Source organism: Pseudomonas sp. GL-B-12 (genome assembly GCF_019955895.1).
Classification (GTDB): domain Bacteria; phylum Pseudomonadota; class Gammaproteobacteria; order Pseudomonadales; family Pseudomonadaceae; genus Aquipseudomonas.
The window spans coordinates 1-57,671 of record NZ_JAHBCX010000003.1; the positions used below are offsets into that span (position 1 = coordinate 1).

51 protein-coding genes, 1 tRNA gene and 2 rRNA genes (1 of these 54 running past the window's edge) are annotated in these 57,671 nt (G+C 59.7%); 40 read left to right on the top strand and 14 right to left on the bottom strand.

Features of this window, described 5'->3' with window-relative positions; translation table 11 throughout:
- Positions 1-107: ribosomal RNA gene (locus KGA85_RS01380) — 23S ribosomal RNA — on the top strand; the annotation flags it as partial.
- A 158-nt stretch (positions 108-265) separates the two neighbouring features.
- Positions 266-381 (top strand): 5S ribosomal RNA (gene rrf, locus KGA85_RS01385).
- Positions 382-480: 99 nt separating this feature from the next.
- Here rrf and KGA85_RS01390 read toward each other — a convergent pair.
- The 5 genes from KGA85_RS01390 to KGA85_RS01410 all read right to left on the bottom strand — a co-directional run bounded on the left by KGA85_RS01390 (position 481) and on the right by KGA85_RS01410 (position 6,777).
- Complete coding sequence (locus KGA85_RS01390) at positions 481-2,853, bottom strand: TOTE conflict system archaeo-eukaryotic primase domain-containing protein (RefSeq protein ID WP_223533065.1); 2,373 nt, start codon at positions 2,851-2,853, stop codon at positions 481-483.
- A 196-nt stretch (positions 2,854-3,049) separates the two neighbouring features.
- Positions 3,050-3,325, bottom strand: coding sequence for a hypothetical protein (locus KGA85_RS01395; protein WP_169909505.1), 276 nt, complete (start codon positions 3,323-3,325; stop codon positions 3,050-3,052).
- Entirely contained in the window at positions 3,322-4,302 is a 981-nt protein-coding gene (locus KGA85_RS01400; RefSeq protein ID WP_223536115.1) for an integrase domain-containing protein, read from the bottom strand. Before KGA85_RS01400 ends, KGA85_RS01395 begins: the two co-directional genes overlap by 4 nt.
- 907 nt (positions 4,303-5,209) lie before the next feature.
- A complete protein-coding gene (locus KGA85_RS01405; protein WP_057398557.1) occupies positions 5,210-6,529 on the bottom strand; it encodes a tyrosine-type recombinase/integrase in 1,320 nt (439 codons plus the stop codon).
- A 163-nt stretch (positions 6,530-6,692) separates the two neighbouring features.
- Positions 6,693-6,777, bottom strand: a tRNA-Leu gene (locus KGA85_RS01410).
- Positions 6,778-6,884: 107 nt separating this feature from the next.
- On the opposite strand from KGA85_RS01410, the gene queA reads away from it, so the two are divergent.
- The 6 genes from queA to KGA85_RS01440 all read left to right on the top strand — a co-directional run bounded on the left by queA (position 6,885) and on the right by KGA85_RS01440 (position 12,985).
- Positions 6,885-7,949, top strand: a complete 1,065-nt coding sequence (gene queA / locus KGA85_RS01415) for a tRNA preQ1(34) S-adenosylmethionine ribosyltransferase-isomerase QueA (protein WP_223516000.1) — start codon at positions 6,885-6,887, stop codon at positions 7,947-7,949.
- 14 nt (positions 7,950-7,963) lie between these two features.
- Positions 7,964-9,079, top strand: coding sequence for a tRNA guanosine(34) transglycosylase Tgt (gene tgt, locus KGA85_RS01420; RefSeq protein WP_191624894.1), 1,116 nt, complete (start codon positions 7,964-7,966; stop codon positions 9,077-9,079).
- A gap of 43 nt (positions 9,080-9,122) precedes the next feature.
- Entirely contained in the window at positions 9,123-9,458 is a 336-nt protein-coding gene (gene yajC, locus KGA85_RS01425; protein ID WP_007982729.1) for a preprotein translocase subunit YajC, read from the top strand.
- 64 nt (positions 9,459-9,522) lie between these two features.
- Positions 9,523-11,391, top strand: a complete 1,869-nt coding sequence (gene secD / locus KGA85_RS01430; RefSeq protein WP_223458587.1) for a protein translocase subunit SecD — start codon at positions 9,523-9,525, stop codon at positions 11,389-11,391.
- Positions 11,392-11,400: 9 nt separating this feature from the next.
- Positions 11,401-12,315, top strand: coding sequence for a protein translocase subunit SecF (secF, locus tag KGA85_RS01435; protein WP_223458589.1), 915 nt, complete (start codon positions 11,401-11,403; stop codon positions 12,313-12,315).
- 121 nt (positions 12,316-12,436) lie between these two features.
- Positions 12,437-12,985 carry a glycine zipper 2TM domain-containing protein gene (locus KGA85_RS01440; RefSeq protein ID WP_150728289.1) on the top strand — a complete coding sequence of 183 codons (549 nt, stop codon included), beginning with the start codon at positions 12,437-12,439 and terminating at the stop codon, positions 12,983-12,985.
- A 260-nt stretch (positions 12,986-13,245) separates the two neighbouring features.
- Here the strand turns inward: KGA85_RS01440 and suhB are convergent, their stop codons facing one another.
- Positions 13,246-14,064 carry an inositol-phosphate phosphatase gene (gene suhB, locus KGA85_RS01445; RefSeq protein WP_007982736.1) on the bottom strand — a complete coding sequence of 273 codons (819 nt, stop codon included), beginning with the start codon at positions 14,062-14,064 and terminating at the stop codon, positions 13,246-13,248.
- A gap of 146 nt (positions 14,065-14,210) precedes the next feature.
- Here suhB and trmJ point away from each other — a divergent pair, with 146 nt between their 5' ends.
- The 21 genes from trmJ (at position 14,211) to KGA85_RS01550 (ending at position 32,975) form a co-directional block, all read left to right on the top strand.
- The gene (trmJ, locus tag KGA85_RS01450) at positions 14,211-14,981 is read left to right on the top strand and encodes a tRNA (cytosine(32)/uridine(32)-2'-O)-methyltransferase TrmJ (RefSeq protein WP_223536112.1); all 771 of its coding nucleotides are present in this window, start codon (positions 14,211-14,213) and stop codon (positions 14,979-14,981) included.
- A 2-nt stretch (positions 14,982-14,983) separates the two neighbouring features.
- Entirely contained in the window at positions 14,984-15,760 is a 777-nt protein-coding gene (gene cysE, locus KGA85_RS01455; RefSeq protein WP_223458953.1) for a serine O-acetyltransferase, read from the top strand.
- 215 nt (positions 15,761-15,975) lie between these two features.
- Entirely contained in the window at positions 15,976-16,467 is a 492-nt protein-coding gene (gene iscR, locus KGA85_RS01460; RefSeq protein WP_223458591.1) for a Fe-S cluster assembly transcriptional regulator IscR, read from the top strand.
- Positions 16,468-16,517: 50 nt separating this feature from the next.
- Positions 16,518-17,732, top strand: coding sequence for an IscS subfamily cysteine desulfurase (locus tag KGA85_RS01465; RefSeq protein ID WP_223458592.1), 1,215 nt, complete (start codon positions 16,518-16,520; stop codon positions 17,730-17,732).
- Positions 17,733-17,833: 101 nt separating this feature from the next.
- A complete protein-coding gene (iscU, locus tag KGA85_RS01470; RefSeq protein ID WP_007982746.1) occupies positions 17,834-18,220 on the top strand; it encodes a Fe-S cluster assembly scaffold IscU in 387 nt (128 codons plus the stop codon).
- Between the two features lie 34 nt (positions 18,221-18,254).
- Entirely contained in the window at positions 18,255-18,578 is a 324-nt protein-coding gene (iscA, locus tag KGA85_RS01475; RefSeq protein ID WP_003227904.1) for an iron-sulfur cluster assembly protein IscA, read from the top strand.
- An 8-nt stretch (positions 18,579-18,586) separates the two neighbouring features.
- A complete protein-coding gene (gene hscB / locus KGA85_RS01480) occupies positions 18,587-19,108 on the top strand; it encodes a co-chaperone HscB (protein WP_007982749.1) in 522 nt (173 codons plus the stop codon).
- A gap of 51 nt (positions 19,109-19,159) precedes the next feature.
- Positions 19,160-21,022: a Fe-S protein assembly chaperone HscA gene (gene hscA / locus KGA85_RS01485; RefSeq protein WP_223458594.1), complete on the top strand. Its 1,863-nt coding sequence runs from the start codon at positions 19,160-19,162 to the stop codon at positions 21,020-21,022.
- Positions 21,023-21,024: 2 nt separating this feature from the next.
- Positions 21,025-21,366 carry an ISC system 2Fe-2S type ferredoxin gene (fdx, locus tag KGA85_RS01490; RefSeq protein ID WP_007982752.1) on the top strand — a complete coding sequence of 114 codons (342 nt, stop codon included), beginning with the start codon at positions 21,025-21,027 and terminating at the stop codon, positions 21,364-21,366.
- A 14-nt stretch (positions 21,367-21,380) separates the two neighbouring features.
- Entirely contained in the window at positions 21,381-21,581 is a 201-nt protein-coding gene (gene iscX, locus KGA85_RS01495) for a Fe-S cluster assembly protein IscX (protein WP_223458596.1), read from the top strand.
- An 88-nt stretch (positions 21,582-21,669) separates the two neighbouring features.
- Complete coding sequence (ndk, locus tag KGA85_RS01500; protein WP_007903599.1) at positions 21,670-22,095, top strand: nucleoside-diphosphate kinase; 426 nt, start codon at positions 21,670-21,672, stop codon at positions 22,093-22,095.
- A gap of 28 nt (positions 22,096-22,123) precedes the next feature.
- Positions 22,124-23,266, top strand: a complete 1,143-nt coding sequence (rlmN, locus tag KGA85_RS01505) for a 23S rRNA (adenine(2503)-C(2))-methyltransferase RlmN (protein ID WP_057716300.1) — start codon at positions 22,124-22,126, stop codon at positions 23,264-23,266.
- Between the two features lie 16 nt (positions 23,267-23,282).
- Positions 23,283-24,041: a type IV pilus biogenesis/stability protein PilW gene (pilW, locus tag KGA85_RS01510; RefSeq protein WP_223458597.1), complete on the top strand. Its 759-nt coding sequence runs from the start codon at positions 23,283-23,285 to the stop codon at positions 24,039-24,041.
- Positions 24,041-25,051, top strand: coding sequence for a helix-turn-helix domain-containing protein (locus KGA85_RS01515; protein ID WP_223458599.1), 1,011 nt, complete (start codon positions 24,041-24,043; stop codon positions 25,049-25,051). The genes pilW and KGA85_RS01515 overlap by 1 nt, the downstream gene beginning before the upstream one ends.
- 3 nt (positions 25,052-25,054) lie before the next feature.
- Positions 25,055-26,164 (top strand): flavodoxin-dependent (E)-4-hydroxy-3-methylbut-2-enyl-diphosphate synthase, encoded by a 1,110-nt coding sequence (gene ispG / locus KGA85_RS01520; protein ID WP_003185136.1) that lies wholly within the window; start codon positions 25,055-25,057, stop codon positions 26,162-26,164.
- Between the two features lie 38 nt (positions 26,165-26,202).
- Positions 26,203-27,492 (top strand): histidine--tRNA ligase, encoded by a 1,290-nt coding sequence (gene hisS, locus KGA85_RS01525; RefSeq protein WP_223458601.1) that lies wholly within the window; start codon positions 26,203-26,205, stop codon positions 27,490-27,492.
- Positions 27,493-27,533: 41 nt separating this feature from the next.
- On the top strand, positions 27,534-28,175 hold the full coding sequence (locus tag KGA85_RS01530; RefSeq protein ID WP_223458603.1) for a YfgM family protein: 642 nt from the start codon (positions 27,534-27,536) through the stop codon (positions 28,173-28,175).
- A complete protein-coding gene (bamB, locus tag KGA85_RS01535; RefSeq protein ID WP_223458604.1) occupies positions 28,168-29,319 on the top strand; it encodes an outer membrane protein assembly factor BamB in 1,152 nt (383 codons plus the stop codon). The genes KGA85_RS01530 and bamB overlap by 8 nt, the downstream gene beginning before the upstream one ends.
- A gap of 136 nt (positions 29,320-29,455) precedes the next feature.
- Complete coding sequence (gene der, locus KGA85_RS01540) at positions 29,456-30,925, top strand: ribosome biogenesis GTPase Der (protein ID WP_046040936.1); 1,470 nt, start codon at positions 29,456-29,458, stop codon at positions 30,923-30,925.
- A 122-nt stretch (positions 30,926-31,047) separates the two neighbouring features.
- Complete coding sequence (locus KGA85_RS01545) at positions 31,048-32,196, top strand: pyridoxal phosphate-dependent aminotransferase (RefSeq protein ID WP_223458606.1); 1,149 nt, start codon at positions 31,048-31,050, stop codon at positions 32,194-32,196.
- Positions 32,184-32,975: an amidohydrolase gene (locus KGA85_RS01550; RefSeq protein ID WP_223458608.1), complete on the top strand. Its 792-nt coding sequence runs from the start codon at positions 32,184-32,186 to the stop codon at positions 32,973-32,975. The genes KGA85_RS01545 and KGA85_RS01550 overlap by 13 nt, the downstream gene beginning before the upstream one ends.
- Before the next feature lie 133 nt (positions 32,976-33,108).
- On the opposite strand, the gene leuA is transcribed toward KGA85_RS01550, so the two are convergent.
- From leuA to xseA, 3 genes are all read right to left on the bottom strand, one after another.
- Complete coding sequence (leuA, locus tag KGA85_RS01555) at positions 33,109-34,788, bottom strand: 2-isopropylmalate synthase (RefSeq protein WP_223458610.1); 1,680 nt, start codon at positions 34,786-34,788, stop codon at positions 33,109-33,111.
- A gap of 397 nt (positions 34,789-35,185) precedes the next feature.
- Positions 35,186-36,007, bottom strand: coding sequence for a peptidoglycan DD-metalloendopeptidase family protein (locus KGA85_RS01560; RefSeq protein ID WP_223458612.1), 822 nt, complete (start codon positions 36,005-36,007; stop codon positions 35,186-35,188).
- 3 nt (positions 36,008-36,010) lie between these two features.
- Positions 36,011-37,390 carry an exodeoxyribonuclease VII large subunit gene (gene xseA / locus KGA85_RS01565; RefSeq protein ID WP_008053235.1) on the bottom strand — a complete coding sequence of 460 codons (1,380 nt, stop codon included), beginning with the start codon at positions 37,388-37,390 and terminating at the stop codon, positions 36,011-36,013.
- Between the two features lie 200 nt (positions 37,391-37,590).
- Here xseA and KGA85_RS01570 point away from each other — a divergent pair, with 200 nt between their 5' ends.
- Positions 37,591-38,358 (top strand): sulfite exporter TauE/SafE family protein, encoded by a 768-nt coding sequence (locus KGA85_RS01570; protein WP_223458614.1) that lies wholly within the window; start codon positions 37,591-37,593, stop codon positions 38,356-38,358.
- Positions 38,359-38,545: 187 nt separating this feature from the next.
- On the opposite strand, the gene KGA85_RS01575 is transcribed toward KGA85_RS01570, so the two are convergent.
- The 3 genes from KGA85_RS01575 to KGA85_RS01585 are packed head-to-tail and all read right to left on the bottom strand — an operon-like array spanning position 38,546 to position 40,941.
- Positions 38,546-38,953: a DNA polymerase III subunit chi gene (locus tag KGA85_RS01575; protein WP_223458616.1), complete on the bottom strand. Its 408-nt coding sequence runs from the start codon at positions 38,951-38,953 to the stop codon at positions 38,546-38,548.
- 8 nt (positions 38,954-38,961) lie between these two features.
- Positions 38,962-39,390, bottom strand: a complete 429-nt coding sequence (locus KGA85_RS01580) for a DNA polymerase III subunit chi (RefSeq protein WP_223458618.1) — start codon at positions 39,388-39,390, stop codon at positions 38,962-38,964.
- Positions 39,391-39,450: 60 nt separating this feature from the next.
- Positions 39,451-40,941, bottom strand: a complete 1,491-nt coding sequence (locus tag KGA85_RS01585; RefSeq protein ID WP_223458955.1) for a leucyl aminopeptidase — start codon at positions 40,939-40,941, stop codon at positions 39,451-39,453.
- A gap of 405 nt (positions 40,942-41,346) precedes the next feature.
- On the opposite strand from KGA85_RS01585, the gene lptF reads away from it, so the two are divergent.
- The 8 genes from lptF (at position 41,347) to pdxJ (ending at position 49,734) form a co-directional block, all read left to right on the top strand.
- On the top strand, positions 41,347-42,465 hold the full coding sequence (gene lptF / locus KGA85_RS01590; protein ID WP_223458620.1) for an LPS export ABC transporter permease LptF: 1,119 nt from the start codon (positions 41,347-41,349) through the stop codon (positions 42,463-42,465).
- On the top strand, positions 42,458-43,519 hold the full coding sequence (gene lptG, locus KGA85_RS01595; protein WP_223458622.1) for an LPS export ABC transporter permease LptG: 1,062 nt from the start codon (positions 42,458-42,460) through the stop codon (positions 43,517-43,519). Before lptF ends, lptG begins: the two co-directional genes overlap by 8 nt.
- A gap of 171 nt (positions 43,520-43,690) precedes the next feature.
- Positions 43,691-45,490: a translation elongation factor 4 gene (gene lepA, locus KGA85_RS01600; protein ID WP_223458623.1), complete on the top strand. Its 1,800-nt coding sequence runs from the start codon at positions 43,691-43,693 to the stop codon at positions 45,488-45,490.
- A 5-nt stretch (positions 45,491-45,495) separates the two neighbouring features.
- On the top strand, positions 45,496-46,350 hold the full coding sequence (gene lepB, locus KGA85_RS01605) for a signal peptidase I (protein ID WP_223458625.1): 855 nt from the start codon (positions 45,496-45,498) through the stop codon (positions 46,348-46,350).
- A 185-nt stretch (positions 46,351-46,535) separates the two neighbouring features.
- The gene (rnc, locus tag KGA85_RS01610; protein WP_008053221.1) at positions 46,536-47,225 is read left to right on the top strand and encodes a ribonuclease III; all 690 of its coding nucleotides are present in this window, start codon (positions 46,536-46,538) and stop codon (positions 47,223-47,225) included.
- The gene (gene era / locus KGA85_RS01615) at positions 47,218-48,120 is read left to right on the top strand and encodes a GTPase Era (protein WP_007973959.1); all 903 of its coding nucleotides are present in this window, start codon (positions 47,218-47,220) and stop codon (positions 48,118-48,120) included. Before rnc ends, era begins: the two co-directional genes overlap by 8 nt.
- Before the next feature lie 133 nt (positions 48,121-48,253).
- Positions 48,254-48,937, top strand: coding sequence for a DNA repair protein RecO (gene recO, locus KGA85_RS01620; RefSeq protein ID WP_223458627.1), 684 nt, complete (start codon positions 48,254-48,256; stop codon positions 48,935-48,937).
- Positions 48,938-48,987: 50 nt separating this feature from the next.
- Positions 48,988-49,734 (top strand): pyridoxine 5'-phosphate synthase, encoded by a 747-nt coding sequence (gene pdxJ, locus KGA85_RS01625; protein ID WP_223458629.1) that lies wholly within the window; start codon positions 48,988-48,990, stop codon positions 49,732-49,734.
- Positions 49,735-49,860: 126 nt separating this feature from the next.
- On the opposite strand, the gene mltF is transcribed toward pdxJ, so the two are convergent.
- Complete coding sequence (gene mltF, locus KGA85_RS01635) at positions 49,861-51,321, bottom strand: membrane-bound lytic murein transglycosylase MltF (protein ID WP_223458631.1); 1,461 nt, start codon at positions 51,319-51,321, stop codon at positions 49,861-49,863.
- A 285-nt stretch (positions 51,322-51,606) separates the two neighbouring features.
- Here mltF and purL point away from each other — a divergent pair, with 285 nt between their 5' ends.
- Positions 51,607-55,503, top strand: a complete 3,897-nt coding sequence (gene purL / locus KGA85_RS01640) for a phosphoribosylformylglycinamidine synthase (RefSeq protein WP_223458633.1) — start codon at positions 51,607-51,609, stop codon at positions 55,501-55,503.
- 5 nt (positions 55,504-55,508) lie between these two features.
- Positions 55,509-55,820: a YqfO family protein gene (locus tag KGA85_RS01645; RefSeq protein ID WP_008053216.1), complete on the top strand. Its 312-nt coding sequence runs from the start codon at positions 55,509-55,511 to the stop codon at positions 55,818-55,820.
- 226 nt (positions 55,821-56,046) lie between these two features.
- Here KGA85_RS01645 and nagE read toward each other — a convergent pair whose 3' ends face one another.
- Positions 56,047-57,671, bottom strand: partial view of an N-acetylglucosamine-specific PTS transporter subunit IIBC gene (gene nagE / locus KGA85_RS01650; RefSeq protein WP_223458636.1) — the 3' portion only. Its footprint extends 91 nt past the window's final position; the window shows 1,625 of its 1,716 coding nt (coding positions 92-1,716); its start codon lies beyond the right edge, outside the window; its stop codon occupies positions 56,047-56,049.

Genomic DNA, 57,671 nt, shown 5'->3' on the forward strand with positions numbered 1-57,671 from the left:
TGAGTCCCCTGAAGGGCCGTCGAAGACTACGACGTTGATAGGTTGGGTGTGTAAGCGCTGTGAGGCGTTGAGCTAACCAATACTAATTGCCCGTGAGGCTTGACCATATAACACCCAAGCAATTTGACTACTCGAAAGAGCATCAGATTGCGGTGTGTGAAGACGAAACGAACCGAAAGTTCGAGATACTCACAAAACACCGAAGCTATCACATACCCAATTTGCTGAAGCGAGGCCAACCGGTCACGACTCAGTACCCGAATTTCTTGACGACCATAGAGCGTTGGAACCACCTGATCCCATCCCGAACTCAGCAGTGAAACGATGCATCGCCGATGGTAGTGTGGGGTTTCCCCATGTGAGAGTAGGTCATCGTCAAGATTAAATTCCGAAACCCCTATCTGCGCATACAGATAGGGGTTTTGTTTGTCCTCGAAAAAAGCATCCTGAGACTGGTACGGAGGTTGACCGTCAACCACGTTAGAGTAGGTCCATGGTGACCATGGAATCAGCCATACGGTAGCCCATCGCTTTGTAACCCGCCTGGCGCTTATCCCACATCCTCAGCAGTGCGACATTACCCCCGTCAACGAAGTCGATCACTCGCACGTCGACCTTATCGGCATGCGATCGATGCAACCGTCCCGCATATTGCTGAAGGATTCCCTTCCATGAGATGGGCATTGCCAGCACCAGCGTGTCCAACGGCGGATGATCGAAGCCTTCACCTACTAGTTTTCCTGTTGCCAACAGCACTCGTGGAGCATCAGGGGGAAGGGACTCAAGCTCATGCATACGGGAAATGCGCTGTTTCTTAGGCACTCGCCCATGAAGCGTGAACAGGTTATGCACGCGCTGCTTCAATTCTAATTCAAGGGCATCCACATGTTCCGTCCGCTCCGTTAGCACTAGAATTTTTCTACCCTCGTTGTACGCCAGCTCAATCTCCGAGACGATTTTGGCTGTCCGCTCAGAGTCGTCGGCTAGACGCCGAAAAATGTCCTGAATCCCAAAGCCGTCGGGGACCACTATTGGTTTGGGCAGCAATCGAGGCACGACAGATAGGTCATGGGGCGCACTCGCTGGTCGAGGCGCAGAATGTCGGATCGGTCCGCACTGCATGAAAATAATGGGCTGCTGCCCATCTCGGCGCACTGGGGTTGCTGTGAGTCCCAGTACGTACCGCGCGGTCGCGCTCCTCAGTAGTGCCTCGAATGACACTGCTGATAGGTGATGACACTCATCAACGATGATCTGGCCGTAGTTTTTTACCTGATCGCTGATCTCGCCTTTTCGCGATAACGACTGCATTACGGCAATGTCGATGATGCCTGTAAGCTTCGCTTTTCCGCCCCCAAGAGTACCAACGACACCATTCCCGACTCCCAAGAACGCCTGCAAGCGCTCTTGCCACTGCCTTAACAGCTCCGTCCGATGCACAAGCACCAACGTGTTAATGCCACGTGCGGCAATCAACGCAGCAGCACTCACCGTTTTACCGAAAGCTGTCGGTGCGCAGAGGATACCGGTGTCATGACTTAGCATTGCGCTGACAGCAGCCTCTTGGTCAGAACGCAGGGTCCCGAGAAAGCTCACGTCGATGGGGTCGCCCGCGAAGCGTTCGTCTTTAAGAATAGGGGTAACCCCGTTTTCCTCTAAAAGCTCCAGCGCAGCATCCAAACAGCCACGTGGTAACGCAATATGTTTGGGGAAGTTCTGGGCACAGCCGATAATCCTTGGCTTGTTCCATACTGACATGCGCATGGCCTGAGCTTTGTAGAACTCGGGATTTTGAAAGGCAGCGAGCCGGACAAGCTGGTTTGCCAATGGCTGTGGCAATTCCGACTTTTCAAAGTAAATTAAGTTAGCCAGCGTGATGTTGACAGCAGCAGGCAACGGGCATGTCAATTTACGTGATCTCGATTCACGATCTTTCCAGGGTTCTGCATCACCTTCGTCATCGACATAGGCGACCCCTAGAGGGTCCCGATTACCCATCGCCTGGATAATAACGGGCTGGATATCTTCTGGACTCATGCGCTGAATCGATGCCAGGAAGGCCCATTGATCAGGATGAGGCTCAAGCGAGTCGTCTACAAAAACGCTATTGTTTTGGGCCCTGGCGCGCTTTTGTAAAGGGAGCGCGATGAGATTTCCAAAGCCGCCTTTGGGCATATAGTCCTGGTTTGGAAACAGTCGATCATAGGAGCTGAGCGCCAACTGCCGGGTGCGCTCACAGGCATGACTGATGATTGCGGCACCGAGGCGGCGCGCATCGCAGGCAGGAACATTACGCTCAAAGAAAATCCAGCCATGAGCCCCTTGGCCTGAGCGCGATATTTCCAGCGCCACCGGGACGTTCAGCTCATGGCATGACTGCACAAAAGCTTTGGAATCATCACGCCATTCGGCCTCATCGAAGTCGACCGCCAAAAAATAACAAGTGTCATCAGAGAGTAGGGGGTAGATACCAGCGACCACTTCGCCCGCCAGATGGCGATAGACCACCTCATCGGTCAGCGGAAGCAGCTGGCGGTTACCGCAGTCGCCACATTTAATTCGGGGCTTCTCACAAACGCCAGGCCTCCATTCGTTTGCGCAAGCGGGTGCGTATCCTGATTTGCCTGCCTTGCTTTCCCAGCGGATGGGATAAACGTCCGTCCTGCCACGAAACAAGCTTCGGAATAGGGCAAGCTTTCCTTCAGTATCGAGTTGCTGTGATTGCTCTGCTTGGACAATCGCTATTTTGACTGGCTCAGCAGGCGGGCGCCATTCGATGCCATGAGCATCCAGCAAGGCAACCAATCTTGCATTCTCAGCCCTTAGCTTCGCCACCAGACTAGTGTCTATCACCGCCTTCAGCCTCTACGTCTCAGGTGAAGCCTGTAGCCTCGAGCTACAACCCTCAGTCCATCAGTAAAACATAGAGGTTATCAAACAACAGAGGTTCGGTTCAGGAGCTCAAGGGGTCCGCCCTAGTCCCAATCAAATCGTTGGCTGGCTCAATCTGCCGGTGAGGGATACAGAGCGCGCAGTTGCTGGCATTCGGCTAGCGTGGAAAGTTCCAGGATTTTCCTAGGCGCAGAGTGATCAGGTTTGTAGTCAGCAGGTAGTAGTAGCGCGTCGATTTCGAGTTTGAGTTCATGTGGTCGTTCAAAAACCAAACGAGATGTTTTCTTTGCCATGTCCATGGATTATCTCGGTTCCAGCGTTCAGAAATGGCTGCTTGAATAGTCTTGGCCTGGCGGATGTGACGTTCGCGTGTGGCATGTGCTCCAGTCAGCACCCCAGCCAAGAAGATCTCCATATCGAATGGTTTATTCATACCCGACCACCGATATACGCCGATACTACGTCGATTCGACCATGTCCCAGCTCATAGCTGATTTGTAAGCGTGCCTCTCGATCAAGGCGTGGATCGAGGCGCCTGCACCTGCCCCCGTTAATGGGTGCCAGGTGATGGGTGATCTGCTCATAGCGTTCGCACGCATAAGCCGCACGCAGTTCGTGGAAGCCTTTGAGGTCGTGCGTATGGAGGATATCTCGGGCGGGGCGGACGATTTCCCGTTGGAAATCGAGGTAGCTCTCGTTCGGTGCCAGCAGGTTGCGGCTACCGTCGGGTGAGACCTGTTCGGCGTACCTGAGCGCTTCGCGAATATGGTCATCCACCGTGATCCAACGAGGCGCGGTTGCGCCGCCGCGGCCACCTTTGTTGCCGTCCTGGATGTTGATTTTGTCGTAGTGTTCGGCTTCACGTTTTAGGCGGGGAAGGTCGGCCAAAATGGCCTCGCGCAAGCGCATGCCAGTGGCTCGCGCCAACTGCACGATGGCCGCGGCGCGCGGCTGCTGGTGTTCGCAAAGCACGTCGACGATCCGTTTCACGTGTTCGCGATCTTGGCCTTGCGGCACTGAGCAACGAACGCTGGTGCGCTGCATTCCTAGTGCCTTGCTCGGGCTCGGTACTTTCACATTCAGATCACCGCGAAGCGCGGCCATGGTTCGGTTCACGCTGGACAATCGGTTTTGCGCGGTGGCGATGGCGAGCTCACCTTGTTCAACTTGCTGCCGCAGATATCTGGCGTAATCGAGCAAAGTCCGCCGAGCAATCTGCCGAGCATCGTTAAACCCTGGCCCATCCTCCGACCGACACCAGCGCGCAAACGCCTGCCAGCGATCACTGTACGCTTTGACCGTCCCGTAATGCCCGCCGCCAAACAGATCACGTAGCGCCTGTGGCCCGGCATAACTCAGTTGCCGTCCATAGCCAAAGTTCCGCCCGTCCCGTCTACCGACCAATGCCATGATCAAACTCCTCTCGAAGCCAAACCTTTAAAACCTTCCCCACGTCATCCCGCCATGAATGCTGAGTGTTATCAGGGATCAAGGCCCCTGCGACCTGTGAGGGTTGTCCACTAACGCGGGACTGGCGACTCCTTACGACCGGGAGCTTGGGCATCTCATGATCTGGCCTCCTGAACACTTCCGAGGAAGTGGGCGGGTGGAGGCTGCGCTGGCTGACGAGACCGGCGCCGCGAGATCCTGAGTCGGGTGAAGGCAGTGATTCGATGACCGGGGCATGCCTGACTGTCAGTCAGGTGCAGTCCATTCCCTGGGCTGCGGCACCTTCATCTGCATCGCTATTGCTGGTGACTTCGGTGTTTGTCACGCCAATTGTCACGAAGGGGAATGCCGCAAAGCCCTGTACGAGTTGGGCTGCAGCAGCGGTTGGAGCGCCCGTCTCTTTCTGGGGGAAAGAGACGGGCGCAGGTTGGCGCACGGGAGTGGCCAAGCGGATTGGTTGCTGCAGGGCAGCTATGAAGGGGGATGAGTTGCCGCAGTGGGCACACTGGTAAAAGTAGGCATCCATCACATCGCTGTGACCGTGCGAGCCGCCGGACGCTAATCACACTTTGGGAGAACCACCACGGTGTGGCGTAGCCTTAAAGGTTCTGGCTACCTGGGTTGCTGTCAACGACAGCACTTGCACGATCTTTTCTACGCTCGCCGATAGACAGGGTCAAGGCTCGACTTTTCGAGAATTCTGCGGCTGCGAATGGCATAAGCCGTCTATGGAAATCCGTGGTTTCTAGAAGACGGTTACACTGATTTTTAGGTTTTTCAAGTGAGGCCCTTCCAAGCAGGGCGGCTTTGCCGCCCTGCTTGGAAGGGCCCGCGTGGAAGGCAACGCTGTGGAGATTTCACTGGCGTGTTAGCGCTGGAATGCGCCACGCTCATCTTCCAAGGCGCTGATGCCGCCATCGACCGCGTTGACCCCGAGAAGCTCCGAAGACTTGCGCGACAGAAACTGATTAACCCGCGTATCAAACTGATCCCGCAGGCTCGCCGTAATCCCAACCCTGAGCGCATCGAGATAATCGGCATACCACTGCATCATGATCCGCCGTTGTGTCAGGTACAGCGCTTGGTTGTACTCCCCAGCAATGCCACCCTCGACATGCGCCAGTTGGCTTTCAACATGATCCTTCAGCCACCCATGTTCGCGCAGCAGCGTGCTCGCGGTGTGGCGAACGCCATGGCTCACCATCCGCCCTTTGTAGCCAATCTTGGCAAACACCAGATTGATCGTGTTCTCGCTGATGACGGGCCGTTTCTCACCACTACCCGGAAACAGGTAGCGGCTGCGCCCAGTGCATTGGTGCAGCTTGATCAGCATCGCTATCAGTTGATGGGGCAGGGGGCTGACATAGTCCCGGCGCATCTTCATGCGTTCAGCTGGTATGGTCCACGTCCCTTCTTCAAAATCGATTTCATCCCACGTCGCATACCGAACCATGCCGGGTCGGCTCGCCGTCAGTATTGCCATCCACGAAGCAATCCTCGACGGCAACCGGCTGGTGGTCTTACTCAGCGCCTGAAGAAATTCCGGCAGCTCGCTTTCACGCAAATGCGGATAGTGCTCAGGGGGCGGCGGCACCAACGCGATGGCATGAAGTTCTGAAGCCGGATTGTGTTCGCACAACCCCCGCGCAATCGCCTGACTGAAAATCTGCTTGAGCCAGGTCCGAGCCTTGTCTGCCACATTGAACGCCCCACGCTTTTCGATGCTGGCCTGCAACTTCGCGCAGTCGGCGCGAGTGATGTGCTCCAACTGCATCTCGCCGAGTGCCGGTAGCAGATCCTTGTCGAGGTAGTCGCGAATCTTCTTTAGCGTCGCATGGCTGCGGCCGGAGTCGGCCTTGAACTGATACCAGTACTCCGTAGCTCGCCTGAAGGTGTTGAGCCCAGCCTCCCGTTGCTGCTGCTTGTCATCCCGCCGCTTGGCGCCAGGGTTGATGTCGTCCTTGAGCAGCTTCCGGCATTCAGCAGCCCGTTCACGAGCCTCCTGCAAGGAGATGCTCGGATAGACACCAAGCGACACCCGCGCCGGCCGACCAAGGTACGTATAGCGGAAATGCCAGTACTTGCGCCCGTTCGGCTGAACCAAAAGGGCAAGACCCGAACTATCACCCAATGTGTATTGCTTGTCGGTAGGCTTGGACGCTTTGACTTGCAAGGCGGTGAGGGGCATGGCTGTACACCTCCGGTTCTCGAACTGGAATCTGTACAGAAAATGTACCAAAAAGAGGCTGGCTTGCAAGAGATGGGGGTGGAACCCCAGAGACCAAAAAGCCCGCAGTTAGCGGGCTCTAGGGGTGTTGCGTAGACGCTGGTAGTCGTCTATGTACTGCAAATGGTGCCCCGAGGGAGACTCGAACTCCCACTCCTTTCGAAAACGGATTTTGAATCCGCCGCGTCTACCAATTCCGCCATCAGGGCTCAATGGCGGCGAAGTATAGAGATGAGATAACCGCTGGTCAATCAGGTACATGGAGAATTTTTGATATTTCCGCTAGACTTCCCGGCCCTGCTAGACGAACCCCATCATGCGCGTTGCTGACTTTACCTTCGAGCTCCCTGATTCGCTGATCGCCCGCCATCCGCTGGCCGAGCGGCGCAATAGTCGCCTGTTGACCCTTGATGGGGTCAGCGGCGCCCTGGCACACCGTCAATTCACTGATTTGCTGGAGCATTTGCGCCCCGGCGACTTGATGGTGTTCAACAATACCCGGGTGATTCCGGCGCGGCTGTTTGGCCAGAAGGCTTCCGGCGGCAAGCTGGAAATCCTGGTGGAGCGGGTGCTCGACAGTCATCGTGTGCTGGCCCATGTGCGTTCCAGCAAGTCGCCGAAGCCTGGGTCGAAGATCTTGATCGACGGCGGTGGCGAGGCCGAGATGCTGGCGCGGCACGATGCGTTGTTCGAGCTGGGGTTCACTGAGGAAGTGTTGCCGCTGCTCGACCGCGTCGGGCACATGCCGCTGCCTCCTTATATAGACCGCCCGGATGAAGGTGCCGACCGCGAGCGTTACCAGACCGTCTACGCCGAGCGTTTGGGCGCGGTGGCGGCGCCGACGGCGGGGCTGCATTTCGATCAGGTGCTGATGGAGGCGATTGCCGCCAAGGGCGTCGAGACCGCGTTCGTGACCCTGCACGTTGGTGCCGGCACGTTCCAGCCGGTGCGCGTGGAGAAGCTCGAAGACCACCACATGCACAGCGAATGGCTGGAAGTCGGCCAGGACGTGGTCGATGCCGTTGCCGCCTGCCGCGCTCGCGGTGGTCGCGTGGTGGCGGTGGGGACTACTAGTGTGCGTTCCCTGGAAAGCGCCGCCCGCGATGGCGTGCTCAAGCCGTTCAGTGGCGACACCGACATTTTCATCTTCCCGGGCCGGCCGTTTCATGTGGTCGATGCCCTGGTCACCAACTTCCATTTGCCCGAATCCACGCTGTTGATGCTGGTTTCGGCGTTCGCCGGTTATCCCGAAACCATGGCTGCCTACAAGGCCGCCGTGGACAACGGTTACCGCTTTTTCAGCTACGGTGATGCGATGTTCATCACGCGTAATCCTGCGCCGACTGCCCCTAAAGAATCGGGCCCAGAGGAAACAGTATGAGTCGCACCTGTCGTATGTCTTTCGAGCTGCTGGCCACTGATGGCAAGGCTCGTCGCGGTCGTTTGACCTTCCCGCGCGGTACCGTCGAGACCCCGGCCTTCATGCCGGTGGGCACCTACGGCACGGTCAAGGGCATGCTGCCACGGGATATCGAGGCGACTGGCGCTGAAATCATTCTGGGCAACACCTTCCACTTGTGGCTGCGCCCGGGCACGGAAGTGATCAAGAAGCACGGCGACCTGCACGATTTCATGCAGTGGAAAGGCCCGATCCTGACCGACTCCGGCGGTTTCCAGGTGTTCAGCCTGGGCGCCATGCGCAAGATCAAGGAGGAGGGCGTGACTTTCGCTTCCCCGGTCGACGGCGCCAAGGTGTTCATGGGCCCGGAAGAGTCGATGCAGGTCCAGCGTGACCTGGGCTCCGACATCGTGATGATTTTCGACGAATGCACGCCGTACCCGGCGGATGAAGACGTCGCCCGTATTTCCATGGAGTTGTCCCTGCGTTGGGCCAAGCGTTCGAAAGAAGCCCATGGCGACAACACGGCGGCGCTGTTCGGCATCGTTCAGGGCGGCATGCACCAGGACCTGCGCATGCGCTCCCTGGAAGGCCTCGACCAGATCGGCTTCGACGGCCTGGCCATCGGCGGCCTGTCGGTGGGCGAGCCCAAACATGAAATGATCAAGGTGCTGGATTATCTGCCGGGCATGATGCCGGCTGACAAACCTCGTTACCTTATGGGCGTTGGCAAACCGGAAGACTTGGTTGAGGGTGTGCGCCGCGGTGTGGACATGTTCGATTGCGTGATGCCAACCCGTAATGCCCGCAACGGGCATCTGTTCATCGATACCGGCGTGCTGAAGATCCGGAACGCGTTCCATCGCCATGATGATTCGCCGCTCGATCCGACCTGCGATTGCTATACCTGCCAGAACTTCTCCCGCGCTTATCTGCATCACCTGGACAAGTGCGGCGAAATGCTGGGGAGCATGCTCAATACCATCCATAACTTGCGTCATTATCAAGTGCTTATGGCTGGTTTGCGCGAGGCTATTCAACAGGGTACATTGGCCGCCTTTGTCGATGCCTTCTACGCCAAACGCGGGTTACCTGTTCCGCCTTTGGACTGAGTTTTCTGACCCCAAGATTCAACATTTGCAACTGGAGTGCTAAATGAGCTTTTTTATCTCTAATGCCATGGCTGACGCCGCTGCACCTGCTGCCGGCCCAATGGGTGGCGGTTTCGAGTGGATTTTCCTGGTCGGTTTCCTGGTCATCTTCTACCTGATGATCTGGCGTCCACAGGCCAAGCGCGCCAAAGAGCAGAAAAACCTGCTGAGCAGCCTGCAGAAAGGCGACGAAGTTGTGACCACCGGCGGCATCGCCGGCAAGATCACTAAAGTGGCCGACGATTTCGTCGTTCTGGAAGTTTCCGACACCGTCGAAATGAAGTTCCAGAAAGGCGCCATCGCCGCCACGCTGCCAAAAGGCACGCTCAAAGCGATCTGAGTTTCAACTTCATATTCAATCGACGGGGCGCGCAAGGCGCCCCGCGTCATAAACGGGCGGCGTGATGCTGAACAAATATCCTCTGTGGAAATACATTCTGATCCTGGCGGTGCTGGCGGTCGGTCTGATTTATTCCGCTCCCAATCTTTATCCTGATGACCCGGCCATTCAGGTCAGCGGTGCAAGCACTGCGCTGCTGGTCAATCAGGCTGATCTGGACCGTGTAAGCACGGCGCTCAGAGAGTCCGGGATCAACGTCAAGGCTGCCACCCTGGCCGCCAACGGCAAGGGCGGCCTGATTCGCCTGACCAAGGCTGAAGACCAGCTGCCGGCCAAGGACGTTGTACGCAAGGCGCTGGGTGATGACTACGTTGTTGCATTGAACTTGGCACAAACCACCCCGCAATGGCTGCGCAACCTCGCTGCGCACCCGATGAAGCTGGGCCTGGACTTGTCCGGTGGTGTGCACTTCCTGCTGGAAGTGGACATGGACAAAGCCCTCGACGCGCGCCTGAAAGTCTACGAAGGCGACGTCAAGAGCCTGCTGCGTAAAGAGAAACTGCGTTATCGCAGCCTGCCGCAACTGGGCGGTGCCATTCAGCTGGGCTTCGCTGATGAAGACAGCCGCGAACAGGCCCGTACGATCATCCGCAAGAACTTCAACGATTTCGACATTGTTCCGGCCGACCTTAATGGTCAACCGGTGCTGCGTCTGGCGATGACCCCGGCCAAGCTGGCGGAAATCCGTGAATACTCCATCAAGCAGAACTTGACCACGGTGCGTAACCGCGTCAACGAGCTGGGTGTTGCCGAACCGATCGTTCAGCGCCAGGGCGCCAACCGCATCGTGGTTGAGCTGCCGGGCGTGCAGGACACCGCTGAAGCCAAGCGTATCCTCGGCAAGACGGCCAACCTGGAGTTCCGTCTGGCTGCTGAGCCGGGTGCTTCGAAAGCCACTTCCGAGGAATTCGAGTTCCGTGAGGGCAAGCGTCCTCCTGCGCTGATCGAGCGTGGCCTGATCATCACCGGTGACCAAGTGACCGACGCCAAGGCTGGCTTCGGCGAGCACGGCACGCCGGAAGTGAACATCCGTCTGGACGGTCACGGCGGCGAGCTGATGAACCGTGCGACCCGTTCGAACGTCGGTCGCAGCATGGCGGTGATCTTCATCGAGCAGCGTCCGATCACCACTTACACCAAGCAGATGGTCAACGGCGTCGAAAAAGACGTGGCGGTCCAGACCTTCAAGGAAGAGAAGAAGATCATCAGCCTGGCGACCATTCAGTCGCCGTTGGGTGCGCAGTTCCGCATTACCGGCCTGAACGGCCAGGGCGAATCGTCCGAACTGGCGCTGCTGCTGCGTGCCGGTGGTCTGGCTGCACCGATGTACTTCGCTGAAGAACGCACCATCGGCCCAAGCCTGGGTGCCGACAACATCACCAAGGGTATCGATGCATCGCTGTGGGGCATGCTGTTTGTCTCGCTGTTCATCATGGCCATCTACCGCTTCTTCGGCCTGATCGCCACCGTCGCGCTGGCGGTGAACATGGTGATGCTGCTGGCCCTGATGTCGCTGCTGGGTGCAACGCTGACCCTGCCGGGTATCGCCGGTATCGTATTGACCATGGGCATGGCGGTCGACGCCAACGTGCTGATCTTCTCGCGGATTCGTGAAGAGATCGCCGCCGGCATGACCGTGCAGCGCGCAATCAACGAAGGCTTCGGCCGGGCATTCACCGCGATTCTCGACGCCAACCTGACCACCTTGCTGGTCGGCGGCATCCTCTTTGCCATGGGCACCGGCCCGGTCAAGGGCTTCGCAGTGACCATGTCCCTCGGGATCTTTACCTCGATGTTCACGGCCATCATGGTGACCCGCGCGATGGTCAACCTGATCTTCGGCGGTCGTGACTTCAAGAAGTTGTGGATTTAAGGGGCTGCCATGTTACGTACAATCAACTTCATGGGCGTTCGCAACTTTGCGTTCGGCGTCACATTGTTCCTTACCGCACTGGCAATATTCAGTGTCTTCCATAAGGGCATGAACTGGGGCCTGGACTTCACCGGCGGTACGCTCATCGAGCTGACCTATGAGCGTCCGGCCGACGTTACCAAGGTGCGTGAGCAGCTGGTGACCGCGGGTTATCACGAAGCCATCGTGCAGAACTTCGGTGCGACTACCGACCTGCTGGTGCGCATGCCTGGCGAAGACCCGCAGCTGGGTCACCAGGTCGCCGAAGCCTTGCAGAAGGTCGGCGGCGAGAACCCGGCGACGGTCAAGCGTGTCGAGTTCGTCGGCCCGCAGGTGGGTGAAGAGCTGCGCGACCAGGGCGGCCTCGGCATGCTGATGGCGCTGGGCGGCATCCTGATCTACCTGGCTTTCCGCTTTCAGTGGAAGTTTGCGGTCGGTGCGATCGTATCCTTGATCCACGACGTGATCGTGACTGTCGGTATCCTGTCGTTCTTCCAGATCACCTTCGACCTGACGGTGCTGGCGGCGGTACTGGCGATCATCGGTTACTCGCTCAACGACACCATCGTGGTATTCGACCGGGTTCGTGAAAACTTCCGTGTACTGCGCAAGGCCAGCCTGATCGAGAACATCAACATCTCGACCACGCAAACCCTGCTGCGGACCATGGCGACTTCGATCTCCACCTTGCTGGCGATCGCGGCCCTGCTGTTCTTCGGTGGCGACAACCTGTTCGGCTTCTCCATCGCCCTGTTCATCGGTGTTCTGGCGGGTACTTACTCGTCGATCTACATCGCGAACGTGGTGCTGATCTGGCTGAACCTGAGCACGGAAGACCTGATTCCTCCTGTCAATACCGAGAAGGAAGTCGACGACCGTCCTTGAAGGCAAAGTCTTTAAGCGATGTAGTCCAAAAAAGGCGCGAGTTGAACTCGCGCCTTTTTTTGTGCTCCAAGGCAGGGAGAAGCGCGGACAAGTTCCGCATGTGATGGTCCAGGAGGTTCATGTGAACAAGTCGATGCTGGTTGGTGCTGTACTGGGTGCTGTCGGTGTAACTGCCGGGGGTGCTGTGGCCACCTACAGCCTGGTTAAAAGCGGCCCAGAGTACGCACAAGTACTCGCCGTTGAGCCGGTCAAGACACAAATCAAGACTCCACGTGAAGTATGCAAGGATGTAGCGGTCACCCGGCAGGCGCCGGTGAAAGATCAACATCAGATCGCCGGTACGGTGGTTGGTGCATTGGCAGGTGGTTTGCTGGGTAACCAGATCGGTGGCGGCACCGGTAAGAAGATCGCCACGGTCGCGGGTGCTGTCGGTGGCGGTTACGCCGGCAACAAGGTGCAGGAAGGCATGCAAGAGCGTGACACTTACACCACGACCCAGACCCGCTGTAACACGGTTAACGACATCAGTGACAAGGTTGTAGGTTACGACGTGCGGTATTCGCTGGACGGCAAGGAAGGCAAGGTGCGCATGGATCGTGATCCAGGCAACCAGATTCCGGTGGATAAGGAAGGCAAGTTGATCTTGTCGGAGAATCAGGCGGCTCAGTAATTTGCTGACGCTGGATATAAAAGAAGCACCCTGCGGGGTGCTTTTTTTGTGCCCGCGATTTATGCGCCGCAGCGAGTCCCTTGTGGGAGCGAGCTTGCTCGCGAAGAACCCAAAGGCACCGAGTTAATCCTGAAAGCGCGCGTAATCGTTGGCGACCATCGCGAGCAAGCTCGCTCCTACAGTGGGTATGTGGTGTGTTTCAGATCGATTTCCAGGCATAAAAAAAGCACCCCGAAGGGTGCTTTTCTGTCGCCGGAAGCTTAGCGCTTCAGCGAGGCCGGCAGGTGCGGCTGGATCGCCGTCAGCACTGCCTTGAAGCACTTGGTGTTGCCGGCAACGACGTGGCCTTTTTCAAGGAAGTCGTGACCGCCGGTGAAGTCGCTTACCAAACCGCCGGCTTCCTGGATCAGCAGGGCGCCTGCAGCCATGTCCCACTCGGACAGGCCCGACTCCCAGAAGGCGTCGAAACGGCCGGCGGCCACGTAGGCCAGGTCCAGGCTCGCGGAACCTGCGCGGCGGATGCCGGCAGTCTGGCCAACCAGGGCGCGGAACATGCCCAGGTAGTTGTCGAGGTTGTCCATCTGGTCATCACGGAACGGGAAGCCGGTACCCAGCAGGGCGCCGTCCAGGCTGGTGCGACCGCTGACGCGCAGGCGACGACCGTTCAGTTGAGCGCCGCGACCACGGCTGGCGGTGAATTCTTCCTGGCGAACCGGGTCCAGAACAACGGCGTGCTCAAGACGACCGCGGTATTTGCAGGCGATGCTGACAGCGAAATGAGGAATGCCGCGCAGGAAGTTGGTGGTGCCGTCCAGTGGGTCGATGATCCACAGGTACTCTTCGCCTTCGATGCCGGTGCCGGCGTGCATGCCGGTCTCTTCACCCATGATCGAGTGATTCGGGTAGGCCTTGCGCAGGGCGTCGATGATTTTCTGTTCGGCGGCGCGATCCACCTCGGATACGTAATCCTTGGCGTCTTTTTCGTCGACCTTGATGGTATCCAGGCGCTCGATGGAGCGGAAGATCAATTCACTGGCGCTGCGGGCGGCGCGCAGCGCGATATTCAGCATGGGCTGCATGGATGTGTCACCTAAGGTTGTTAAAGAAAGCCGAGCATTCTATCAGAAAGTTTCTACAGGAGAAGGACGGCGTTCGCTTTCATGGCTTAACGGTAGGATGAGCTGTAAGATTCCGCTCCCGATTATTGTGTTCGAGAGCGCCTCCCTTGCTGCAAAACATTCGTGTCGTCCTGGTCAATACCAGCCATCCGGGCAATATCGGCGGGGCTGCGCGTGCCATGAAGAACATGGGGCTGTCGCGGCTGGTGCTGGTCGAGCCTCGTCTGTTCCCGCATCACGAGGCCGATGCCCGTGCCTCCGGTGCCGGTGACATCCTTGAAAACGCGCAAGTCGTCGCCACCTTGGAAGAAGCCTTGGTCGGTTGCAATCTGGTGCTCGGCACCAGCGCCCGCGACCGGCGCATTCCCTGGCCGCTGCTCGATCCCCGCGAATGCGGAACGAAAGTGGTCGAGGAAGCCGGGCAAGGCGCGGAAATCGCCCTGGTGTTCGGTCGTGAAGACTCCGGCCTGACCAACGAAGAACTGCAGCGATGTCATTATCACGTGCACATCCCATCAGACCCTGAGTTCAGCTCGCTGAACCTTGGGGCGGCGGTGCAGGTGTTGGGTTATGAAGTGCGCATGTCCTGGCTGGCGGCCCAAGGTCAGCCGAGCAAGGTCGAGAAGGAAGAAGTGGCTTCGGTCAAAAGCGCTGAGCTTGCGACCATGGACGAGCTGGAACGATTCTATGAACACCTGGAGCAGACCCTGGTGGCCATCGAATTTCTCGATCCGGAAAAGCCACGGCACTTGATGGCGCGCCTGCGCCGGTTGTACGGACGTAGCTCGGTCAGCCGGGCGGAAATGAATATTTTGCGTGGCATCCTCACGGAAACCCAAAAAGCGGCCCGTGGTGAGCTCCTTAAACGGAAGGATTAATGATGTTCGAGCGTTTGCGTGAAGATATCCAGAGCGTATTCCACCGAGACCCGGCGGCGCGTAACGCTTTTGAAGTCCTGACTTGCTACCCGGGCATGCACGCCATCTGGATTCACCGTTTGTCGGCGATGCTGTGGCGTGCTGATCTGAAATGGCTGGCGCGGCTGGTGTCGAACTTCGGTCGCTGGTTGACCGGGATCGAGATCCATCCGGGTGCCAAGGTCGGTCGTCGCTTCTTCATTGACCATGGCATGGGCATCGTCATCGGTGAAACCGCCGAGATTGGCGATGACGTCACGATTTACCAGGGCGTGACCCTGGGCGGTACCAGCTGGAACAAGGGCAAGCGTCACCCGACCCTGGGTGATGGCGTCGTGGTCGGGGCGGGCGCGAAGGTGCTTGGCCCGTTCACGGTTGGTGCCGGGGCCAAAGTGGGTTCCAATGCGGTCGTGACCAAGGAAGTGCCGCCGGGTGCCACTGTGGTGGGGATTCCGGGGCGGATTATCGTCAAGCCCGACGAAGAGCAGGACGCCAAGCGCAAGGCCATGGCCGAGAAGATTGGTTTTGATGCTTACGGTCTGACTGAAGACATGCCCGACCCGGTGGCGCGTGCCATTGGTCAGTTGCTCGATCACCTGCAGGCGGTCGATGGGCGTCTGGAGGGGATGTGCGGGGCGTTGAAGGACCTGGGCAGCAATTATTGTGCAAAAGATCTGCCTGAACTGCGTGAAGAAGATTTCGCCTGCGTAAAAGACAAAGATCAGAGTCAGGCCGGTTGATACCTTTGTAGGAGCTGCCGCAGCCTGCGGCAGCTCCTACGGGTCGCAATCAGGTAATGGCAGAGCGCTGACCGGTGTGCCATTAGGCCGCAGACCCTGCTATGATGCGCCCGCTCTTTTGCGGGTAAACCTGACTAAAGTACTAGGTCTTATAGTTGACTTAAATACTCGGGAATTGCATACTCGCCTCATTCCGAACTCCGTGGTAATTGTCCATGCGACTGACTACAAAAGGCCGATACGCCGTGACCGCCATGCTCGATCTGGCGTTGCACGCGCAGCACGGGCCCGTGTCCCTGGCCGATATCTCCGAGCGCCAAGGCATCTCCCTGTCCTACCTCGAACAGCTTTTCGCCAAGCTGCGCCGCAGCAACTTGGTGTCCAGCGTGCGTGGTCCGGGCGGTGGCTACCAATTGTCCCGCGACATGCAGGGCATCCAGGTCGCCCAGGTGATCGATGCGGTGAACGAATCGGTCGATGCAACCAAATGCCAAGGGCAGGGTGATTGCCATTCCGGTGACACTTGCCTGACTCACCACTTGTGGTGCGATCTGAGCCTGCAGATTCACGAATTTCTGAGCGGTATCAGCTTGGCTGATCTTGTGACTCGCCGTGAGGTGCAAGAAGTAGCCCAGCGTCAGGACCAGCGCCGTTGCAACAGCAAGGCGCTGCGCCTGGACAAGATTGAAGCGTCCGCCGTCGAATGACAGCCGAAGAGCTAGCGGCACGCCAGCCAGCCTGATTTAGGAGATAGTCCATGAAATTGCCGATTTACCTTGATTACTCTGCGACCACCCCGGTTGATCCGCGTGTTGCGCAAAAAATGAGTGAATGCCTGCTGGTCGACGGAAACTTCGGTAACCCGGCGTCCCGTTCCCACGTGTTCGGCTGGAAAGCCGAAGAGTCCGTCGAAAACGCCCGTCGTCAGGTCGCTGACCTGGTCAACGCCGACCCGCGTGAAATCGTCTGGACCTCCGGTGCCACCGAATCCGACAACCTGGCAATCAAGGGTGCGGCGCATTTCTATGCCACCAAGGGCAAGCACCTGATCACCACCAAGATCGAGCACAAGGCAGTCCTCGACACCATGCGCCAACTGGAGCGTGAAGGTTTCGAAGTGACCTACATCGAGCCTCGCACCGATGGCCTGGTGACCCCAGAGATGATCGAAGCCGAACTGCGCGACGACACCATCCTGGTTTCGGTCATGCACGTGAACAACGAAATCGGCACCATCAACGACATCGCGGCGATCGGCGAACTGCTCCGTTCCAAGGGCATCCTGTTCCACGTCGACGCCGCTCAGTCCACTGGCAAGGTCGAGATTGACCTTTCGAAGCTGAAAGTCGACATGATGTCGTTCTCCGCCCACAAGACCTACGGTCCTAAAGGCATCGGCGCCCTGTACGTAAGCCGCAAACCGCGCGTACGTATCGAGGCGACCATGCACGGTGGCGGCCACGAGCGCGGCATGCGTTCCGGCACCCTGGCGACCCACCAGATCGTCGGCATGGGTGAAGCCTTCCGCGTGGCCAAGGAAGATATGGCTGCCGAGAACGCGCGCATCAAGGCCCTGAGCGACCGTTTCTTCAAGCAGGTCGAGCACCTGGAAGAGCTGTACGTCAACGGCAGCCTGACCGCCCGCGTTCCGCACAACCTGAACCTGAGCTTCAACTACGTTGAAGGCGAGTCGCTGATCATGGCGCTCAAGGATCTGGCAGTTTCGTCCGGTTCGGCCTGCACCTCGGCGTCACTTGAGCCTTCGTACGTGCTGCGCGCCCTGGGCCGCAACGACGAACTGGCCCACAGTTCGATCCGTTTCACCTTCGGCCGCTTCACCACCGAAGAAGAAATCGACTACGCCGCGCAGAAAGTCTGTGAGGCCGTTATCAAGCTGCGTGCTCTGTCGCCGCTGTGGGACATGTACAAAGACGGTGTCGATATCTCGAAGATCGAGTGGGCGGCACACTAACTATAGAAGCCGCCGGATACAGGTCCTGTAGCAACGCGGCAATAGACGCAGCGTAACTGCAGGGCCTCAAGAGCGGCCCTGATGAGTGAGGATTGAGAATCATGTCTTACAGCGAAAAGGTCATCGACCACTACGAAAACCCGCGCAACGTCGGCAAGATGGACGCGGAAGATCCTGATGTCGGCACCGGCATGGTCGGCGCTCCGGCGTGCGGCGACGTGATGCGCCTGCAGATCAAGGTCAACGACGCCGGCATCATCGAAGATGCCAAGTTCAAAACCTACGGCTGCGGTTCGGCTATCGCTTCCAGCTCCCTCGCCACCGAGTGGATGAAGGGCAAGACCCTGGACGAAGCAGAAACCATCAAGAACACTCAGCTGGCTGAAGAACTGGCCCTGCCGCCAGTGAAAATCCACTGCTCGGTACTTGCTGAAGACGCCATCAAGGCGGCTGTTCGCGATTACAAGCAGAAGAAAGGCTTGATCTGATTTTCGAGTTTTGGCGACGAGTAAGGAGTCACCGATGGCTATCAGCATGACAGAAGCGGCTGCTCGACACGTGCGGCGCTCCCTCGACGGGCGCGGCAAAGGTGAAGGGATTCGTCTGGGTGTTCGCACCACGGGCTGTTCCGGCCTTGCCTACGTGCTGGAGTTTGTCGACGAGGTGGTTGCAGAGGATCAGGTGTTCGAAAGTCACGGCGAAAAAGTGATCATCGACCCGAAGAGCCTGGCCTACCTGGACGGCACCGAGCTCGATTTCGTCAAGGAAGGGTTGAACGAAGGCTTCAAGTTCAACAACCCCAACGTACGCGGTGAATGTGGCTGCGGCGAAAGCTTCAACATCTGAGGCTTGTCGTGGGTACTCCTTGTCATTTCGCTTTATTCGAGCTGCAACCGAGTTTTAACCTGGACCTCGATCAGCTGGCTACGCGCTATCGCGAGCTGGCGCGCGGCGTTCATCCGGACCGCTTTGCCGACGCTTCCGAACGCGAACAACGGTTGGCCCTGGAGCAATCGGCGAGCCTCAACGAGGCCTACCAGACGCTCAAGAGTCCGCCCAAGCGCGCGCGCTACCTGCTCGCCTTGAATGGTGGCGAGCTGCCGCTGGAAGTCACGGTGCATGATCCGGAGTTCCTGCTGCAACAGATGGAGTTGCGCGAAGAGCTCGAAGACCTGCAGGACAGCGCCGACCTCAACGGCGTTGCCGTCTTCAAGCGTCGCCTGAAGGCAGCCCAGGATGAACTGAACCAAAGCTTCGCAGCTTGCTGGAATGATGCCGCGCAACGTGAACGGGCCGAACGCCTGATGCGGCGCATGCAGTTCCTCGACAAGCTCACTTACGAAGTGCGCCAGTTAGAAGAGCGCCTCGACGATTAACCCAGTGCCGCTCCGGTCGCACGCCTGATATACAGATAAGTCCTGATAACGATGGCCCTACTGCAGATCGCCGAACCCGGCCAAAGTCCTCAACCGCACCAGCGTCGTCTGGCTGTGGGGATCGACTTGGGCACTACCAATTCGCTGGTCGCTGCATTGCGCAGTGGTCTTTCCGAGCCACTTGCCGACGCAGAAGGGCGGGTCATCCTGCCGTCTGCCGTGCGCTACCACGCCGATCGCGTCGAGGTGGGCGAATCCGCCAAACTGGCCGCCGCTACCGATCCGTTGAACACCGTGCTGTCGGTCAAGCGCTTGATGGGTCGTGGTCTGTCCGACGTCAAGCAATTAGGCGAGCAACTGCCGTACCGCTTTGTCGATGGCGAGTCGCACATGCCGTTCATCGAGACGATCCAGGGCCCGAAAAGCCCGGTCGAAGTCTCTGCTGATATCCTCAAGGTCCTGCGTCAACGCGCTGAAGCGACCTTGGGCGGTGAGCTGGTGGGCGCGGTGATCACCGTTCCGGCCTATTTCGACGACGCTCAGCGTCAAGCCACCAAGGATGCGGCCAAGCTGGCCGGCCTCAACGTGCTGCGTTTGCTCAATGAGCCGACCGCGGCGGCGGTGGCTTACGGTCTGGACCAGCACGCCGAAGGCCTGGTCGCCATTTATGACCTGGGCGGCGGCACCTTCGATATTTCGATTCTGCGCCTGACTGGCGGTGTTTTCGAAGTCCTAGCTACCGGCGGCGACAGCGCCCTGGGTGGCGATGACTTCGACCATGCGATCGCTGGCTGGATCATCGAGAGCGCTGGCCTGTCCGCCGATCTCGATCCGGGTGCGCAACGCAACTTGCTGCAAACCGCCTGTGTGGCCAAGGAAGCCCTGACCAATGCTGCGGCCGTTGAAGTGGCCCATGGCAACTGGAAAGCCGAGCTGACCCGCGAAGCCTTCAATGCGCTGATCGAGCCGATGGTCGCTCGCAGCCTGAAAGCCTGCCGCCGTGCGGTGCGTGATTCCGGTATCGAGCTGGAAGACGTGCATGCCGTGGTCATGGTTGGTGGTTCGACTCGCGTTCCTCGCGTTCGTGACGCCGTCGCCGAAGCCTTCGGTCGCCAGCCGCTGACTGAAATCGACCCGGATCAAGTGGTAGCCATCGGTGCCGCGATCCAGGCCGATACCTTGGCCGGTAACAAGCGTGATGGCGGCGAACTGTTGCTGCTGGACGTGATCCCGCTGTCCCTGGGGCTGGAAACCATGGGCGGCCTGATGGAGAAGGTGATTCCGCGTAACACCACCATCCCCGTCGCCCGCGCCCAGGACTTCACCACTTACAAAGACGGCCAGTCGGCCATGGCCATCCACGTATTGCAGGGCGAGCGCGAGCTGATCAGCGACTGCCGCTCCCTGGCGCGCTTCGAGCTGCGCGGCATTCCGGCGATGGTGGCTGGCGCGGCGAAGATTCGCGTGACCTTCCAGGTCGATGCCGACGGTCTGCTCAGCGTTTCCGCCCGGGAACTGGGTTCGGGCGTTGAGGCGAGCATTCAGGTCAAGCCGTCCTACGGCCTGACCGACGGCGAAATCGCCAGGATGCTCAAGGACTCGTTCCAGCACGCCAATGACGACAAGGTTGCTCGCGTACTGCGTGAGCAGCAGGTCGACGCTCAGCGCCTGATCGAAGCGGTGCAGGCTGCTCTGGAGGCTGATGGCGAGCGTTTGCTCGACGCCGAAGAGCGCCTGGTCATCGACATGCAGGTGCAGGAACTGACCGAACTGATGAAAGGTACCGATGGTTACGCCATCGAGCAGCAGACCAAGCGTCTGTCGCAAGTGACCGACGCCTTTGCTGCCCGCCGCCTGGACTCGACGGTGAAAGCCGCGCTGGCGGGGCGCAACCTGAATGAGATTGAGGAATAACGATGCCGCAGGTCATTTTTCTGCCACACGAGAAGTTTTGCCCCGAAGGCATGGTTGTGGAGGCTGAGACCGGTACGTCCATCCTCGAGCTGGCCCATGAGCACCATATCGAGATGGAAAGTGCCTGTGGCGGCGTCTGCGCCTGCACCACCTGCCACTGCATCATTCGCGAGGGTTTCGACTCGCTGGAAGAGGCTGACGAGCTGGAAGAGGACTATCTTGACAAGGCTTGGGGGCTGGAAGCTCAATCGCGCCTGGGTTGTCAGGCCAAGGTCGGTACCGAAGACCTGACCGTCGAAATTCCGAAGTACTCGCTCAACCACGCAGCCGAAGCAGCGCACTGATTCAAGGAATTGTCATGAAACTCAAGTGGACTGATGTGCTGGAGATCGCGATCCAGCTGGCTGAAAGCAAGCCCGAAGTGGACCCTATGTCGGTCAATTTCGTCGATCTGCGTAAATGGGTGATGGAACTGCCCGATTTCGACGATATGCCTGAGCATTGTGGCGAAAAGATCCTGGAGGCCATTCAGGCCCACTGGATCGAAGAACGCCACTGAGCCACGCCGCAGGTTAGGCAATACCCGAGAACCCGCGTATAATTCGCGGGTTTAATTTTTCGTAAATTACCGTTTCTGGAGTTACACCATGGCTGTTCAACGTACTTTCTCCATCATCAAGCCTGACGCCGTTGCAAAAAACGTTATCGGCGAGATCACCACTCGTTTCGAAAAAGCTGGCCTGCGCGTTGTAGCTTCGAAACTGAAGCAACTGTCCAAAGCCGAAGCTGAAGGCTTCTACGCTGAGCACAGCGCTCGTGGTTTCTTCAACGACCTGGTTGCTTTCATGATCTCCGGTCCGGTTGTCGTTCAGGTTCTGGAAGGCGAAAACGCTATCGCTTTGAACCGTGAGCTGATGGGTGCTACCAACCCTAAAGAAGCTGCTGCCGGCACCATCCGTGCTGACTTCGCTGACTCCATCGACGCCAACGCCGTACACGGTTCGGACTCCGAAGCCGCTGCCGCTCGCGAAATCTCGTACTTCTTCGCAGCTACTGAAGTAACCACTCGCTAAGCATTGGCTTAAGAGTGAAGGTGAATCCATGACTACATCGACTGTAAAAACTAACCTGCTGGGTCTGACTCAGCTGGAAATGGAAAAATTCTTCGACTCAATCGGGGAGAAGCGTTTCCGTGCCGGTCAGGTAATGAAATGGATTCACCACTTTGGTGTCGATGATTTCGATGCCATGACGAACGTCAGCAAGGCCTTGCGCGAAAAGCTCAAGGCTGTTGCTGAGGTCCGTGGTCCGGAAGTGGTCAGCGAGGACATCTCCAGCGACGGCACCCGCAAGTGGGTGGTGCGCGTGGCGTCCGGCAGCTGCGTCGAGACCGTGTACATTCCCCAGGGCAAGCGCGGCACCTTGTGCGTTTCGTCCCAGGCAGGCTGTGCCCTGGATTGCAGTTTCTGCTCCACCGGCAAGCAAGGCTTCAATAGCAACCTCACCGCCGCCGAAGTCATCGGCCAGGTGTGGATTGCCAACAAATCCTTTGGCAGCGTCCCGGCAACCGTCGACCGTGCCATCACCAACGTGGTGATGATGGGCATGGGTGAGCCGCTGCTGAACTTCGACAACGTCGTCGCGGCCATGCATTTGATGATGGACGACCTGGGCTACGGCATTTCCAAGCGCCGTGTGACCCTGTCGACCTCCGGTGTGGTGCCGATGATCGATGAGCTCTCCAAGCACATCGACGTCTCCCTGGCGTTGTCCCTGCACGCACCGAATGACGCATTGCGTAACCAATTGGTGCCGATCAACAAGAAGTATCCGCTTAAGATGCTGCTCGAGTCGTGCCAGCGCTATATGTCGAATCTCGGCGAAAAGCGCGTGCTGACCATCGAGTACACCTTGCTCAAAGACATCAATGACAAGGTCGAGCACGCGGTGGAAATGATCGAGCTGCTCAAGAACATCCCGTGCAAGATCAACCTGATCCCGTTCAACCCGTTCCCGCATTCCGGTTACGAGCGTCCGAGCAATAATGCGATTCGTCGTTTTCAGGATCAGCTTCACCATGCAGGTTTCAATGTCACCGTCCGCACCACCCGTGGTGAAGACATCGACGCCGCATGTGGTCAATTGGTAGGGCAGGTGCTGGATCGCACCCGTCGCAGCGAACGTTATATCGCCGTGCGTGAACTGAACGCCGACAACGATGTAGCGCAAGACGCCGCGAAATAACCAAGAGAGGAACTCTATGTCCCTGCGCTTTGCGCTGCTTTTGCTGTTGGCCAGCCTGTGTGCTGGCTGCGTGCTTTCGGGCGATTACAACCCGATGAAGACCAGCAAGGGCCGTGATGAAGCGCGTGAGGCCTATGTGCAACTCGGTATCGGGTATTTGCAACAAGGCATGACCGAGCGCGCCAAGGTTCCGTTGAAGAAAGCGTTGGATCTGGATGGCTCCGACCCTGATGCCAACGCGGCGCTGGGGCTGGTGTTCCAGGCCGAGATGGAACCTACACTTGCCGACGAGCATTTTCTCAAGGCGCTGGCTTCGCGTCCCGCCGATGCACGAATCCTCAATAACTACGGCAGTTTTCTGTTCGAGCAGAAACGTTACAAGGAAGCCTACGAGCGCTTTGAACAAGCCGCTGCCGATACCCTGTATCCTGAGCGTTCGCGGGTGTTCGAGAACCTGGGCATGACCGCTGCAATGCTCGGCCAACGCGATCTGGCCCTGCAGCAACTGGAAAAAGCCCTGCGCCTGAACCGCCAACAACCTCGTGCATTGCTGGAAATGGCTGAGTTGTCTTACGAAGACAGGCATTATGTGCCCGCGCGTGACTATTACGACCGTTTTAGCCAGCTCTCCGAACAAAATGCACGTAGTCTGTTGCTCGGCGTTCGGTTGGCAAAAGTGTTTGACGACCGCGACAAGGCCGCAAGTGCCGGCCTGCAACTAAAAAGACTCTATCCCGGTACGCCGGAATATCAGCAATACCTGTCGGAGCAATGATGAAAGCGGCGCATCCCGAAGTTGTAGCAGCGAATCGCGTAAACCCCGGTGAGACTTTGCGCCAGGCCCGCGAAAGCAATGGCTGGTCGCTGGCCGAAGTGGCCCTCAAGCTCAACCTCACCACCACTTCCTTGAGCAATCTGGAAGCCGGCGCTTTCGACAAGCTGCCCGGGCATACTTTTGCCCGCGGTTACATTCGTGCCTATGCCAAGTTGCTCGGCATGGACCAGGCCGTCCTGGTCCAGCAATTCGATCAATCCACCGGTACCGACTCCCAGGGCAGCAATGTTCACAGCCTGGGCCGTATTGAAGAGCCGGTTCGGGTTTCCCACACCATTTTGCGAATCGTCAGCCTGCTGTTGCTGGTCGCGGTGATCGGTGGCGGTTTCGTCTGGTGGCAGGATCAGACCTCGATGCGCACCAAGGACCTGATCGGTCTGGCACCAGAGCACGTAGAAGTCGAAGGCGCCGACGGTACGACACAGATTCACCCGCTGGACGAGCCGGAAGACCAGGCCGTCGTGGAAGGTCAGACCGAAGGCGGAACCGCCCTCGCGCTGCCACAGGCCGACGCTCCGGCTGAAGCACCAGAGCAGGCTCAGGCGACTGCACCAGCCGCCCCGACATCGCCGACCACACCAGCCGCACCGGCCCGCACTATCGCGCCTGTTGTCGCAACGCCGGTGACCCCGACAGCTCCGGCCGTCCCGGCCCCGGTGGTGACTGCACCGGTAGCCCCGAGCGCTCCGGCTCCTGCGCCAGCGGCCGGTCAAGGCCAGGTCAAGGTGCAGTTCACCTCCGATTGCTGGACACAAGTGACCGACGGTAGCGGCAAGGTGCTGTTCAGCGGTCTCAAACGCAAAGGCGACAGCCTGGCAGTCAATGGCAAACCACCGTTTACCGTGCGCCTGGGCTTTGCCCGCGGTGCTCAGGTCAGCTACAACGGCCAGCCGGTTGATGTCGCTCCGTTCACCAGTGGCGAGACTGCTCGCCTGAAATTGGGTCAATAAGTCATGCACGGCGAATCTCCAATCAAACGTCGCGAATCTCGCAAGATCTGGGTCGGTAACGTGCCTGTTGGCGGCGATGCGCCTATCGCTGTGCAGAGCATGACCAACAGCGACACCAACGATGTCGCGGCCACTGTCGCGCAAATCAATCGCCTGGAGGCGGCCGGCGTCGATATCGTGCGGGTCTCCGTACCGGACATGGACGCTGCCGAAGCCTTCGGCAAGATCAAGCAGCTGGTCAAGGTGCCCCTGGTTGCCGACATTCACTTCGACTACCGGATCGCTTTGCGTGTAGCCGAACTGGGTGTCGATTGCCTGCGGATCAACCCGGGCAACATCGGCCGCGAAGACCGCGTGCGTGCGGTGGTGGATGCCGCCCGTGACCGCGGGATCCCGATCCGTATCGGCGTGAACGCCGGTTCCCTGGAAAAAGACCTGCAAAAGAAATATGGCGAGCCGACCCCGGCTGCGCTGGTCGAGTCTGCCTTGCGCCACGTCGAGCACCTTGAGCGCCTGAACTTCCAGGACTTCAAGGTCAGCGTGAAAGCGTCCGATGTGTTCATGGCCGTCGAAGCCTACCGCTTGCTGGCCAAGGAAATCGTCCAGCCGCTGCACCTGGGCATCACTGAAGCCGGTGGTTTGCGTTCCGGCACGGTGAAATCTGCCGTGGGCCTCGGTATGCTGCTCGCCGAAGGGATTGGCGATACTATCCGCATCTCGTTGGCGGCCGACCCGGTCGAGGAAGTGAAAGTCGGCTACGACATTCTCAAATCCCTGCACCTGCGTTCCCGTGGCATCAACTTCATCGCCTGCCCGAGTTGCTCGCGGCAGAACTTCGATGTGGTCAAGACCATGAACGAGCTGGAAGGGCGTCTCGAAGATTTGCTGGTGCCGCTGGATGTCGCGGTGATCGGTTGCGTGGTCAACGGTCCGGGCGAAGCCAAGGAAGCCCATATCGGCTTGACCGGCGGCACGCCGAACCTGATTTACATCGACGGCAAGCCGTCGCAGAAGCTGACGAATGACAATCTGGTGGATGAGCTTGAACGCTTGATCCGCCAGAAAGCGGCCGAAAAGGTCGAAGCTGATGCTGCCGTTATTGCGCGCGGCTAAGCCTGGCTAAAAAGAGCCGAACGAATTAAGGAATTTAAGTGAGCAAGTCTCTGCAAGCCATTCGTGGCATGAACGACATCCTGCCCGAGCAGACCCCTCTGTGGCGTCATTTCGAAGGCACTGTTTCGCGCCTGCTGGATAACTACGGTTACAAGCAGATCCGCATGCCGATCGTCGAGTTCACCGAACTGTTCAAGCGTTCCATCGGTGAAGTGACCGACATCGTCGAAAAAGAGATGTACACCTTCGACGATCGTAACGGCGACTCCCTGACCCTACGCCCTGAAGGCACGGCGGCCTGTGTGCGCGCGGTGCTGGAACACGGCATCACCGGCGGCGGCCAGGTTCAGAAACTCTGGTACATCGGGCCGATGTTCCGTCACGAGCGTCCGCAGAAAGGCCGTTATCGCCAGTTCCACCAGATCGGTGTGGAAGTGTTCAACCTCGACGGTCCGGACATCGACGCCGAGCTGATCGTGCTGACCTGGCGCCTGTGGGGCGAACTGGGCATCCGCGATGCGGTCAAACTCGAGCTCAACAGCCTGGGCACCAGCGAATCCCGTGGGCGTTATCGCGAAGCACTGGTCGAGTTCTTGTCGCAACACCTGGACAAGCTGGACGAAGACAGCCAGCGCCGCCTGAAGACCAACCCGTTGCGCGTCCTGGACACCAAGAACGCCGAGACACAGGCGATTCTGGTTGATGCGCCGAAAATGGCCGACTACCTCGACGAAGAATCCCGCGTGCACTTCGAGGGCCTCAAGGCTCGCCTGGACGCTGCCGGCATTCCTTACGTGATCAACCCGAAGCTGGTTCGCGGGCTGGATTACTACAGCAAGACCGTTTTCGAATGGGTCACCGACAAACTCGGCGCCCAGGGCACCGTGTGTGCCGGTGGCCGTTACGACGGTCTGGTGGAGCAGATGGGCGGTAAGTCGACCGCCGGCGTTGGTTTTGCCATGGGCATCGAACGCCTGGTCCTGCTGCTGGAAACCCTGGAGCAGATCCCGCAAGAGATCTCCCGTCAGGTCGATGTCTACCTCTGCGCCTTCGGTGAAGCCGCCGAGCTGGCTGGCCTGACCCTGGCGGAGCGTGTTCGTGATCAGTTGCCCAACCTGCGCCTGCAAGTGAATGCCGGCGCCGGCAGTTTCAAAAGCCAGTTCAAGAAGGCCGACAAGAGCGGTGCACTGTATGCGCTGATCCTCGGTGACGACGAAATGGCCCAGCAAGTGGTAGGTTTCAAACCCCTGCGTGGCCAGGGCGAACAACAAAGCATTGCCTGGGATGCGCTTGCCGCTCACCTGGCCACCTGCGTCGTGCAGGGTTGAAGCTGTCTAAACAGCCGAATTAGCGATTAAGGAGTATTGGGGTGTCGAGTACCGAAGACGAACATGTGGCGGAATTGAAGGAATGGTGGTCACGCAACGGTAAGCCCCTGGTCACTGGTGGCCTGTTGGCGCTGGTCATCGTGTTCGGCTGGCAGGCGTTCCACAAATATCAGAGCAATCAGTCGCAAGGCGCCTCGATTCTCTATCAGCAATTGCTCGAAACCACGCTGACGCCTGACGGCAAGCCTGATGCGGCCCGTGTTTCGGACCTGGCCGGCAAGCTCAACAGCGAGTTCGGCGGCAGCGCCTACGCGCAGTACGGCAGCCTGTTCGTGGCCAAGGTTGCGGTCGACAGCGGCAAGCTGGACGACGCGGCCAGCGAGCTCAAAGCCATTGTCGGCAAACCGGCCAACCCGGCGCTGGGCGAAATCGCCCGTCAGCGTCTGGCCCAGGTACTCGGCGCGCAGAACAAGGCCGATGAAGCACTGAAGCTTCTCGACGGCGATGCCGACAAGGCATTCCTGGCCACTCGTGAAGAGCTCAAGGGCGACCTGCTGGTGCAGTTGGGTCGTACCGACGAGGCGAGCGCGGCGTATCAAAAAGCCAAGGCGGCACTGTCGGATGAAGCGGCGGTCGGTGGCCTGCAAATCAAGCTGGACGACCTGGCCAAAGGGGATGCGTGACGTGATTCGTTGGAAACATGCAGCATTGCTGGCTCTGGCCTTGTTGGCCGCGGGTTGCAGCAGCAACAGCAAAAAAGAACTGCCTCCGGCCGAACTGGTCGACTTCAAGGAAGAAGTGGTTCTGCACAAGCAGTGGAGTCGTTCGATCGGTGACGGTCAGGGCGAAACCTACAACATGCTGGTTCCGGCCATCGATGGCGATACCATCTATGCCGCCGACACTACTGGCGTGTTGATGGCGATGGACCGCAACACCGGCGACGTCAAATGGAAGAAAGATCTCGAACTGCCTGTCTCCGGCGCTGTTGGCGTAGGTTACGGTCTGGTCACCATCGGTACGCTCAAGGGTGAAATCGTTGCCCTGGACGCGATCAACGGTGAAGAGAAATGGCGCGCTCGCGTGTCCAGCGAAGTACTGGCACCGCCAGCCAACAACGGTGACGTTGTGGTGGTTCAGACCCAGGACGATCGTCTGATCGGCCTGGATGCCTCCACCGGTAACCGTCGCTGGATCTATGACAGCACGCCTGCGGTACTGACCCTGCGTGGCACCAGTGCGCCGATTGTGACCAACCGCCTCGCGGTGGCTGGCCTGTCGACCGGTAAAGTGGTTGCCGTGAACATCTCCAACGGCGTACCGGTGTGGGAACAGCGCGTAGCGATCCCGCAAGGTCGTTCGGAGCTGGAGCGCGTGGTCGATATCGACGGTGGCTTGCTGCTGTCGGGCGAGACGCTGTATGTCGCCAGCTATCAGGGGCGCGTTGCCGCTCTGGACCTGCAAAGCGGCCGTCAGCTCTGGCAGCGTGATGCTTCCAGCTATGCTGGTGTCGCCCAGGGTTTCGGTACCGTTTATGTGAGCCTGTCTTCGGGCACCGTTGAAGGCGTCGACGAGCGTTCCACCACAGCCCTGTGGAGCAACGACTCGCTGGCCCGCCGTCAACTGTCGGCTCCGGAAGTGTTCTCCAGCTACGTTGCAGTCGGTGACCTGGAAGGTTACCTGCACCTGCTGAGTCAGGTGGACGGTCGTTTCGTCGGCCGCGAGCGCATCGACAGCGACGGCCTGCGTGCCCGTCCGCTGGTGATGGGTGAGACGATTTATGTGTATGGCAACAGCGGCAAACTGGAAGCCCTGACCATCAAGTAAGAACTATGCTTGGGGTTAACACCCCAGGCGGCTCCGGATTTCCGGGGTTTGCAGCGCTTTCAGGCGTTGCCCCGAGCACCAGCCGCTGCCTCGCAGCGGCTTTTGTATTTTCTGAAATAACGAAGTGGAGAGCCGCATGGTTCCCGTAATCGCCCTGGTGGGCCGACCAAACGTCGGCAAGTCCACCTTGTTCAACCGCCTGACCAGGACTCGTGACGCCATCGTCGGCGACTTGTCCGGTCTGACCCGTGATCGCCAGTACGGTGAGGCCAAGTGGCAAGGGCGTTCCTACATTCTGATCGACACCGGCGGTATCTCCGGTGACGAGCACGGTATGGACGAAAAGATGGCCGAGCAGTCGCTGCTGGCCATCGAAGAAGCGGATGTCGTTCTGTTCCTGGTAGATGCCAAGGCCGGTTTCACCGCCGCCGACCAGATGATCGCCGAGCATTTGCGCAAACGTAACAAGCGTTCCTACGTGGTTGCCAACAAGGTCGACAACATCGACCCTGAAATGGCCCGCGCCGAATTCGCTCCGTTGGGCATGGGCCACGCGATCCCGATCGCCGGTGCCCACGGCCGTGGCATCACCCAGATGCTGGAAATCGCCCTGAGTGACTTCCCGAAAGACGACGACGAGCTGGAAGAAGGCGAGGAAGAAGACGTCGCCGAAGGCGAGGAAGCCAAGCGCATTCCAGGCCCAAGCGAAAAAGACGGGATCAAGATCGCGATCATCGGCCGTCCGAACGTCGGCAAGTCGACCCTGGTCAACCGCATGCTCGGGGAAGACCGGGTAATCGTCTATGATCAACCCGGCACCACCCGCGACAGTATCTACATCCCGTTCGAGCGTAACGACGAGAAGTACACGCTGATCGACACCGCCGGTGTGCGCAAGCGCGGCAAGATCCACGAAGAAGTCGAAAAGTTCTCGGTGGTCAAAACCCTGCAAGCGATCAAAGACGCCAACGTGGTGATCTTCGTGATGGACGCCCGCGAAGGCGTGGTGGACCACGACCTCAACCTGCTGGGCTTTGCCCTTGAGGCCGGTCGTGCATTGGTCATCGCGATCAACAAGTGGGACGGCATGACGCCGAGCGAGCGCGACTTCGTCAAGATCGAGTTGCAGCGTCGCCTGTTCTTCGTCGAGTTTGCCGATATTCACTTTATCTCGGCACTGCACGGTACCGGCGTGGGCAACCTCTACGCGTCGGTACAGAACTCGTTCAAGTCCGCGGTTACCCGCTGGCCGACCAGCCGCCTGACCCAGATCCTGGAAGACGCGGTCAGCGAGCACCAGCCGCCAATGGTCAACAGCCGCCGGATCAAGCTGCGTTATGCCCACCTTGGTGGCGCGAACCCGCCGATCATCGTGATCCACGGTAACCAGATCGAGAAGGTGCCGAAGTCCTACGTGCGTTACCTGGAAAACACGTACCGCCGTGTGCTGAAGCTGGTCGGTACGCCGATCCGCATCGAGTTCAAGGGTGGCGAGAACCCGTACGAAGGCAACAAGAACACGCTCACCGACCGTCAGGTCAACAAGAAGCGTCGCTTGATGTCGCACCACAAGAAGGCCGACAAGAAGCGTCGCGACAAGCGCTGATTGAGGTTTTTCCCGTGGGATGGAAGGGGCGCCAATGGCGCCCTTTTTCATGCCTGCCGTTTGGGCTATCCTCGGAATCCCCCGCGCCGCCGTAGAGCCGGGTGTAGAGCAGGGAACCACCGATGATCACCAGCAAGCTGCCGAATGTCGGCATCACTATCTTCACTCAGATGTCTCAGCTCGCGGCTCAGACCGGCGCGCTCAATCTGTCCCAGGGCTTCCCCGATTTCGATGCCCCGCAGGCCCTGTGCGATGCGGTCGGTCGGCACATCGCCAGTGGCCATAACCAATATTCGCCAATGACCGGTCTACCCGCCTTGCGTCAGCAGATTGCGGCAAAGATCGCCCGCAGTTACGGCGTCCATGTCGATGCCGACCATGAAGTAACCGTCACGCCGGGTGCAACCCAGGCGATTTTCTGTGCCATTCAGGCGGTTATCCACAGCGGTGACGAAGTCATCGTGTTTGACCCGGCGTACGACAGTTACGAACCTTCGGTGGAGCTGGCCGGCGGTCGTTGCGTGCATGTGCAACTGGGCCTCGACGATTTCAGCATCGACTTCCAGAAGCTCGCCGATGCGTTGAGCCCGCGCACGCGGATGATCATTCTCAACACCCCGCACAACCCCAGTGGCGCGTTGATCAGCCGTGCCGAACTGGATCAACTGGCAGCCTTGATCCGTGATCGCGATATCTATGTGATCAGCGACGAAGTCTATGAGCATCTGGTGTTTGACGGTGTGCCCCATGTCAGCGTGCTGGCCCATGAGGAGCTGTATCAGCGAGCCTTCGTGGTCAGTTCGTTCGGCAAGACCTACCACGTCACCGGCTGGAAAACCGGCTACGTGGTCGCGCCACCGGCCCTGACGGCGGAATTGCGCAAGGTGCACCAATACGTCAGCTTTTGCGGCGTGACACCGCTGCAATATGCCTTGGCCGATTACATGGCCGAGCATCCTGAGCACGTCGAGGAGCTGCCGGGTTTCTATCAGGCCAAGCGCGATCTGTTCTGCGATCTGCTGGCGCCGTCGCGTTTCAGTTTCACCCGGGTGACCGGTACCTATTTCCAGTTGGTCGATTACTCGCAGATCCGCCCGGACCTCAATGACGTCGAGATGGCCCTGTGGATGACTCGTGAGCATGGCGTGGCCAGTATCCCGATCTCGGTGTTCTACCAGACGCCACCGGTCGGTCAGCGTCTGGTGCGGCTGTGCTTTGCCAAGCGTGAGGAGACCCTGCGTGAAGCAGCGGAAAAACTATGCGTGATCTGAGTGCATTGCCGAAACTGACCGTTGCGCTGATCCAGACGTCCCTGGCCTGGCACGACCGCCAGGCCAACCTCGAGCATTTCGAGCCGTTGCTGGAACAGGCTCGCGGCGCCGACCTGATCATTCTGCCGGAGATGTTCACCACCGGGTTCTCCATGGAATCCGAGACCCTCGCCGAAGCGGAAAACGGCCCCACCAGCAAATGGTTGCGGGCTCAGGCTTTGAGGCTCGATGCGGTGATCACCGGCAGCGTCATCGTCCAGGCCGCCGACGGCAGTCATCGCAATCGCCTGCTGTGGGCACGCCCGGATGGCGAGGTGTTGCATTACGACAAACGTCACCTGTTCCGCATGGCCGGTGAGCATAACCACTACACCCCCGGCGAACGCCAGGTGCAGTTCGAGCTCAAAGGCTGGCGAGTGCGACCGCTGATTTGCTACGACCTGCGCTTCCCGGTGTGGAGTCGTGACGCCCAGGACACTGATCTGCTGCTGTACACCGCCAACTGGCCCGGTGCACGGCGCCAGCACTGGAACCGCTTGCTGCCGGCGCGGGCGATCGAGAACCTGTGCTATGTGGCGGCGGTCAATCGCATCGGGACTGATGGCAAGGGCTTTGCCTATACCGGTGACAGCCAGGTGCTGGATTTCCAGGGCGAGACACTGCTCAGTGCCGGAGAGGCTGACGGGGTGTTCAAGGTGGTGCTGGATGCGGCAGAGCTGGCGGCGTATCGCACGCGGTTTCCGGCGAATCTGGATGCGGATACTTTCGAATTCACCTGAGATTTTTGTTGCCTGACAGACCGCTTTCGCGAGCAGGCTCGCGAAGGGGTCATAACAGGCAACACAAAAACAGGCAGGCAAACAAAAAGGCCCCAAGGTGCGAACCTTGGGGCCTTTGCATTTCAGCGATGGTTTACGCCGCTTTCGCTTCCGGCTGGCTCAGCGAACGGTTCAGTGCACTGAACAGGGCCTTGAAGCTGGCGGTGGTGATGTTTTCGTCGATGCCGACGCCATGCACCGCACGTTCACCGTTTACACGCAGTTCAATGTAGGCCGCAGCCTTGGCATTGGTGCCCGCGCCGATGGCGTGCTCGTTGTAGTCCATGATTTCCACCGGTACCGGCAGGCCGGCCACCAGGGCCTCCAGGGCGCCGTTGCCCTTGCCGCGCCAGTGCAGGTTGGTCTCGCCCTGGCCTTGGCTGGCCACTTCCACTTCAACGGCACTGTGGCCGTTTTCTTCCTGCAGGCGATGGCTGACCAGCGCGTACGGGGTGTTGGCCTGCAAGTACTCGCTGTGCAGCAATGCGTGGATCTGCTGGGCGGTCATTTCCAGGCCGAGGCGGTCGGTTTCACGCTGCACGACCTGGCTGAACTCGATCTGCATGCGACGCGGCAGGCTGATGCCGTATTCCTGTTCCAGCAGGTAGGCGATGCCGCCCTTGCCCGACTGGCTGTTGACGCGGATGACCGCCTCGTAGCTACGGCCGATGTCGGCCGGGTCGATTGGCAGGTATGGCACTTCCCACAACTCGTCCGGTTTCTGCTGGGCAAAGCCCTTGCGGATCGCATCCTGGTGCGAGCCGGAGAACGCGGTATGCACCAGGTCGCCGACGTATGGGTGACGCGGGTGCACCTGGATCTGGTTGCACTCTTCGACGACTTTGCGCACGCCGTCGATGTCGGAGAAGTCCAGCTCAGGATGCACGCCCTGGGTGTAGAGGTTCAGGGCCACGGTCACGAGGTCGACGTTACCGGTACGCTCGCCGTTGCCGAACAGGCAGCCTTCGACACGGTCGGCGCCAGCCATCAGGCCCAGTTCGGTGGCGGCAACGCCGGTGCCACGGTCGTTGTGGGTGTGCAAGCTGATGATCACGCTGTCACGACGGTTGATGTGACGGCCGAACCATTCGATCTGGTCGGCGTAGATGTTCGGCGTCGCGCATTCCACCGTGGCCGGCAGGTTGAGGATCATCTTGTGCTCGGGCGTCGGGTTCCAGACTTCGATCACCGCGTCGCAGACTTCCTTGGCGAACTCCATTTCGGTGGCGCTGAAGGTTTCTGGCGAGTATTCGAAGGTCCACTCGGTGTCCGGCTGCATGGCCGCGTATTTGACGAACAGCTTCGCGGCGTTCACGGCGATGGCTTTGACCCCGTCCTTGTCCTGGTTGAAGACAATGCGGCGGAAGGAAGGGGAGGTCGCGTTGTACAGGTGAACGATGGCTTTCTTCGCGCCGCGCAGGGATTCGAAGGTGCGCTCGATCAGGTCTTCACGGCCCTGGGTAAGCACCTGGATGGTGGTGTCGTCCGGGATGTGGTTGCCTTCGATCAGGGTGCGAACGAAGTCGAAGTCGGTTTGCGAGGCGGCCGGGAACGACGCTTCGATTTCCTTTACGCCGACCTGCACCAGGGTTTTCCAGAAGCGCAGCTTCTTGACGGCGTCCATCGGCTCGATCAGCGACTGGTTGCCGTCGCGCAGGTCGGAACTGCACCAGATCGGCGCGGCGGTGATGGTTTTCGACGGCCAGGTGCGGTCCGGAATGTCGATGGTCGGGAACGCGCGGTATTTCGAAGACGGGTCTTTGAGCATGCTCATCGGGAAATCCTTATTGTGTGGGCCGAAAAAAGGCGGCCTGCCGGTGGATCAAAAGTTCTTGGACTAACGCTTGGGACGAGGCACCACGATTCAACCCGGCAGTCGTGCACTGACGAGGCACAGGCTGCGGTGCTGGCGGAGTTGAATGAGGGTGTGAGAGGTTTTCATGCCTTCAACCCTAACCTTGGGGGGGGGAAGATGGCAAGCAGTCGAAAAAAATTGAGAGGAATACTCGTGAGCGGGTGTAAATCGAGATTTTATTGCTGTGATTGGCAGTGATTGTTTTGTTGTTTGCGCGAGGTTTGAGTGGTGCGCAATTGATGAGGTGACACTGCCGGACTGCTTTCGGTGTCTGTGATATTGCCATCGCGAGCAGGCCAGAGGCCTTATTCAGGGGTCAGGGTTGAAACGCGCCGATAAAAATAGCCGGATCAACCCGCGCATCGTTCAGGCTGATGTTCCAGTGCATGTGCGGCCCGGTCGCGCGGCCGGTCGCACCGACTTTGCCGACTACGTCACCACGGGCTAGTGGCTGCCCCACCTTCACGTCGATTTTCGACATGTGGCAGAACATGCTGATAAAACCCTGGCCATGGTCGACGAACACCGTGTTGCCATTGAAGAAGTAGTTGCCGATCAGGATCACCTTGCCGGAGGCCGGGGTCTTGATCGGTGTGCCGGCCGGCACGGCGAAGTCCAGTCCAGCGTGGGGGTTGCGCTCTTCACCGTTGAAAAAGCGCCGCACGCCGAACTTGCTCGACAGCGGCCCGTTCACCGGTTTGTCCAGCAGCAGGTTGCTCGGGGTGTTGGGGCTGAACGTGCGGTAGGCAGTAATCTGCTCGGCCAGTTCACGCTCGATGCGCTTGAGATTTTCCGGGTCTGGATTGACCTGTTGGGTGTTCTTCAGGGTGATGCGCTGTTCCGGGTATTGCTTGTTGCCAACCGTAAAGTTCAGGTTACGACCGCCGCTGCTGACCGATTGAGCCCCCGGCTTGACCGTCAGCGGTAGGCCGACAATGGCCAGCCAGTTGTTCTGTTCCTTGACCACCAGCACCGGTTTGCCTTGATAAATGGCTTTTGGCGCCTGGGCGGACGTGCCCAGGTCCACCACCGCAACGCCGCCCGGCACCGGTTTGTTCAACTGGCGGGTGATGTAGCTGTCGGCGTGGGCGTTGAAGGTCAGGAGCAGCAACAGCAACGGAGCAAAGAAACGCGGCATGGATCAATCCAGTAAAGAAAGGGTGACAGGCGTCAGGTGATTGTCTTCGACCCGCACTTGCAGTTCACCTTCGCCCAGTTTGGCCTTGAGGCGCTGGCCGGTATGGGTTTGCGCGGCGTTGCGGATCGCGTTGCCGCGCTCGTCCAGCAAGATGCTGTAGCCACGGCCGAGGGTCGCCAGCGGGCTGACCACATGCAGCGTCTGCATCTGGCTGTGCAACTGCAGCCGACGGTTCTTCAGCCCTTCGCGGATGGCGCGCGGCAGGCGTTCGGCCAGGCTGTCGAGGCGCTGGCGAAGCATTGCCAGTTGCCGTCCCGGATGTTGTGCGGCCAAACGGGTTTCCAGGCGGATCAAGCGTTCGCGACGGGTGTTGAGGCTGCGCTCGAACGCGCGGCGCATGCGCATGTCCAGGTCATCCAGGCGTTGCGCTTGCTGGCGCAGGCGCTCGCCGGGATGGCGCAGGCGCCGGGAAATGCCTTCCAGGCGCAGGCGGTCGCGCATCAAGCGGTCACGCATGCGCATCACCAGCCGTCGGTGCAGGCTTTCGACCCGACGCACCAGGTCGCTGGAGTCCGGTGCCAGCAATTCGGCGGCAGCGGAGGGGGTGGGCGCGCGAACGTCGGCCACGAAGTCGCTGATCGACACGTCGGTTTCATGGCCGACCGCGCTGACAATCGGCGTCACGCAAGCGTCTACGGCGCGGGCCACGGCTTCTTCGTTGAAGCACCAGAGGTCTTCCAGCGAACCGCCGCCCCGGGCCAGGATCAGTGCGTCGAAACCGCGGGCATCCGCCAGTTTCAGGGCGCGGACAATCTGCGCTGTGGCTTCGCGGCCCTGTACGGCGGTAGGGATCAGGGTCAACTGCACCTGCGGTGCGCGACGGCGGAACACGCTGATGATGTCGCGGATCACCGCCCCGGTGGGCGAACTGATGATGCCGATGCGTTGTGGGTGCGCCGGCAGCGGCACCTTGCGCTCGGCACTGAACAGGCCTTCGGCGCTGAGCTTTTCCTTGAGTGCATCGAAGGCCAGGCGCAAGGCGCCGTCGCCGGCCGGCTCCACGGTGTCGAGGATCAGCTGGTAATCACCGCGTCCCTCGAACAGCGAGACCTTGCCACGGACCTTGACCGCCAGGCCGTCTTTCAAGGCCTGGCGAACCCGTGCCGCGTTCTGCCGGAACAGCGCGCAACGCACCTGGGCGCCGCTGTCCTTGAGGGTGAAATACACGTGGCCGGACGCCGGGCGGGCGAGGTTGGAGATTTCGCCTTCGACCCAGATGTTGCTGAACACGTCTTCGAGCAACACCCGCGCGCGGCCGTTGAGCTGGCTGACGGTCAGGACTTCGCGGTCCAGGCCGAGTCTTGCAAAGGGATCTTTAATCATGGGGCGCAGTTTAATGGCTTTTGCCCGGCAATCTCCATGGCTCAACATAAATCCCTTGTGGAACCGCTTGATGTGGGAGCGGGCTTGCTCGCGAAGACGGTGTGTCAGCCACATTGATCTGGGATGTGAGTCCGCTTTCGCGAGCAAGCCCGCTCCCACAAAGGTAGAGTCACCGGCGGGTAATCACGGAAGATATGTGGATGAATGTGTTTGAACTGTTGAACCAATGGCCCTTCGGCCCGCTGGACTGGCTGGTGATCGCATCGGGCATTGCCCTGGCCTACATCGTGTTCGGCATCGCCGGTTTCGGCACCGCGCTGGTGGCGGGGCCGATTCTGATTCTGTTCATGCCGTTGTCGAAGATCGTGCCGTTACTGGTGTTGCTCGATTTTGTCGCGGCATTCGGCAATCTGTTGCCCTCGCGGCGTGATGTGGCGAAACCGGAACTGCTGCGCTTGCTGCCGTGCATGGCGGTGGGCTGCACCCTCGGCGTGATATTCCTGCTGAACCTGAAATCCGATCTGTTGCTGCTGTTGATGGGGCTGTTTATCAGCGCCTATGCAATTTACAGCCTGTGGATCAAGACCCGACCGACGCAACTGTCTGCCGTGTGGGCGCTGCCGATGGGGACGGTGGGCGGAATGTTTGGCGCGTTGTTTGGCAGCGGTGGCTTTCTCTATGCGATCTATTTGAACAGCCGGTTGCCCAAGGAGGCGGCGCGGGCTACACAGAGTGCGCTGATCAGTTGCAGTACGGTGGTGCGTCTGAGCCTGTTTGCAATCGCCGGTGTGTATGCCGATTTACCGCTGCTGGTGCTGGCGGTTTGTCTGTTGCCGGCGATGGTGCTGGGGCTGTGGTTCGGTCGACGGCTGACCATGAGGTTATCCCGCGAGGCGTTCGTGCGGCTGGTGACGTGGCTGGTGCTGGCCAGCGGGATTGCGTTGATTGGGCGTTATCTCAGCACCTGATCAGAGAACGTGTGGCGAGAGGGCTTTTTGTGGCGAGGGTGCTTGTCGGACCGCCGCACCGCCCCGTTCGGCTGCGCAGCAGTCGTCAATTCAAACAACTCGGTGTGGCTGATAAAAAGCCAGGGCCGCTTCGCAGCCCAGCGGGAGCAAGCTCCCTCGCCACAGGCAAGCCCCTCTCCACAATTATTCAATCGTTGTACTGGCTCAACAACCGCTCCAGCCGCGCACTGAGGCGACGTTTGATTTCGGTCTCGATGTGCGGGGCGAAATCGTCGATCACGTCTTGCATGATCAACTGTGCGGCGGCGCGCAATTCGCTGTCCAGGTGCAGCAAGTCATCCGGGTTCTTGCTGGCGGCAGGCGCCGGCGTCGCCGTGGTGACGGGTTCAACGATGGAGGCAGGGGTTGTCGGTACGACGGGTGGCGAAGGCTCGCTCACGGCGTCGAACAACATCGGAATCTGTTCCTGATCACCTTCCTCGACCGTATCGGTCAGCAGGGGCGGTTGCAGGTTGTCATCGCCGAGCAATTGGCGGATCGACTCAAGGTCGTCCAGCAGGTGCGCGGACTGTTGCAGCGGTTTTGGAGTGTCCATTGGAAGGCTCAGAGTCGCTGTAAACGGTGATCTTGCAGAGGATAGCCCTGTTCGCGGTAGAAACGGAAACTCTCCCGCGCGGCCGCTCTGATCGTCGGATCCTCCACCACCACTTCCGCCACCCGGGCGAACCTGTTGGCGAAGGCCGGGACTTTCAGGTCGAGATTGACCAGCAAATCCTGATGCTGACCGCAGTCGTCGCCCAACCCTAGGACAATCAAGCCGTCAGGTTCGCTGTCGGCAGGGCCGTGGGGCACGAAGCTTTCACCCTTGAACGCCCACAGCCGCGCATTGAGATCGTCACGCTGGGCCGCATCGCTGCAATGCAGGTAGATGCGGTGGCCCATGCGCCAGGCTTTCTCGGTGAGCTTGCAGGCAAAGTCCAGGCGTGCCGAAGGATCGGCGCTGGGCAGGATATAGAAGTCGACTTTGGTCATTGCGGTTCCAGAGCGGCAAGCGGCGCCACCGAAAAGTGACGCCGCTGCCCATCAACGGTTTCAGGCTTTGGCGCGGTCCAGCAGGTATTGGGTCAGCAGGGGAACCGGACGGCCAGTGGCGCCCTTGTCCTTGCCGCCGCTGGTCCAGGCCGTGCCGGCGATGTCCAGGTGCGCCCAGTTCAGGTTCTTGGTGAAACGCGACAGGAAGCAGGCCGCGGTGATGGTGCCGGCTTTCGGGCCGCCAATGTTGGCGATGTCGGCGAACGGGCTGTCCAGCTGTTCCTGGTACTCATCGAACAGCGGCAGTTGCCAGGCGCGGTCGTCGGCGGCCTTGCCGGCGCTCAGCAGTTGGTCGATCAGTTCGTCATTGTTGCCCAGCAGGCCCGACGTGTGGGAGCCCAGGGCGACCACGCACGCACCGGTCAGGGTCGCGATGTCGATGACCGCTTGCGGCTTGAAGCGCTCGGAGTAGGTCAGGGCGTCGCACAGCACCAGGCGGCCTTCGGCGTCGGTGTTGAGGATTTCCACGGTCTGGCCGCTCATGGTGGTGACGATGTCGCCAGGGCGCGAGGCGTTGCCGCTCGGCATGTTCTCGGCGCAGGCCAGGATGCACACCAGGTTGATCGGCAGCTTCAGCTCGAGCACGGCACGCAGGGTGCCGAACACGCTGGCGGCGCCGCCCATGTCGTACTTCATTTCATCCATGCCGGCGCCCGGCTTGAGGCTGATGCCGCCGGTGTCGAAGGTGATGCCCTTGCCGACCAGTGCGTACGGCTTCTCGGATTTCTTGCCGCCGTTGTATTGCATGACGATCAGGCGCGGAGGCTGGGCGCTGCCCTGGCCGACGGCGTAGAACGAACCCATGCCCAGGGCCTTGATCTTCTTCTCGTCGAGGACTTCGACTTTCAGGTCCTTGAATTCTTTGCCCAAGTCTTTCGCCTGCTCACCGAGGAAGGTCGGGTGGCAGATGTTTGGCGGCAGGTTACCCAGGTTGCGGGTGAAAGCCATGCCGTTGGCGATGGCGGTGGCGTGGGTCACGGCGCGTTGCACTTCAGCCTGGGCGGCCTTGATGGTCAGCAGGGTGATTTTCTTCAGGGTGCGGGGTTCGGCTTTCTGGCTCTTGAACTGGTCGAAGCTGTACTCGCCGTCCACCAGGGTTTCGGCCAGCAGGCGGGTCTTGCCGTAGCTGTCGCGGCCTTTGACGATCACTTCATCCAGGGCCAGCACAGCGTCGTTGCCGCCCAAACCTTTGAGGGTATTGAGGATGCCGGCGATGATTTTGCGGAACGGGCGGTCACCCAGCTCGTCGTCCTTGCCCACACCCACCAGCAACACGCGCTCGGCCTTGAGGTTCGGCAGGCTCTGCAGCAACAGGCTCTGGCCAACCTTGCCGGCCAGGTCGCCGCGCTTGAGCACTGCGCTGATCGCGCCGCCGCTCAGTTCGTCGAGTTGTTTGGCAACAGCGCCGAGCTTGCGGCCTTCGCCGACGGAGACCACGAGAGTGGCGGTCTTCAACGTTTCGGGGTTGACGCTTTTTACAACCAGTTCCATGTCCGGGTCCCTGAATTGATGGTTATCACGCATGCGCCCGACACCTTATGTGCGTCGATTGCTTATAAACAGAAAGGCGCCAGGATCGACCGGCGACAAAGGCCGCAGTTTGAACCTCGCTACCGGCGGCTGACAACCCTCGGTTGTACGATTGTAGGAGCAGCCGGTCGACGCTCGATTGCTCGCGAAGAACCTGAGACCAACGCGGGGTTTGAGGTTCTTCGCGTTATCGTTGACGACCTTCGCGAGCGAGCTCGCTCCTACACCCCCCAATGCATTGCGCAGTGACAGGCGCACCCAATCACAGGATAATGCGCCATCTTTTTTCGGCGGCTCCGCCTTGCGGGCTGTCCGATACGTTTGCTTGTTTGGCCGCCTTAGCCTGACAACCCTGGAGTGTCTGGTTTGATCGTCTTCCGTTATTTATCCCGCGAAGTCCTGTTGACCTTGAGCGCCGTCAGCGCCGTGCTGCTGGTCATCATCATGAGCGGTCGCTTCATCAAGTACCTCGCCCAGGCGGCCTCGGGCCTGCTGGATCCGGGGTCGCTGTTCCTGATCATGGGTTTTCGTCTGCCAGGCTTCCTCCAGCTGATCCTGCCGCTGGGGCTGTTTCTCGGGATCCTGTTGTCCTACGGGCGCCTGTACCTCGAAAGTGAAATGACCGTGCTCTCGGCCACCGGCATGAGCCAGCAACGGCTGGTTTGGATGACAATGTTTCCGGCCACCCTGGTTGCACTCGTCGTGGCGTGGCTGAGCCTGAGCCTGGCGCCACAAGGGGCCAACCAGTTTCAGTTGCTACTGAACAAGCAGGATGCCTTGACCGAATTCGATACCCTGGAGCCAGGGCGTTTCCAGGCCCTGCGAGACGGTACCCGGGTCACCTACACCGAACGTATGTCGGATGACCGCGTCAATCTGGGCGGTGTGTTCATCTCGCAAAAAAACATCAGCTCCAATAACAAGGATCGCGGAATTTCTGTCCTGGTGGCAGAAAAGGGGCGTCAGGAAATTCGCCCGGACGGCAACCGTTACCTGATCCTTGATAACGGCTATCGCTATGACGGTAATCCAGGGCAGGCCGACTACCGGGCGATCAAGTACGACGAGTACGGCGTGTTGTTGCCAAAACCGGACGTCAGCGACGAAGTCACCGACCGTGATGCGATGCCGACCAGTAAGTTGATCGGCAGTGAAGACATTCGTTTGCGCGCCGAGTTGCAATGGCGCATGTCACTGCCATTGCTGGTGTTCATCGTGACCTTGATGGCGGTACCGCTGTCGCGGGTCAATCCGCGTCAGGGCCGGTTCCTCAAATTACTGCCGGCGATTCTTCTTTATATGCTTTACCTGACCATTCTGATTGCCGCCCGCGGTGCCCTCGACAAGGGCAAGATCCCCGCGGTGCTGGGCTTGTGGTGGGTGCACGGGATTTTCCTGGGTATTGGCCTGGGCCTGCTTTATTGGGAACCCCTGTGTTTGAAGAGGGCGAGTCGCCGCAGCGCGCTGGAGGTGGCCCGTGGTTAAGCTGGATCGCTACATTGGTAGCAGTGTGTTGATTGCGATTCTGGCGGTGCTCGGGATCATTCTCGGTCTGGCGACACTGTTTGCCTTCATCGACGAGATGAGTGAAGTCACCGATACCTACACCCTGGTCGATGTTCTGAGTTATGTGACGCTGACCGCGCCGCGCCGGATGTACGAAATGATGCCGATGGCCGCGCTGATCGGTTGCCTGATCGGTCTGGGCAGCCTGGCCAGCAACAGTGAACTGACCATCATGCGTGCCGCTGGTGTGTCGATCGGCCGGATCGTCTGGGCGGTCATGAAACCGATGCTGCTATTGATGCTCGCCGGTGTGTTGGTCGGCGAGTACATCGCGCCGCCTGCCGAAACCACCGCACAGGCCAATCGCTCTCTGGCCCAGGGCAGCGGTGATGCACAAAGCGCCAAGCACGGCTTGTGGCACCGCCAGGGCGATGAATTCATTCACGTCAACTCGGTACAACCCAACGGCATCCTGTATGGCGTGACCCGTTATCGCTTCGACAACGAACGGCACATGCTGTCGGCGAGCTTCGCCAAGCGTGCCGAGTTCGACACCGATCACTGGCAGTTGACGGACGTCACGACCACGCTGTTCCACGAGCGCAGCACCGAAGTGGTTTCGACCCCGATCGAGCGTTGGGAAGTCGCATTGAGTCCGCAGTTGCTGAACACCGTGGTCATGGTGCCAGAGTCGCTGTCGATCAGCGGCCTGTGGGGCTACATCCATTATCTGGCTGACCAGGGGCTGAACAATGGCCGCTACTGGCTGGCATTTTGGGTCAAGGTGTTGCAGCCGTTAGTCACTGCCGCGTTGGTGCTGATGGCCATTTCCTTCATTTTCGGTCCATTGCGTTCGGTAACTCTCGGCCAGCGTGTGTTCACCGGTGTGCTGGTGGGCTTCACCTTCCGTATCGTCCAGGATTTGCTGGGGCCTTCCAGCCTGGTATTCGGCTTCCCACCGTTGCTTTCGGTGCTGCTGCCGGCGGGTGTTTGTGCTGTGGCGGGGCTCTGGCTGTTGCGTCGAGCAGGCTGATGGTCGGCATTTTCCGACCGCTTTGACGATTTAAAGCGCCCTTGTCGCAAGACCGGGGCGTTTTTGTAGGCACCGTCTGACCTGCGAACGTGACGCTTGCGCCGTGGATCAGGTACAATTCCCGGCTATTTTTCGGCGGGCTATGCCTGCAGCCTTTTTGAGTGTTGATCCGTGAGTGATTTGAGTCATATCCGCAATTTCTCCATCATCGCCCACATTGACCATGGCAAGTCGACGCTGGCCGATCGCTTCATCCAGATGTGTGGCGGCCTCGCCGAGCGCGAAATGGAAGCCCAGGTCCTGGACTCCATGGACCTCGAGCGTGAACGCGGGATCACCATCAAGGCGCACAGCGTTACCCTGTATTACAAGGCTCGCGACGGTATCAACTACCAGCTGAACTTCATTGATACCCCCGGCCACGTCGACTTCACCTATGAGGTGAGCCGTTCGCTGGCTGCCTGTGAAGGCGCGCTGCTGGTGGTCGATGCCGGTCAAGGCGTCGAGGCACAGTCGGTTGCCAACTGCTACACCGCGATCGAGCAGGGCCTGGAAGTGATGCCGGTGCTGAACAAGATCGACCTGCCACAGGCCGATCCGGACCGCGTCAAGGAAGAGATCGAAAAAATCATCGGCATCGATGCCACCGACGCGGTCACTTGCTCTGCCAAGACCGGTCTGGGCGTCGATGAAGTGCTCGAGCGCCTGGTCGCCACCATTCCTGCACCGACCGGCAACTACGAAGATCCGCTGCAAGCGTTGATCATCGACTCCTGGTTCGACAACTACCTGGGCGTTGTTTCCCTGGTACGCGTGCGCCACGGTCGTGTGAAGAAGGGCGACAAGATCCTGGTCAAGTCCACCGGCAAGATCCACCTGGTGGACAGCGTCGGTGTATTCAACCCGAAGCACACCCCTACCGCTGACCTCAAGGCCGGTGAAGTGGGCTTCATCATCGCCAGCATCAAGGACATTCACGGTGCGCCAGTGGGCGACACCCTGACCTTGAGCTCGACGCCGGACGTCGACGTGCTGCCAGGCTTCAAACGTATTCAGCCGCAGGTTTACGCCGGTCTGTTCCCGGTCAGCTCCGACGACTTCGAAGACTTCCGCGAGGCGCTGCAAAAGCTCACCCTGAACGATTCGTCGCTGCAATACACACCGGAAAGCTCCGACGCACTGGGCTTCGGCTTCCGTTGCGGCTTCCTCGGCATGCTGCACATGGAAATCATCCAGGAGCGCCTGGAGCGCGAGTACAACCTGGACCTGATCACCACGGCGCCGACGGTAATCTTCGAACTGCTGCTCAAGACCGGCGAGACGATCTACGTCGATAACCCGTCGAAGCTGCCGGATCTGTCTTCCATCGAAGACATGCGCGAGCCGATCGTGCGCGCCAATATTCTTGTGCCGCAAGAGCACCTGGGCAACGTCATTACCCTGTGCATCGAAAAACGTGGTGTACAGGTCGACATGCTGTTCCTCGGTTCGCAGGTACAAGTGACCTACGACCTGCCGATGAACGAAGTGGTCCTGGACTTCTTCGACCGTCTGAAATCCACCAGCCGCGGCTATGCTTCGCTGGACTACCATTTCGATCGTTATCAATCGGCTAGTCTGGTGAAACTGGACGTGCTGATCAACGGTGACAAGGTCGATGCCCTGGCGCTGATCGTGCACCGTGACAACTCGCACTACAAAGGTCGCCAGCTGACCGAGAAGATGAAAGAACTGATTCCACGGCAGATGTTCGACGTGGCAATCCAGGCCGCCATTGGCGGGCAGATTGTTGCGCGGACAACCGTCAAGGCGCTCAGAAAGAACGTATTGGCCAAATGCTACGGTGGTGACGTCAGCCGTAAGAAGAAGCTGCTGGAAAAGCAAAAGGCCGGTAAAAAACGCATGAAGCAAGTCGGCAACGTGGAAATTCCACAGGAAGCCTTCCTTGCAGTGCTCAGGTTGGATAGTTAGGTCCTATGTCACTAAATTTCCCGCTGTTGCTGGTCATCGCCGTGTTCGTCTGCGGCCTGTTGGCGTTGCTCGATCTGCTGGTCCTGGCCCCGCGTCGGCGTGCCGCCATCGCCTCCTATCAGGGCAGCGTCAGCCAGCCTGACATGGTCGTGGTCGAGAAGCTGAACAAAGAGCCGCTGCTGGTTGAATACGGCAAATCGTTCTTCCCGGTGTTGTTCATCGTGCTGGTGCTGCGTTCGTTCCTGGTGGAACCGTTCCAGATTCCTTCCGGTTCGATGAAGCCAACCCTGGATGTCGGCGACTTCATTCTTGTGAGCAAGTTTTCCTACGGGATCCGCTTGCCGGTAATCGACAAGAAAGTCATCGAAGTCGGTGATCCGCAGCGCGGCGATGTCATGGTGTTCCGCTACCCGAGCGACCCGAACGTCAACTACATCAAGCGTGTGGTTGGTTTGCCGGGCGACACGGTTCGCTACACCGCCGACAAGCGCCTGTTCGTCAACGGTCAATCGATTGCCGAGCAACTGGTCGGCGCCGAGCCGGGCACGCTGGGCAGCGCTGAGCTCTACAAGGAAAAACTCGGCGCGGCCGAGCACATGATCCGCAAGGAAATGAGCCGCTACCGCGCAATGCCGGACCATTCGTGGACCGTGCCGGCCGGGCACTACTTCATGATGGGCGACAACCGCGATAACTCGAACGACAGTCGCTACTGGGATGATCCGAACATTCCCAAGGATCTGCTGGGCATGGTTCCCGACAAGAATATCGTCGGCAAGGCCTTCGCGGTCTGGATGAGCTGGCCGGAACCCAAACTCAGCCACCTGCCGAATTTCTCGCGGGTTGGCCTGATCAAGTAATCAAACACGGCGCTGTTGAACACAGCGCCGAATGCATTTCTGGAACCGGCAGATTCGGGGGCCAGAGGCATGAAAACAATGATATTCAGGACGTTATTTTTGAACACAGCGTTAATTGTCCCAAGCCTGCGCCGCATTACGGCGATGGCGGTGGAATCCAGCCACGAACTCAGCGTGGGTAAACCGTGAGCGTCTCCCTAAGCCGTCTAGAGCGTCAGCTCGGCTACACCTTCAAGGATCAGGAACTGATGGTCCTGGCCCTGACTCACCGCAGCTTTGCCGGGCGTAACAACGAACGCCTGGAATTCCTCGGTGACGCCATTCTCAACTTCGTCGCCGGCGAGGCGCTGTTCGAGCGTTTCCCGCTGGCCCGCGAAGGCCAGTTGTCGCGTTTGCGCGCGCGTCTGGTCAAAGGTGAGACCCTGGCCGTACTGGCCCGTGGTTTCGATCTGGGCGAATACCTGCGCCTGGGCTCGGGCGAGCTGAAAAGCGGCGGTTTCCGTCGCGAGTCGATTCTGGCCGATGCCCTCGAAGCGTTGATCGGTGCTATCTACCTCGATGCCGGCATGGAAATGGCCCGCGAGCGTGTGCTCGCCTGGCTGGCCGGCGAGTTCGAAGGCCTGACACTGGTCGACACCAACAAAGATCCAAAGACCCGCCTGCAAGAGTTCCTGCAGTCCCGTGGTTGTGAGCTGCCGCGATACGAAGTGGTGGATATCCAGGGTGAGCCGCATTGCCGGACGTTCTTCGTCGAATGCGAAATCATCTTACTGAATGAAAAAAGCCGAGGTCAGGGTGTGAGTCGTCGTATTGCCGAACAGGTAGCGGCCGCCGCAGCACTGATTGCCCTGGGTGTGGAGAATGGCAATGACTGATACAAACGCAACTCGCTGTGGCTATGTTGCCATCGTCGGCCGTCCGAACGTGGGCAAGTCCACGCTGCTGAACCACATCCTGGGTCAGAAGCTGGCGATCACCTCGCGCAAACCGCAAACCACCCGTCACAACATGCTCGGTATCAAGACCGAGGGCGATGTGCAGGCTATCTACGTCGACACCCCCGGTATGCACAAGGGTGGCGAGAAGGCCCTGAACCGCTACATGAACAAGACTGCTTCGGCGGCGTTGAAAGACGTCGACGTGGTGATCTTCGTGGTCGATCGCACCAAGTGGACCGAAGAAGACCAGATGGTTCTCGAGCGCGTCCAGTACGTGACCGGCCCACTGATCGTGGCGTTGAACAAGACCGATCGCATCGAAGACAAAGCCGAGCTGATGCCGCACCTGAGCTGGTTGCAGGAGCAGTTGCCGAATGCGCAGATCATCCCGATTTCCGCACAGCACGGGCACAACCTCGATGCACTGGAACGCGTGATTGCCGAGCACCTGCCGGAAAACGATCACTTCTTCCCGGAAGACCAGATCACCGACCGCAGCAGCCGTTTCCTCGCCGCCGAACTGGTGCGTGAGAAAATCATGCGCCAGATGGGCGCCGAGCTGCCGTACCAGATCACCGTTGAAATCGAAGAGTTCAAGCAGCAGGGCAAGACCCTGCACATCCATGCCTTGATCCTCGTCGAGCGCGATGGCCAGAAGAAAATCATCATTGGCGACAAGGGCGAGCGCATCAAGCGTATCGGCACCGAAGCGCGCAAGGACATGGAGCTGCTGTTCGACTCCAAGATCATGCTCAACCTGTGGGTCAAGGTGAAGGGTGGCTGGTCCGATGACGAGCGTGCATTGCGTTCGTTGGGTTATGGCGATCTGTAATATTTCGCAAGGCCCCCTGTAGGAGCGAGCTTGCTCGCGATGGACTTGAAAGCGCCGTGTTCATTCAGAATGCCCGCGTTATCGTTACCCACCATCGCGAGCAAGCTCGCTCCTACAGTTCATTGAGAGTTCCATGTCCCAACCCATTGCCCAACCCGCCTACGTCCTCCACTCCCGCGCCTACCGTGAAAACAGTGCGCTGGTGGACTTCCTGACGCCGCAAGGCCGGCTGCGGGCGGTGTTGCGCAGTGCACGGGGCAAGGCCGGGACGTTGGCGCGGCCATTCGTGCCGCTGGAAGTGGAGTTTCGGGGCAAGGGCGAGCTGAAGAATGTCGGGCGCATGGAAAGCGCCGGTGTTTCAACCTGGCTCAATGGAGAGGCGCTGTTCAGCGGTCTTTACCTCAATGAACTGCTGATTCGCCTGTTGCCCGCTGAAGATCCGCTCCCCTCGGTGTTCGATCATTACGCCTCCACCTTGCTGGCCCTGGCCGAAGGTCGCCCACTGGAGCCGCTGCTGCGCTCCTTCGAATGGCGCTTGCTCGATGACCTCGGCTACGGTTTTTCCCTGACGACTGATATTCATGATCAGCCCATCGCGCCGGACGGCCTCTACCGTTTGCAAGTGGACGCGGGGCTGGAGCGGGTCTACCTGTTGCAACCGGGCCTGTTCAACGGCACCGAGCTGCTGGCGATGGCTGAAGCTGACTGGTCCGCCCCCGGCGCTCTGTCTGCTGCCAAGCGCTTGATGCGCCAGGCGTTGGCCGTTCACTTGGGCGGTCGTCCCCTGGTCAGTCGCGAGCTGTTTCGCAAGCCGTAGTCTCCCCGTATGCTGTGCACCGAACTTTCTCTTCTTCTGGAGCGCTTTCCGTGACCACCAGCACCCGCATTCTTCTTGGCGTGAACATCGACCACGTTGCCACCCTGCGTCAGGCCCGGGGCACCCGTTACCCGGACCCGGTCAAGGCTGCACTGGACGCGGAAGAGGCGGGCGCGGACGGCATCACCGTGCACCTGCGCGAAGACCGTCGGCACATTCAGGAACGCGACGTTCTGCTGCTCAAGGACGTGCTGCAAACCCGCATGAACTTCGAAATGGGCGTCACCGAGGAAATGATGCAGTTCGCCGAGCGCATCCGCCCGGCGCACATTTGCCTGGTACCGGAAACCCGCCAGGAGCTGACCACCGAAGGTGGCCTGGACGTGGCGGGTCAGGAAGCGCGGATCAAGGCGGCGGTCGAGCGCCTGTCGAAGATCGGCTCCGAAGTGTCGCTGTTCATTGACGCCGATGAGCGCCAGATCGAAGCATCCCGCCGTGTCGGCGCACCGGCCATCGAACTGCACACCGGGCGTTATGCCGATGCCGAGACGCCGACCGAAGTCGCCGAAGAACTCAAGCGTGTGGCCGATGGCGTGGCCTTCGGCCTGACCCAGGGCCTGATCGTCAATGCCGGCCATGGCCTGCACTATCACAACGTTGAAGCCGTGGCGGCGATCAAGGGCATCAACGAGCTGAACATCGGCCATGCGCTGGTGGCCCACGCGCTGTTCGTTGGCTTCAAGTCGGCAGTTTCGGAGATGAAGGCGTTGATTCTGGCGGCGGCTGCCAAAGCTTAAAAACCAACACAAAACCCTGTGGGAGCGGGCTTGCTCGCGAAGGCGGTTTATCATTCAACATCTCTGTTGGCTGACACTCCGCTTTCGCGAGCAAGCCCGCTCCCACATTTGATCTCGGTTGTTCTGTTAGAGCGGGGCGGGCTCTTGGGCCGGCTTGGTCTTGTCGATCCCCGGAACAAGCAGTTTACCCTGGGCGACCTGGTCGCCCTCAAGCTGCGGCTGCGTGACCCAGGTCAGGATGTCGTAGTAGCGACGGATGTTCGCCACGAAATGTACCGGTTCGCCGCCACGGGCGTAGCCGTAACGGGTTTTGCTGTACCACTTCTTTTCCGACAGGCGCGGCAGGATTTTCTTTACATCCAGCCATTTGTCCGGGTTCAACCCTTCCTTGGCCGCCAGTTTGCGTGCGTCATCCAGGTGCCCGCTGCCGATGTTGTAGGCTGCCAGAGCAAACCAGGTACGGTCCGGTTCCTGAATCGAATCGTCGAGCTGGTCTTTCATGTAGGCCAGGTACTTGGCGCCGCCCATGATGCTCTGCTTGGGGTCCAGGCGGTTGGACACGCCCATGGCCTGCGCGGTGTTCTGGGTCAGCATCATCAGGCCGCGCACGCCGGTCTTGGACGTGACCGCCGGTTGCCACAACGACTCCTGATACCCGATGGCCGCGAGCAGGCGCCAGTCGACTTTCTCTTTTTTGGCGTATGACTTGAAGTGCTGTTCGTACTTGGGCAGGCGTTGCTGCAAGTGTTGGGCAAACGTGGTGGCGCCCATGTAGCCGAGGACGTCGACATGCCCGTAGTAGCGGTCCTTGAGGCGTTGCAGGGTGCCGTTCTTCTTGACCTTGTCGAGGTAATCGTTGATTTCGTTGAGCAGGCTGTTGTCGTCGCCCGGGGCGACGGCCCAGCTCTGGTTGCTGGCATCACCGAGGTCGAAGGCGACCCGGATGTTGGTGAAGTACACCTGGTTCATCGCCACTTCGTTGGAGTCGACCAGTGTCAGGTCGATCTGACCTTCGTCGACCATGCGCAGGAGATCGACGACCTCAACCGCGTCAGACTCTTCGTATTCGATGCCGGGAAATTTCTGTTTCAGCTGTGCGAGTTGTTCGGCGTGGGTGCTGCCCTTGAGCACCATGATCTTCTTGCCCACCAGATCCTTCGCATCGGTCGGCCGGGACTGGCCGTTGCGGTAGATGATCTGCGGGGTGACTTCCAGATAGGAGTGGGAGAAGCGCACCTGCTTCTTGCGTTCTTCGCTGCTGACCAGACCGGCCGCCGCCAGCACCGGGCCGTTGGGCTTGCCGACCTGGTTGAACAGGTCATCGAGGTTGTCGGCGGTCTCGATCTTGAGCTCGACCCCCAGATCGTCGGCGAAGCGCTTCACCAGCTCGTATTCGAAGCCGGTTTCACCGTTGCGATCCTGAAAGTAGGTGGCAGGGCTGTTTCGGGTAACCACCCGCAGCACACCATCCTCCTTTACGCGCTCGAGCGTGTTGGGTTTATCAACACAGCCACCGAGCATCAGGAAGAGTCCGGTTGCGATGAGCCATTTGGCGTACCGCGGACGCAAAGCCGTTGGGAAAAACATTTGCGCAGTATACGCAAAGGACCACGGGCGCCATATCTCGACAGTGAGGGGCTAGTCTGCTAGAGATCACAAAACCGGCCGAAACCCCGCAGGAATGGGCTTTGTCTGCATTTTGTTACAGTAAAAATAAGCTGTCGTCACACACTCGGTTAACCTGACTTTCGAGGCAGAAACACAGATCGACGCCCGGGTGCAACCGTGCGTAGCGTTTCGGGTGCTGTCGCGGGCTGTTTAGGCTAGAATGCACGGCCTCAAAGCACACCCCTTCCCGAGGCTGTCCCGAAGATGTTGATCCTGCGCGGCGCTCCTGCCCTTTCTGCCTTTCGCCACAGCAAACTCCTTGAGCAACTGAGCCAGAAGGTTCCGGCTGTCAGTGGCCTGTATGCTGAATTCGCTCACTTCGCCGAAGTTACCGGCGTCCTGACCGGCGACGAACAGCAGGTGCTTGCGCGCCTTCTGAAGTACGGTCCAAGCGTTCCGGTACAGGAACCGACCGGTCGTCTGTTTCTGGTGCTGCCGCGTTTCGGCACCATCTCGCCGTGGTCGAGCAAGGCCAGCGACATCGCCCGTAACTGTGGCCTGGCGAAAATCCAGCGCCTTGAGCGCGGCATCGCGTTCTACGTGGCCGGCCAGTTCAGCGACGCTGAAGCCCAGCTGATCGCCGACGGTCTGCACGACCGCATGACCCAGATCGTCCTGGGCAACCTCGAACAGGCCGCCGGCCTGTTCAGCCACGCCGAACCGAAACCCCTGACCGCCATCGACGTGCTGGGTGGCGGCCGTGCCGCGCTGGAAAAAGCCAACACCGAGCTGGGCCTGGCCCTGGCCGAAGACGAGATCGACTATCTGGTCAACGCCTTCGTCGGCTTGAAGCGCAACCCGCACGACATCGAACTGATGATGTTCGCCCAGGCGAACTCCGAGCACTGCCGTCACAAGATCTTCAACGCCAGTTGGGATATCGACGGCCAGAGCCAGGAAAAAAGCCTGTTCGGCATGATCAAGAACACCTACGTGATGCACAGCGAAGGCGTTCTGTCGGCTTATAAGGACAACGCTTCGGTGATCGTCGGCTCCGTCGCCGGTCGCTTCTTCCCGGACCCTGAGACCCGCCAGTACGGCGCGGTGCAGGAGCCGGTGCACATCCTGATGAAGGTTGAAACCCACAACCACCCGACCGCGATTGCCCCGTTCCCGGGCGCATCCACCGGTTCCGGTGGCGAAATCCGCGACGAAGGCGCGACCGGCCGTGGCGCCAAGCCGAAGGCTGGCCTGACCGGTTTCACCGTGTCCAACCTGCAAATCCCGGGCTTCGAACAGCCGTGGGAAGTGCCGTACGGCAAGCCTGAGCGCATCGTTACCGCCCTGGACATCATGATCGAAGGCCCGCTGGGCGGCGCTGCGTTCAACAACGAATTCGGCCGTCCGGCCCTGACCGGTTACTTCCGTACCTTCGAACAATCGATCACCACCCCGCACGGTGACGAAGTTCGCGGTTACCACAAGCCGATCATGCTGGCTGGTGGTATGGGCAACATCCGTGAAGAACACGTCAAGAAAGGCGAGATCCTGGTCGGCTCCAAGCTGATCGTGCTCGGCGGCCCGGCGATGCTGATCGGCCTGGGCGGCGGCGCGGCTTCCTCCATGGCCACCGGCACCAGCTCGGCGGACCTGGACTTCGCTTCGGTACAGCGCGAAAACCCGGAAATGGAACGTCGCTGCCAGGAAGTCATCGACCGTTGCTGGCAACTGGGCGACAAGAACCCGATCAGCTTCATCCACGACGTGGGTGCGGGCGGTCTGTCCAACGCCTTCCCGGAACTGGTCAACGACGGCGACCGCGGTGGCCGTTTCGAACTGCGCAACATTCCAAACGACGAGCCGGGCATGGCCCCGCACGAAATCTGGTCCAACGAATCCCAGGAACGCTACGTACTGGCGGTCGGCCCGGCGGATTTCGAACGCTTCAAGGCGATCTGCGAACGTGAGCGTTGCCCGTTCGCCGTGGTCGGCGAAGCCACTGCTGAACCACAGCTGACCGTGACCGATAGCCACTTCGGCAACAGCCCGGTGGACATGCCGCTGGAAGTGCTGCTGGGCAAGGCTCCGCGCATGCACCGTTCGGTGGTTCGTGAAAACGAGCTGGGCGATGATTTCGATCCGTCGACCCTCGACATCGCCAACTGCGTCGAGCGCGTCCTGCATCACCCGGCCGTGGCGAGCAAGAGCTTCCTGATCACCATCGGCGACCGCACCATCACCGGCCTCGTGGCCCGTGACCAAATGGTCGGCCCATGGCAGGTTCCGGTAGCCGACGTTGCCGTCACCGCCACCAGCTTCGACGTCTACACCGGTGAAGCCATGGCCATGGGCGAGCGTACTCCGCTGGCACTGCTGGACGCTCCGGCGTCGGGCCGCATGGCCATCGGCGAAACCCTGACCAACATCGCCGCTTCGCGCATCGGCAAGATCTCCGACATCAAGTTGTCGGCGAACTGGATGTCCGCTGCCGGTCACCCGGGTGAAGACGCACGCCTGTACGACACCGTGAAAGCGGTCGGCATGGAGCTGTGCCCTGAGCTGGGCATTACCATTCCGGTGGGCAAGGACTCGATGTCCATGGCCACGCGCTGGAACGATGAAGGCGTGGACAAGTCCGTCACTTCGCCGATGTCCCTGATCGTGACCGGATTCGCGCCAGTGACTGACATCCGTCAGACCCTGACCCCGCAACTGCGCATGGACAAGGGCACCACTGACCTGATCCTGATCGACCTCGGCCGCGGCCAGAACCGCATGGGCGCCTCGATCCTCGCGCAGGTTCACGGCAAGCTCGGCAAGCAGGCTCCGGACGTCGATGACGCCGAAGACCTGAAAGCGTTCTTCGCGGTGATCCAGGGCCTCAACGCCGACGGTCACCTGCTGGCTTACCACGACCGTTCCGACGGTGGTCTGTTGACCAGCGTTGTCGAGATGGCGTTCGCTGGTCACTGCGGCCTGAGCCTGAACCTCGACGGTCTGGCAGAAACCTCCGCCGACATCGCCGCCATCCTGTTCAACGAAGAACTGGGCGCCGTGATCCAGGTTCGCCAGGACGCCACCCCGGACATCCTCGCGCAGTTCAGCGCCGCCGGCCTGGGCGATTGCGTGTCGGTGATCGGTCAGCCAATCAACAATGGCGAGATCAGCATCACCTTCAACGGTGACACCGTGTTCGAAGGCCAGCGTCGTCTGCTGCAACGCCAGTGGGCCGCGACCAGCTACCAGATCCAGCGTCTGCGTGACAACGCCGACTGCGCCGAGCAAGAGTTCGACGTGCTGCTGGAAGAAGACAACCCGGGCCTGAGCGTCAAGCTGAGCTACGACATCAACCAGGACATCGCCGCGCCTTACATCAAGAAAGGCATTCGCCCACAGGTTGCCGTACTGCGTGAGCAGGGCGTCAACGGTCAGGTGGAAATGGCGGCCGCGTTCGACCGCGCCGGTTTCAACGCGATCGACGTGCACATGAGCGACATTCTGGCCGGCCGTGTCGACCTGAACGAGTTCAAGGGCATGGTCGCTTGCGGTGGCTTCTCTTACGGCGACGTATTGGGTGCCGGTGAAGGCTGGGCGAAATCCGCACTGTTCAACAGCCGTGCCCGCGATGCGTTCCAGGGCTTCTTCGAACGCAACGACAGCTTCACCCTCGGCGTGTGCAACGGTTGCCAGATGATGTCCAACCTGCACGAGCTGATCCCGGGCAGCGAGTTCTGGCCGCACTTCGTGCGCAACCGTTCCGAGCAGTTCGAAGCCCGTGTTGCCATGGTGCAGATCCAGGAGTCGAACTCGATCTTCCTGCAAGGCATGGCCGGTTCGCGCATGCCGATCGCCATCGCCCACGGCGAAGGCCATGCCGAGTTCTCCAGCGAAGAAGCACTGCTGGAAGCCGATCTGTCGGGTTGCGTGGCGATGCGTTTCGTCGACAACCACGGCAAGGTCACCGAAAGCTACCCGGCCAACCCGAACGGCTCGCCGCGCGGGATCACCGGCCTGACCAGCCGCGACGGTCGCGTGACCATCATGATGCCGCACCCGGAACGTGTGTTCCGCGCCGTGCAGAACTCGTGGCGCTCCGATGACTGGAACGAAGATGCACCGCTGATGCGTATGTTCCGTAACGCTCGCGTCTGGGTGAACTGATAGCCGTGTACAAGCTCAGCTTCTTTGTTCCCGACAGTCATGTCGAAGTGGTCAAAAGTGCCGTATTCGCCGCCGGTGGCGGTCGAATCGGTGCTTACGACCACTGTGCATGGCAGGTGTTGGGCCTCGGTCAGTTTCGTCCACTGGACGGCAGTCAGCCGTTCATTGGCGAGGCAGGGCAGGTCGAGCAGGTCGAGGAATGGAAGGTTGAGCTGGTGGTGGCGGATGAGTTGATTCGCTCGGTGGTGGCGGCTCTTAAGCAGAGCCATCCCTACGAGACACCGGCTTATGAAGTGTGGCGGCTGGAGGATTTCTGATCTTCCCGGCTGCTGAAATGAGAAACCCGCTGAAAGTGATTTCAGCGGGTTTTTTGTTGCAAGCCGTTCAACGAATGTACACTGATCAAAACTGTGGGAGCGGGCTTGCTCGCGAAGGCGGCGGGTCGGTCAGCATTGATGTTGACTGACACTCCCTCTTCGCGAGCAAGTCGGATCGCCGCGCCGCCGCTCCCACATTGGTTCGATGTAGGCCGGCAATCAGGTGCTAAACCTTGGCACTCACCTCAGTACGATTGACCAACGCTTCCAGCGCATCACTCACACTCGGTGCCTTGTCGCCAATCAACAGATGCCAGATGCCACCTTCCAACTGGCTGACTCCCTGGCAACCCAACGCTTTCAAATCACACTCCGACAACGCTTTGCCATTGTCCAGTTGCAGACGGATGCGGGTCATCGCGATGCAATCGAGTTGCAGCACATTGTTGCCACCGCCCAGGGCATTGAGCCATTGCTGGGCCTCGGGTGTTGCCACGGCGGCAGGTGGAGGTGCGTCGATTTCTGCCGCTGGTGACGACACCAAGGCGCGACCCAGCGCCGGCATCGCCAGGCGAATTTCATCGGCAATCGCGTCGGCCAAAGGCCCCACCACCACCTGCAAACTTCCGCCCTTGCCCGGACGCACCACGGCCATGGCGCCGAGCGCTTTCAGATCGGTATCCGATGCCTTGTTGCGATCCACCATGTCCAGGCGCAAGCGCGTGGTGCAGGCGCCGACGGTGATCAGGTTTTCGGCACCGCCCAAGGCCTTTATGTAAGCCCCGGCGCGTTCATTGTCGGCCACCGCAACCTGCGGGGTGGCAGCGCTGGTTTCGCGGCCCGGTGTCTTCAGGTCGAAGCGGCGGATACAGAAATCAAACACCACGTAATAGATCACCGTATACGCCAGGCCCACTGGGAACACCAGCCAGCCGTTGGTGGACTTGCCCCAGCCAAGAATCATGTCGATGAAGCCGCCGGAGAAGGTGAAGCCCAAATGGATGTTCAGGGCATTGGTGATGGCCATCGACAGGCCGGTCAGCAACGCATGCAGCAGAAACAGCAACGGCGCGAGGAACATGAAGGCGAATTCGATCGGCTCGGTGACGCCGGTCAGGAACGCGGTCAACGCCATCGACAGGAAGATCCCGCCCATCACCTTGCGCCGTTCCGGCAGGGCGTTGCGGTACATCGCCAGGCAGGCGGCGGGCAGGCCGAAGATCATCATCGGGAACATGCCGGTCATGAACTGGCCACCTTTCGGGTCGCCGGCGAAGTAGCGTGACAGGTCGCCAGTCACCAGCGCGCCGGTGGTGGGGTCGGTGAAGTTGCCGAACACGAACCACGCCATGTTGTTGAGGATGTGGTGCAGGCCGGTGACGATCAGCAGGCGGTTGAACACGCCGAAGACGAATGCGCCGAAGCTGCCGCTTTCCATCATCAGCGTGCCGAAGCTGTTGATGCCGTGCTGGATCGGCGGCCAGATGTAGCCGAACACCACGCCCAGCCCCACGGCGGCGAACCCGGTGGCAATCGGCACAAAGCGCCGGCCCCCGAAGAACGCCAGGTATTCCGGCAGCTTGATGTCCTTGAAGCGGTTGTACAGCGCGCCGGCCATCAGGCCGCTGACGATCCCGGCGAGCATGCCCATGTTGATGCTCGGGTCGAGCACCTTGAGGGTGGAGATCATCACCAGGTAGCCGATCACTCCGGCAAGACCCGCCGTACCATTGTTGTCTTTGGCGAAACCGACCGCGATGCCGATGGCGAAGATCATCGCCAGGTTGGCGAAAATCACCTGGCCGGCGTCGTGGATGATCGCGATGTTCAGCAGGTCGGTATCGCCCAGGC

Coding starts and splice junctions, on each gene's coding strand:
- KGA85_RS01395 (WP_169909505.1), bottom strand. CDS start 3,325: ATGAATAAACCATTCGATATGGAGATCTTCTTGGCTGGGGTGCTGACT.
- KGA85_RS01400 (WP_223536115.1), bottom strand. CDS start 4,302: ATGGCATTGGTCGGTAGACGGGACGGGCGGAACTTTGGCTATGGACGG.
- KGA85_RS01405 (WP_057398557.1), bottom strand. CDS start 6,529: ATGCCCCTCACCGCCTTGCAAGTCAAAGCGTCCAAGCCTACCGACAAG.
- queA (WP_223516000.1), top strand. CDS start 6,885: ATGCGCGTTGCTGACTTTACCTTCGAGCTCCCTGATTCGCTGATCGCC.
- tgt (WP_191624894.1), top strand. CDS start 7,964: ATGTCTTTCGAGCTGCTGGCCACTGATGGCAAGGCTCGTCGCGGTCGT.
- yajC (WP_007982729.1), top strand. CDS start 9,123: ATGAGCTTTTTTATCTCTAATGCCATGGCTGACGCCGCTGCACCTGCT.
- secD (WP_223458587.1), top strand. CDS start 9,523: ATGCTGAACAAATATCCTCTGTGGAAATACATTCTGATCCTGGCGGTG.
- secF (WP_223458589.1), top strand. CDS start 11,401: ATGTTACGTACAATCAACTTCATGGGCGTTCGCAACTTTGCGTTCGGC.
- suhB (WP_007982736.1), bottom strand. CDS start 14,064: ATGCAGCCCATGCTGAATATCGCGCTGCGCGCCGCCCGCAGCGCCAGT.
- cysE (WP_223458953.1), top strand. CDS start 14,984: ATGTTCGAGCGTTTGCGTGAAGATATCCAGAGCGTATTCCACCGAGAC.
- iscR (WP_223458591.1), top strand. CDS start 15,976: ATGCGACTGACTACAAAAGGCCGATACGCCGTGACCGCCATGCTCGAT.
- KGA85_RS01465 (WP_223458592.1), top strand. CDS start 16,518: ATGAAATTGCCGATTTACCTTGATTACTCTGCGACCACCCCGGTTGAT.
- iscU (WP_007982746.1), top strand. CDS start 17,834: ATGTCTTACAGCGAAAAGGTCATCGACCACTACGAAAACCCGCGCAAC.
- iscA (WP_003227904.1), top strand. CDS start 18,255: ATGGCTATCAGCATGACAGAAGCGGCTGCTCGACACGTGCGGCGCTCC.
- hscA (WP_223458594.1), top strand. CDS start 19,160: ATGGCCCTACTGCAGATCGCCGAACCCGGCCAAAGTCCTCAACCGCAC.
- fdx (WP_007982752.1), top strand. CDS start 21,025: ATGCCGCAGGTCATTTTTCTGCCACACGAGAAGTTTTGCCCCGAAGGC.
- iscX (WP_223458596.1), top strand. CDS start 21,381: ATGAAACTCAAGTGGACTGATGTGCTGGAGATCGCGATCCAGCTGGCT.
- ndk (WP_007903599.1), top strand. CDS start 21,670: ATGGCTGTTCAACGTACTTTCTCCATCATCAAGCCTGACGCCGTTGCA.
- rlmN (WP_057716300.1), top strand. CDS start 22,124: ATGACTACATCGACTGTAAAAACTAACCTGCTGGGTCTGACTCAGCTG.
- pilW (WP_223458597.1), top strand. CDS start 23,283: ATGTCCCTGCGCTTTGCGCTGCTTTTGCTGTTGGCCAGCCTGTGTGCT.
- KGA85_RS01515 (WP_223458599.1), top strand. CDS start 24,041: ATGAAAGCGGCGCATCCCGAAGTTGTAGCAGCGAATCGCGTAAACCCC.
- ispG (WP_003185136.1), top strand. CDS start 25,055: ATGCACGGCGAATCTCCAATCAAACGTCGCGAATCTCGCAAGATCTGG.
- bamB (WP_223458604.1), top strand. CDS start 28,168: ATGCGTGACGTGATTCGTTGGAAACATGCAGCATTGCTGGCTCTGGCC.
- der (WP_046040936.1), top strand. CDS start 29,456: ATGGTTCCCGTAATCGCCCTGGTGGGCCGACCAAACGTCGGCAAGTCC.
- KGA85_RS01545 (WP_223458606.1), top strand. CDS start 31,048: ATGATCACCAGCAAGCTGCCGAATGTCGGCATCACTATCTTCACTCAG.
- KGA85_RS01550 (WP_223458608.1), top strand. CDS start 32,184: ATGCGTGATCTGAGTGCATTGCCGAAACTGACCGTTGCGCTGATCCAG.
- leuA (WP_223458610.1), bottom strand. CDS start 34,788: ATGAGCATGCTCAAAGACCCGTCTTCGAAATACCGCGCGTTCCCGACC.
- KGA85_RS01560 (WP_223458612.1), bottom strand. CDS start 36,007: ATGCCGCGTTTCTTTGCTCCGTTGCTGTTGCTGCTCCTGACCTTCAAC.
- xseA (WP_008053235.1), bottom strand. CDS start 37,390: ATGATTAAAGATCCCTTTGCAAGACTCGGCCTGGACCGCGAAGTCCTG.
- KGA85_RS01570 (WP_223458614.1), top strand. CDS start 37,591: ATGAATGTGTTTGAACTGTTGAACCAATGGCCCTTCGGCCCGCTGGAC.
- KGA85_RS01575 (WP_223458616.1), bottom strand. CDS start 38,953: ATGGACACTCCAAAACCGCTGCAACAGTCCGCGCACCTGCTGGACGAC.
- KGA85_RS01580 (WP_223458618.1), bottom strand. CDS start 39,390: ATGACCAAAGTCGACTTCTATATCCTGCCCAGCGCCGATCCTTCGGCA.
- KGA85_RS01585 (WP_223458955.1), bottom strand. CDS start 40,941: ATGGAACTGGTTGTAAAAAGCGTCAACCCCGAAACGTTGAAGACCGCC.
- lepB (WP_223458625.1), top strand. CDS start 45,496: ATGTCACTAAATTTCCCGCTGTTGCTGGTCATCGCCGTGTTCGTCTGC.
- era (WP_007973959.1), top strand. CDS start 47,218: ATGACTGATACAAACGCAACTCGCTGTGGCTATGTTGCCATCGTCGGC.
- recO (WP_223458627.1), top strand. CDS start 48,254: ATGTCCCAACCCATTGCCCAACCCGCCTACGTCCTCCACTCCCGCGCC.
- mltF (WP_223458631.1), bottom strand. CDS start 51,321: ATGTTTTTCCCAACGGCTTTGCGTCCGCGGTACGCCAAATGGCTCATC.
- purL (WP_223458633.1), top strand. CDS start 51,607: ATGTTGATCCTGCGCGGCGCTCCTGCCCTTTCTGCCTTTCGCCACAGC.